The sequence below is a fragment of the Pantoea sp. T14 genome, from assembly GCF_036663535.1.
Taxonomy (GTDB): Bacteria; Pseudomonadota; Gammaproteobacteria; order Enterobacterales; family Enterobacteriaceae; genus Pantoea; species Pantoea phytostimulans.
In genome coordinates this window covers 287,540-345,210 of the sequence record NZ_JAWUEB010000025.1, presented here as the reverse complement: position 1 = coordinate 345,210, position 57,671 = coordinate 287,540, and the positions used below count along the sequence as shown (strand labels likewise).

Below are 57,671 nucleotides of genomic sequence, written 5' to 3'. Positions count from 1 at the left end.
GCGCCTGCAACGTTTCTGTCGGTGACAGCGCGGTAAGCTGTGCGCCATATTCAGCGATCAACGCCTGATCTTCATTAAGAGCAGCAATGCGATGCGCTAACGCAATACGCAGATCGGGCGCGAGTCCGTGATTATTTGCGGGTTCAAGCACTGAAAGCCGACATTGCTCTGCGCCCGCTACAAATTCTGGGCGGAATCGACGTGCACGGAAAAGCGCGTCTTCCTGTGAAAGCCCAGCGGCCTTATCAATAGCGTCGATCACAACGCATTCTCCTGTTTAATTAAAGGGGTTGAATCAGTCCATTCGTCGCCCTGAAGTTCAGGGATGTCGTAAGCGACCAGGTTGGAGAAATGGGTTTCGACATCTTCGGCAAACAATGAGGCGGTGATGCCGCGCACTAACCGCTCGGCTCCGGCACTCACAGCGGGAATATCACCTGAAACCTTGCCGTGTGTGAGCATCGCCGCATCGTTAAAGCAGTAGACGTGCGCCAGCAACGGGCAGGAATCTGCAACGCGTTGCTGGAACTCAAATGCCGGGCCGAGATCGGGCGCTTCCAGCATATTGCTACGGGGCTCGCCCATATCTGGCGTGTAGCGACCATCAGCCCAGGTACGAATGTGCGGCGCAAGGGCAGCGAACTCCGCACGTCCGCTGAAATCATTTGAGAAACCCGTTGCTGCAATGAGAAAGTCGTAATGCATCGCCCCTTGTGTGGTTTCGATCAACAGACCTTTCTCATCTTGGTGAACCGCAACAATGCCGCAATCCAGCAGGAAACGGGCATTGGCATGGCGAGATACGCGCAGCGTCGAGGCGCGAGGCGGCGGCGTTTGCGTTGTCGCGGTGTAGTCGACAAATTTCCATTTCCACGCATCAGGCAATTGATGCATTCCGTGCACCACGCCCTGGCTACCAATGCCGGTCATTTTATTGATACGCGGCATCGCTTTTCGGCGGATCAGCATATCAACAGAACCTGCCCCCGCTTCAAGTGCAGTGGCCGCATTGTCCATAGAAGAAGCCCCAGCGCCAATGACGGCGAGACGCTTACCTTTCAAGGCAGCGAAATCGATCTCATCGGCTGAGTGCGCCCAGAACTGACGGTCAATGCCTTGAAGGAATTCAGGCACAGCAAAGCCGCCTAAACCCGAGCGGCCTGTCGCCAGAACCAGTCGACGGGTATAAACACGCCCGGTTTCTGCGCCTTCAATATCTATCGCAATCAGATCGTCCACGAAGGCAATCGCGGTCATGCGCACGTTGTTCTGTACCGGCAGATCCAGCACGTTGCGATACCAAATCAGATAATCCATCCACTGATCTTTGGGAATTTTGTCCAGTGCTTGCCAGGCTTCCGCTCCCCACTGCGCGGTAAACCAGGCGCGAAACGTGAGTTGAGGTAAACCCAGCGCGGGGCCATGCAGGCTTTTGGGTGAGCGTAGCGTTTCCATGCGCGCAAAAGTGATCCACGGGCCTTCGCGACCCGCAGGTGCGGCATCATAGGCAACCACATTGTTAATGCCGCTCAGCACCAGCTTTGCTGTGGCTGCCAACCCGCACATGCCAGCCCCAATAACCACAACATCACGCACCGCATTGCCTTGGTAAGTCCGCTCGGGCACCCACGCTTTGGCGGGCAGTTCAAGGAATGTCAGGTCTTGCTGGAGCTGGGCTTCAAGCGTGGCAAGGCCACTTTGCCCTGCTGATGTTGTATGCGTCATTGAATGGTATCCCTTTCTAAACTGACATTGGTTAAGCCAGATCGCGTTAAGTAAAACAGCGAATAACCTACTGATAGTGAGGTTTTTTATTATTGATAAATTGCATTATCAAACACTCAACATCCAATAAATGGATAGTAAACAGCAAGGTTTTGGATAATCCTCTTCGCTATTAAAAGAGTCAATAATGTCGGTCACTTATCAACCAATGAATTTCTTATATCTTATTGCGAAATTGATATAACGCCATTTTACTCGCTTGAGCTTTTATGATTTGCAGTTAGCAGGTTGAGCTGAAAAGATGTCGGAATAATTAGCTGAGGTAATATCTTTTAAGAGAGGAAATCGGCGTTAGCCGTAAAGCGTGGGGATGAAATCAGGAGTAAACGCACGGTATTCAGCGCAGAATAAAGCAAAACGGGTAACGCATAATGCGTCACCCGTTGCGCTATATATCAACTGCTTATATGACTATTAACGTCATGACAGCTTGTCAGGCACGCTGCCAACAGACAGCCCGCGAATAACGTCATTACTGCGGAATCACTTTCTCTTCTTTCAGCTTATCGAACAGCTCGGTGAATGAATCCAGCGAGCTACGATAACCGGTAAAGCCCGCTTTCCGGCTTTTGCTCATATCAGTGAACGCTTCCATTGGTCGGCCTAGATCTGCATCGGTGTGCCACCACGAAACCAGTTTGTTGATATCGGTTTCACGCAGCTGATAACGAGTGGCGATCTCTGTCCATGCCGCTTCTGCTTCCTGCATACGGTTCTCCAGCGGCATGATCTGCGCCGGATAATCCGCCGCTTCAACACCAAAATAAGCAGCCAGACGCGGCCACATCCAGTTCCAGCGGAACACATCACCGTTCACCGAGTTAAAATCTTCGTTAGCCGCTTCAGGCGATGTCGCGGCCCAAAGCAGCTGCTCTGCCAGCAAACCTGCATCCGTCACATCGACTACACCGTTCCACTGTTCTGGCGAACCCGGGAAGATGAATGGCCAACCTTTCTCACGGCACAGCGTGGCGTAGACGGCCAGCGTTTGACCCATGTTCATCGCATTGCCCAATGCGTAACCTACAATGGTGTGCGGACGATGCACGCTCCAGCGGTAATCATATTTTTCCGCACCCGCAAACACTTCATCTTCCTGCGCGTAATAGAAGTTATCAACCGGCTGACGTCCCTGCTCTTCACGGAATGGTGTGACCGGCACCGCGCCTTTACCGTAGGCTTCGAACGGGCCGAGATAGTGTTTTAGTCCGGTGATCAGTGCAACATGCGCGCCTTTTAGGCGATCGCCTAACGCTTCGATCACGTTACGCACCATCGCACCATTGACGCGGATATTCTCTTTTTCAGTGTCCTGACGTGCCCAAACGCTGAAAAACAGGGCATCCGGCTTCACATCTTTTAATGCTTCGCGAACGGCAGTTTCGTCAGTTAAATCAGCGGTCAGGCTGGCGCAACCTTCTGGAACGGCGCCACGTCCCCGCGAAAGGCCGCTGACCTGCCAGCCTTCATGCAATAATTTTTCTGCTAATGCACGACCATTAACCCCACTGATACCGACAATCAAAGCGTGTTTCTGCATTTCAATTCTCCTCATTTTGCGTATTTACTAGCTTAATAGAGAATTTAAGGCTTATCTGTGTCATTTTTTCACAGCATTCCCAACTTGAGTTCATCAATCTATGCACGATCAGCGTTTAAAAGACATTATCCCGTTCGTTGCCAGCGTAGAGCGCGGCAGCTTTACTGCCGCAGCCCAGCGTTTGCATGTCACAGGTTCAGCCATCAGTAAAAGCGTCAGCCGACTTGAGGCACGACTGGGGTCGCGCCTGTTGGAGCGCACCACACGCAGCCTGCGCCTGACTGATGCCGGAACCGCTTACTACCAGACCTGTATCCGTATTATGGAAGAACTGGCGGAAGCTGAATCAGTATTAGCCGCGCAGCGCACTATTCCATCCGGTCGCTTGCGGTTGGCAATGCCCAATACCTATGGCCGATTAAATGTCATGCCGCTACTGATCCCGTTCTGCCAGAAATACCCCGAACTGGAATTAAGCCTTAGCTTTTCGGATCGCTTTGTTGACCTGTTTGATGAAGGCATTGATGTGGCTATTCGCATTGGTGAAGTACAGGACCTACCGGAATCGTTGGGATTTCGCTGCATCGGCCGGGAACGTATGGTGTTTTGCGCTTCGCCGGATTACCTCATTCAGCAAGGTCGGCCGCAGAACGAAAGCGAATTGCTACAACATCGCGCCATTCTTTACGAGCGCGTGGATGGCTCCCCCAAGCCCTGGCTGTTTATTAATGGGGAGGGCTATCCCACCTGGCGAACGCTACCGCATCGTATGGCGCTTGGAGACGTTGATGCGCAAGTTCAGGCCGTCTGTGCCGGATTGGGCGTGGCGCAAATGCCATCATGGTTGATTCGCCGCGCGCTTGATAACGGTGATTTGGATGTGATATTACCCGACCTTCAGCCGGATGGATTGATGCTGACATTAGTCTGGCCGCGGCGTAAGCAGCTCTTACCGAAAGTGGATGCGCTGTTAGGGACGCTGGCGGCGTTAGTGATTCGTTGAAAGCGCTCTTTTGCGCATGTTGTCAGGCGTGAGAGAGCGTGTTAATCGCTTACCCGCTGTGGGGAGTAATTCCTTCACTATCCCCAATAAAGGGATATGAGTTAACGCTCCCGACAAGGGCAAAAAGTCTTCTATAGGATGACATCTGCCCTCGGCACTTCATCACTTTAGCGGCGGTTTATTGCAGAGAGCGTAATAGTTGCGCTTTACGCTGACGTTGGTCACACCAGACGGTAAATATTCCCGCCAGGGCAACAATAGACGCGCCCATTAATGTTGAAGGCCCAGGCAGGCTATTCAGGAAAAGATAACCAATCACCATCGACCACACCAGCGTGGTGTAATCAAATGGCGCTAATAATGAAGCATCGGTGTAGCGCAAACTCATCGTTACCAGAATTTGGGCCATGCCACCAAAGAAGCCGCAGCCAACCAGCAGTAATAGATGAAGCGGTGTAGGCATTTTCCAGCCAAACAGCGCGCTTGCCAGACCAATCATCATGGTCATTAACGAAAAATAGAACACAATGGCACCGGGTTTTTCGATGCCGTTAAGAAAGCGAATTTGTACGTTAGACGTGGCAGAACAAAGAGCAGCGATCAGAGCAAACAGCGCGCCTAATCCAGCACCGGTTGCCTGGCCTTCCGCTGCAAAAAAAGAGCCGCTAGCGGTCAGGTTTGCCGAAAGCATAATAATGATGCCGGAGAAACCGACGAGAACAGCCAACCAGCGGGATAAGCGCACATTTTCCTTCAACAGCAACGCCGCCATAATCACCGTAAATAGCGGCGCAGCGTAGCTAATGGCTGTGGCATCAGCCAGAGAAATATATACCAGTGCCATATAGTTAAAATACATGCCACCGGTACCGGAGAAGCCGCGAATAAGATGACCGAAGATATTTTTGGTTTTTATACTTTCAAGCACATTACCTTGAATCTTTAGCCAAATTAATAAGGGAATTAATGCCACAAACGATCGGAAAAATATCACTTCACCCGTGGGGATATTACCTTGTAATGCTTTTACGCACGCCAGCATTAATGTCGCACACAGGGCTGAAGAGATTTTCAGCAAAACCCCAAATCTGGCATTCATTTTATCCCCTTCAATAACGTTCATTCTCAGGCGCAGCCATTTCCCACACCAGGATCGGGATTACCATAGGGCGCAGCCGCTAAGAGCCGATAAGATAATTTTGTTCTGCCCGGATAGTTTTTGCTTATCACGGCGGCGTGAAGCGCGCTTTGATGGTCATATAATTAGCCTATCTCCCGACACTGTTTACCTCTTACCCTCCACCAGACAAAGTCGATATAGTCCAGAAATGTCGTCATAACCGAACTAATAACAGTGACGTTTTACGCCGTCAGGCTATATCGCCTGCTGCGCAACATCAGCCATGGGAAATGCACAATGACTTTGAAAAAATACGTCTGTTTGGCAATGGCCTTACCGTTAACCTTATCGGTCTTACCGGCCAAAGCCGATCTGTTGTCAGACATTCAATCTCAGGGCGAACTTAAATGTGCCGTCTATTCCGATGTGCCACCGTTCTCCGCTCCCGATCCTAAGACACGTCAACTCGTCGGCATGGATGTTGATCTCTGTAACGCGCTGGCTAAACAGATGGGCGTGAAATTGCAACTGATGCCAACCTCAATTGAAGCGCGTATTGCCGTCATTGCCACCGGCCGCGCGGATGTCTTGATTGCCAACCTTGCTTATACCAAGACCCGCGGTAAGCAGATTCAGTTCAGCGACCCGTATTACGTTGCCAAAGAAATGTTGCTGGTGAAAAAACCCAACGCAGACAAAATGCTGGCAGATTTCAAAAACAAGCGTATCAGTGCCACCAAAGGCACCACCTCTGAGCAATCCATTGTGCTGAAAGGCGGCAAACCGCTGACTTTCCAGGATGCAGCTTCAGCTTTCCTGGCGCTGGAACAGAACAAAGCGGTGGGCTTTGTGACCAACACCATGACCGGCATCAAGATGATTAATCAGGCGAAAAAAGAGGGTATCGACCTGGCGATGATCAAAGAGCCGATGGCGCTGGAACCAATTGGTATCGGCATGAAGCGTGATGAACCGGCGCTGCTGGCTAAAGTCAATGACAGCCTGAAAGCCATGGACGATGACGGTACTATTGATAAGATTTGGGCCACCTGGATTGGACCAAACACTGAATACAAAATGGTGCGTGAGGAGCGCGTACAACCGCTTGCCAGCCTGAAATTCGAAGCCCTGGAATAACCGATGGATCGCTTGTCCAGAGAAGTGGCGTATTCCGCAACGGATAGTCCGGCAACCCTGTCAGAAAACATCCGGCTCTCGACCATGGGCAGTCGCGCCTGGCTGATAGAAGCGCCAGGTGCGTTTGACCTCCCCGCTCAGCGTCGTATCTGGTCGTTGGCGCGTATCCTGGCGAGCAGTGAAGATGTCGAGTCGCTGATCCCAGGCGTAACCAACTTACTGGTGCTGTTTCGCGCCACGCCCGCCGATCCCGACGTCATCCACCAGCGCTTGCGGGTCAGTTGGCAAGCGGCGCAGGCGATACATCCGCAGGGAAAATTAATCGAGATCCCGGTCTGCTATGGCGGCGAACACGCTACCGATCTGGATGCGGTTTGCCGTCATACGGGGTTGTCAGCGAAAGAGGTTATACGCCGTCATTACCAAGGCAGCTACACCGTTTTTGCCTTGGGTAGCGCACCTGGCTTTGGTTATCTGCATGGCCTGGATGCTTCCCTGGCGACGCCGCGTAAAAAAGTGCCCTCCCTGAACATGCTAAAAGGCACTGTAACCATCGGCGGCCCACAAGCGGGTGTTTCAGTCCTGACCGGACCCAATGGCTGGAATGCAATTGGCTATGCAGAACTCGACGTGTTTGATCCCTTGTCAGACGTTCCGGCCTTAATGGCACCGGGTGACAGCATAAGGTTTGTGCCAGAGAGGATTGAACTGTGATAATCATTGAAAAAACCGGCGCGCTGAACACAGTGCAAGATCTGGGCAGACGTGATTATCGCCACCTTGGGGTATCGGTAAGCGGCGCAATGGATACGCTGGCGCTGCGTGCCGGTAATCTTTTGCTGGGTAATGAAGAAAATGCCGCGGCGATTGAAATACAAGTTTTTCCTTTTCGGGTACGTTTTCAGGCTGACACCGCCATTGCTTTAACCGGCGCTGATTGCCGTGCTCAACTCGACGGCGTTGACTTACCGCCGTGGTGGGGCTGCAACGTTCGAAGCGGGCAGGTACTGGAATTGCGCTACCCGCGCCATGGCGCACGCGGCTATCTCTGTGTGGCGGGCGGCATTGATGTTCCTGTGGTGATGGGATCACGCAGTACCGCGCTGCGCGGTGGCTTTGGCGGTTTTGCTGGCCGTCAGCTCGAACGCGACGATGTACTGACATGGGGTGAAAGCCAGACACCAGGCTTACCGGAGAGCGGGATTGGCATCGAACCCCCCTCTTCTGCTTTGCGCCACGCTTTCCCGTTGAACCGCAGCGGCCAGCGCCTGATTCGTGCCATTCCCTCCGGTGAGTACGCGCTATTTTCCGCAGACGCTGAACGCTTTTGGCAGCAACCATGGCAAGTTTCACTTCAAAGTAACCGCACCGGCTATCGCCTGGCGGGCGAACCGATTTTACCGTCAACGACTGTTGAGATGCGCTCTTACGGTTTGATTCCTGGCATTGTGCAGGTTCCTCCCGCTGGCGAACCGATTATCCAACTCAGTGATGCCAATACGGCGGGCGGTTATCCGAAAATTGCCTGTGTAATTGAAGAAGATCTCTGGCAGCTGGGGCAAGTTCAGCCGGGTCAGTTTATCCAACTCATTCAGGCCACACATCAGGATGCCATTGTTGCCCATGAAGCGATCAATCACTGGCTGGCGCGCCTACGCGTCTGGCTGCTTCCGCTCAAACGCGTCGTGGGACATTAATTTTTAACAGGAGAACAGCATGAAGATCGATGTGAATTCCGATATGGGCGAAGGTTTTGGCGTCTATCAGCTGTGCGATGATGAGGCTCTGATGAAGGTGGTCTCTTCCGCCAATATCGCCTGTGGATTCCATGCGGGCGATCCGGCCATCATGACGCGCATGGTGCGGCTGGCAAAAGCGCGCGGGGTGGGTATTGGTGCGCATCCCGGTTTGCCAGATCGCCAGGGTTTTGGCCGCAAAGAACTGCCTTTTTCACCCGATGAAATTTGCCAACAGGTGATCTATCAGCTGGGCGCGCTGAGCGCCATTGCCCGCGCTGAAGGTACGCGAGTTTCGCACGTCAGTTTCCACGCAGCGATGGGCAATATCATTAACCGCGACGAATCGCTGGCGATGCAGGTCATGCAAGCCATTGCACGCCTCGATGCTGAATTGATCATTTTTTCACAACCCGATACCCATACCGAACGCGCGGCTCTCGCCGCTGGCTTAAAAAGCCTGACGCTGTTTCTTGCCGACCGCGCTTACGATAAGCACGGCCAATTGGTGCCGCGTAGCATTCCCGGCTCGGTGATTAAAGATGATGCAGCCGTGCGCGCTCGTGTGCGCCAATTTTTGCAAGAAGGCACGGTAAACACCTTTGACGGCACGCTGCTACCGCTTCGCGCACGTTCAATTCTGGTACACAGCGACACGCCGGGTTCGGTCGAACTGGCCACGCTGGTACGCAGTGAAATTGAAGCCAATGGCGCAGAAGTTGCCCCAGCGGCGTCCGTTTTAGCGGAGTAATTTATGAATATTCGGCGGCTGAAGTCTTTTATCACCATTGTCGATATGGGCAGCATAACGCGTGCCGCCGATGCCTTACACATCGCGCAACCTGCACTGAGTCAGCAACTGGTTGCGCTTGAGGAGCATTTCAAGCGCAAGCTGCTGATTCGTAGCCAGCAAGGCGTGGTTCCGACTGAGGCGGGCAACGTCCTTTATGGCCACGCTAACGTCATGTTGCGCCAGTTTGCTCAGGCCGAGCTGGATGTGCTGGATGCTGGACAAGCCCTTTCGGGTCGCGTTTCGGTGGGGCTTGCTCCTTTCAGCATTGCCGCCACGCTGGCAATGACGTTGCTGACAGAGATGCGCCAGCGCCATCCTGGCATTTTGCTGCATTTGGTGGAAAGCGTGGGTCAGGCTTATAGCGAACTCGTCGCCAATGGGCGGTTGGAAATGGCGCTGCTGCATGGTCGAGGCGGTATCAAGGGGCTGAATTACGAGCCGCTGGTTCAGGAAGAGTTTTTCTTTGTGGCACACGCTAATTTTGACTTTGATGATGATGGCGGCCCGCTTCAGGTTAAACAGCTCAGCACTTTGCCGATGCTGCTTCCGCCTGCGTATAACTTTGTCCGACGCGCTATCGACGAGGCTTTCAGCCTGAATAATATGTCGATTAATGTGGTCGGTGAACTGGAAGCGGTGAAAAGCATTGCCCGCGGTGTCGACGCCGGTCTGGGTTGTACCATCATGCCAAAAGCCATTGCAGAGCGAATTCAATCAGAATCACGTGACGTGGTCATCCGTTCTTTGGCTGGCCCGGCGATTAACGAAACGCTGTCGCTGTGCATCTCCGATCGCACGGCACTTTCTGAGCCAGCGGCAGCGGTGCGTGAGCTGCTGCTGGAGTTAACGGCGGGATTGAATTAATGGGGCACATTATGTGCCCCGACAGGATTACAGCATCGCCTCTTTGCGGCAGTTAATCAGCAGCTCCGCTACCGACAAGTTGTTTGGCAGCCGCAACAACAGCTCCACCATCTCAGCAAGATCGTCCGGTTGCGTCATCTCTTCACGACTGATTTCTGTCTCGCCCAACGTCATATCAGTCGCGATATAACCGGGGCAAAGTGCGGTGGCGCGTACGCCGTGATCCCAACACGCCTGACGAATACCGTGAGTGAGTGCCACGACGGCAAATTTGGTCATGGCGTAACCGACATTACTCCCTACTCGACGTCCGGCCAGCGAAGCGACATTAATCACTCGCCCTTCGCCGCAGTCGATCAAAAATGGCAGCGCAGCACGGCTTAGCCGCAGCGGGCCTTTGACATTGATCTGCCACATATCATCCAGCGCCGTTTCGTCCTGATCCATCACCTGTACGCGCGGGTTGATCCCGGCACAGTTAACCAGCGCATCCAGCCGTCCCCGTTGTTCAAGCGTGTCAGCTACCCACTTTTCACCGGAGCCGGCCACGCTGGCGTCGTAAGAAAAGAGATGCAAATTAGGCTGTGGCGCTAACGCAGAGGGATTGCGGACGCCAGCAGATACAATAAAACCGGCCTGAAGCAGGCGCTGTGTAATGGCTAAACCGAGGCCGCGCGCGGCCCCAGAAACCATCACCACACGTGATGATGCAGTCAACATGCAAACTCCTTAGTGGCAACCGGTACAGAAAGCAGTAATGCGATCACAGCCTGTTTGCAGACGCTCCATGCTGGTGGCATAAGAGAGGCGGAAATAGGGACTCATGCCATACGCCGCGCCTGGCACCGTCACCACATGCTGTTCTTCAATTAGCGCCATCACAAAGTCGGCATCGTTACTGATTGCCCGGCCACCCGCCGTGGTTTTGCCCACGAAGGCAGCAATATTAACGAAAAGATAAAAGGCGCCCTGCGGCGTATGGCAATGCACACCGGGAATGCTATTAAGGCGACCCAGCACATAATCGCGGCGTTGACGGTAAATCTCAGCGCGCTCTTTAAGCAGATCCTGCGGGCCATCCAATACGGCCACCGCCGCAGCTTGCGTAAGCGTGGTAACACCGCCACTGTTCTGTGTGTTGACGTTGCTCATCGCCTTGATCAAGGGCAGCGGGCCGCCGCAAAAGCCTAAGCGCCACCCCGTCATTGAATAAGCTTTTGAAACACCGTTAACGGTAAGTACCCGGTCATACAAACGCGGTTCTACCTGCGCCAGCGTCCAAAATGTTACGCCGTCGTAGATCAGATGCTCGTAAATATCGTCGGTGAGGATCCACACCTGTGGATGACGCAGCATCACATCGGCGATGGCCTGCATCTCTTCACGCGTGGCCACTGAACCGGTTGGATTGCTGGGGTAATTGATCAGCAGCCATTTGGTATTTGGCGTGATAGCAGCATCAAGATCGGCAGCCAGCGGCTTGAAGCCGTTCTCTTCATGGCATGCCACCGGCACAGGTGTTCCACCCGCAAATTTCACAATATCGGCATAGCTGATCCAGGATGGCGTGGGGATCACCACTTCATCGCCAGGATTGATGGTCGCCATCATCGCATTGAAGATGATTTGTTTAGCCCCACCCGCCGTCAGAATCTGGCTGATATCGTATTTTAATTCGTTATCACGCAGGAATTTACGTTGAATCGCGGCACGCAGTGCGGGTGTGCCGTCGGTAGGAGGATAACGCGTATCACCTGCTTTAGCGGCGGCGTAGGCAGCGTCGATCGCATGGTCTGGCGTCGGGAAATCGGGTTCTCCGGTAGAAAGACCGACGACATCAACCCCTTGAGCGGCAAGGTCGCGCGCCTTTTGGGTCATTGCCACCGAGGCAGAAACGGAAACATTTTTTAAGCGATCAGCGATATCAGGCATGGTAGCGATATTCCAGGTTGCAAAGTCGGCTTGAAACCGCGCGGAATATCCGCCTGGCAGGCATTCGCGCAGTGTGATGTTGTCAACAAAGAGGCAGAAGGTGACTTCCGCTGAGCATAAGTTGCAGGGGGCGGGCACAGTTAATAGTGCTTTGTTGTGGCGACATAACACAAAGCAATAGTTAACTTGCGATGCAACGTCACTGTGATTTTTATCGTCAAAGCGACGGCGAGAAAGGCGAGCAATGAAAATAGCCATAGCGGGAATGCATAGGCGTATCGCGAAAATGTATTGGGTGTTTATGGCGTAATCATATTAACGTTTTGTGACGCCCAAAATAGAAATTAAGCCTTTTAATTTCAATAAATTATAATTCCACGCAATTCTCTACCCTACATAAATCCTTATTGCCGTCTTGCCTTCACCTGACGGCCTTAGCGCCCTTGTCTGGAGGAAGTATGATGGCTGACATCTCGACGCCGTTGGTGCAGGTTAGAAAATTCCGGGTTTGGCAGTCACCCGCGTTGTTAATTATTCCGTTGCTCGCTTTTCAGTTGTTTTTCTTTTTCGCACCGGCTATCCGGTTAATGTTATTTAGCCTGATGACCCAAACGCCGGAAGGCGATATAGGTGCCCCGCTCACGTTCAGCCATTACCTGCACTTTTTTAGCGTCGCGCTGTATAGCGATGTGTTGTGGAATACCTTGCGTATCAGCGTCATTACCGCGCTGATCGCCTCAATACTGGCTTATCCGGTTGCTACCGTACTGGTGCGAGGACAAGCCTGGGTAGCACGCATCATGACGTTAGTGATCATTGCGCCGCTGGCGGTCAGCGTTGTGGTGCGCGCGTATGGCTGGCAACTGATTTTAAATAATGGCCCAACCGGTTTACTCAATTACGTGTTACTGCATTTAGGACTTATCGATCGGCCAAACGCCCTGATGTTCACCGACTGGGCGGTGATTATCGGTTCACTGCATATTTTCTTTCCGATGATGGTGCTGCCGTTGGCCTCGGCACTGGGCAAAATCGATGCCAATCTGCCCTTTGCTGCCCGCACGCTTGGCGCACCTGCCTGGCAAGTTTTCTTTCGCATTACTCTACCGCTGAGTCTGCCCGGATTGGTGGCAGGCATGACGTTGGTGTTCTCACTGGCGGCAGGTTCCTATGTCATTCCTGCACTGATTGGCGGGCCCCGCGCGCAAATGCTGGGCAACCTCGCCGAGCAGCAGATTGTAGCCGTGTATGACTGGCCGTTCGGCGCCACCATCGCCACCATTTTGGTGTTTATCGTCATCGCCGTGAACACCTTGTCGATGAAGCTATTGGGTGGGCGTCGTCTGCCGGGAGCCAATACATGATCCCTCGCCTGCAAGGATTAAGCGGTTGGCTGCTTTATGGTTTTGCTGCCGCCATGATGGTGTTCATCCTGACGCCTATCTTACTCATCATGTTTATCTCATTCTCTGATGGCTATTTTGTCAGCTTTCCGCCGAGCGGTTTCACGCTCGACTGGTATAGCAAGGTTTTGGGAAATCAGGAGTTTATCGATGCGCTGTTGTTCAGCACGCTGCTCTCTTTAGGCACTACCGCGTTATCGCTGCTGCTCGGTGTGCCTGCTGCCATCGCGCTGGTAAGAGGCAACCTGCCGTTTGCCTCGTTAGCCAAAGGGTTGCTGCTTTCGCCGCTGATCTTCCCGGTATTGATTACGGGCCTGGCGCTGCTGCAGCTCTTTACCGGTTACGGCTGGGGCAACGCCAAACTCAACCTGCTGCTGGCGCATACCGTAGTGACAACGCCCTATGTGGTACGCACCGTGATCACCAGCCTGGAATTAGTCAATCCCAGTCTGGAAGAAGCTGCCCGCACGCTCGGCGCGACGCGCTGGGCGACATTTTATCGCGTGGTGTTGCCGCAAATTGCGCCTGGCGTGGTCTCCGGCGCCATTTTTTGTTTCATGGTCTCCTTCGATAATTATCCCGTCTCCATGTGGTTGGCGGACTCCGAAAACACGCCAGTGCCAGTGGTGCTTTATCGCCAGATTGGCACGGTATTCGATCCGTCGGTGGCCACCATGTCGACGTTGATCATCCTGCTGGCCACCGTGGTGGTGGTCATGCTGGAAAAAATGGTTGGCCTGCGTCGCGCGATGGCCGCGTAACTGTTCACCTCAGAGGAATCACTATGACATCCATGAAACGCCGGACGTTTATCAAAGCCGTGGCAGGCGCAGCGCTGCTGCCTTACATCCAGGTTAAAGCCAACGCCGCCGATCGTGTGTTGCAGGTTGGCGTCTATAACTCCGCGCAGGGCGCACTGATCAAGCAAAAAGTCCTGCCTGATTTCGAAAAAGAATATCATTGCAAAGTCTTGACCACCGAGGGCGCGACGCTGGCGAACATTGCGGCTTTGCGCGCGACCAAGGCGAAGCCGGTGTTCAGCGTGATGTCGATGGATGATATCGGCATACCGCAGGCAAAAGCGGAAAACCTGATTGAGCAATTGCCCGCAGAAGGCATCCCAAATCTTAACAACGTCTTTGATCGGTACGTACTCAGCGACCGCTATGGCGTCGGCTTTTCGGTCTCAATGGCTGGTCTGTTTATTAACCCACAGATGAGCCAGCCGATTGCCAGTTACAACGATATTTTCAATTCTCACTATGCGCATCAGATGATCCTCAACACGCCAAAAAATACCCAGAGTATTTTGATGCTCATCGTGGCGGCGTCGCTGGCGACCGGCAAACCGTTTCAGGAAGCGCAATACGATATCGATAAAGCCTGGGACAAACTGGCAGAGCTGAAAAACAACGTCATGACGGTGTATGACGGCGAAGCGCAGGTCATGATGGTGGCGCAAGGGCAAGCCATGATCGGCGGCATCGAATACTCCAAAGCCATTTACCCACACACCAAAAAGGGCATTCCGCTGGATATGACCTTCCCCAAAGAGGGCGCGTTTACCGGTATCAACGGCCTGGCCTTGGTGAAAGGCGCTCCGCAGCGGGAGTTGGGCCTGGCGTGGATCAATCGTCTTTTGGAACCTTCGGTACAGAAAATGTTGGCAGAGGTGACACTCAGCGCGCCAACCGTGCGTGGCATTGAGTTTGACGAGGCGACACTGAAATATCTGGCTTATCCCGAAGCCAAAATGCAGCAACTCAACCTGTTTACGCCTGACTGGACCTCTCTCATCCCGCGCCGCGCCGAGCTGCTTGAGCGTTACAACCAGACCTTTAATGCGTGAGGATGACAATGCAACGATCTTTTGACGTTCAACTCGACAATCTCAGTAAGTATTACGGCAAAAGCATGGCGGTTGAGAACGTCTCATTGACGGTCAATGCTGGTGAAATTCTTGCCCTGCTGGGACCCAGCGGCTGCGGTAAAACCACCTGTTTACGCATGGTGGCGGGATTAGTTACACCGACCTCCGGCGACATTCTGGTCGGGGGTCGTTCGATACTGGACACCGCCGTCCATCGCCGTAATATCGGCCTGCTGTTTCAAAACTATGCCTTGTTTCCCCACATGACTGTGGCGGAAAACGTCGCATTTGGATTGAAAATGCGCGGCATGTCGCGCAGTGATTATGACGATCGGGTAAGGAAAGCGTTGGATATGGTCCAGCTCACCTCTTTTTGCGATCGTTTCCCGGCGCAGCTTTCAGGCGGTCAACAACAGCGTGTTTCACTGGCGCGAGCACTGGTGATTGAACCCGATATGCTGCTGCTCGACGAACCTTTGGGTGCACTGGACAAGAGTTTGCGTGAAAGCATGCAACTGGAGATCCGCCAACTGCAACAGCGTCTCGGGCTTACCACAATCATGGTAACGCACGATCAGGATGAAGCCTTGACCATGGCCGATCAGATCGCCGTGATGCAGGGCGGCCGACTCGAGCAGCTGGCCTCGGCGACCGAAATTTATCAAAAACCGGCCACCGCTTTTGTCGCGGGTTTTATCGGTGCTTCGAATTTCCTCTCTGCCCGCCTGGTGCGCCGTGACGCTGAAGGTAGCGAGCTACAAACAGCAGATGGCCTGAAACTTTCCGTAGCAGGCGCACCCGCTGCCGACAGCGCATTGACGGTCACTATTCGTCCAGAAGCGATTCGCCTACAACCGCTGACACCGCAGACCGCCCGCACTTCCCATAACGGCGTAATAGCTGAAGTGGCGCAGGTGATTTATCGCGGTTTCATGTTGCATTACGATCTGCGATTACCCAGCGGAGAAAAACTTATCGTCTGGAAGCAGACACAAGGCGAACCGGGCAATCCCGCATTTGCTCCTGGCGAACAGGTTTATGCGCATTGGTCACGAGAAAGTAATCATGTCATCAGTGGCTGAGACTGGGGTTTTGCACTTAAAGAGTGCATGCCGCCGCTGTGGTCAAAACGGGCCGCTGCGTTAAGCACGTGATGCTACTGATGCTTATGGATAAATAAGCACTCATTTGCACACGTTGGCACTGATCTTGCGTGTATCAAGCTACACGTTATGAAATGAGTATGTGCTTATGAATCTTCGCCGCTTGAAATACTTCATTAAAATCGTGGATGTCGGCAGCCTGACGCAAGCTGCTGACATTCTGCATATCGCGCAACCCGCTTTAAGTCAGCAGTTGGCGACACTGGAAGGCGAGGTCAATCAACAACTGCTGATTCGCACCAAACGTGGTGTGACGCCTACCGAGGCCGGTAAGATTCTGTATGCCCATGCGCAGGCGATATTGCGCCAATGCGATCAGGCGCAGAGCGCTATCGACGGCGCGGGCCTGGAACTATCCGGGCATGTTTCCGTTGGCCTCGCGCCGGGAACGGCGGCACAACAACTGGCGCTGCCCTTGATGGCCGAAGTGAACCGTCAGCATCCCGGCATCGTGCTCTATTTCAATGAGAACTTCGGCACTACGCTGAGCGAACTGATTATGAATGGACGCATGGACATGGCAGTGATTTATGACAACCGCAATATTCATGGCCTGCGTTTTATTCCCTTGATGAAAGAGGATTTGTACTTTGTTTGTCCTAACAGCATGGGCAAGCCGGTAAAGGAAATGACGCTGGCTGATGCAGCGCGTGATGATCTGTTCCTACCGCGCATCTATAACATCATGCGTAAAGTGGTGGACGATGCCTTTATTCAGCAAGGCCTGAGCTACCGCGTTAAATGCGAGATAGAGTCGCAAACCACGCTCAATGCTGCGCTTGCAGCGGGTATGGGTTGTACCATCATGCCTGAATCCGCGGCACGCGGTATGGTGAAAGCCGCTGACGCCTGGATGGCAAAAATTATCGAGCCCGATGTTCAGACCTCGCTCTCCTTCTGCATGTCCGATCACCTGCCGCTCTCGCAACCTGCCGAAGCGGTGAAAACCATTCTGCTGTCACTGATGGCGCGACGCACCACCGACAACCGACCCTTGACGCTGGTGGGATAATAAGACGCGCTTATTGCCGCAAAGCGAAACCCTCTTACTCGCGGTGATGGACATCGCGCTAGAGTGGCAATATTGCGCATCCCGGCGCGTGCTGCCGGTGAGGCGCTGTATCACTAAAATCGCCTGCGATGGAATGGATATGGAAAAAAACCTACTTGCCCTCAAAGAATTACGCCAGGTTGCGCAGAAAATGCGCACCTCTGGTTTGCGTCTGATTGAACTGAACGGCAAAGCATGGTCCGTACGACTTAAATTCGACGAAACCTGCGCTCAATTACCCCCTACGCCCCAGCCTGTTTTGTCTGCAACAGATGTTGCACCAACCCGTGTCTGCGCTCCGATGCCGGGAAAAATTATCTTGCAGCATCCGCTTCAGAATGTGGCCTATGCCCAACCGGGACAAACGGTGAAGCAGGATGAAGTATTGGCGCTGCTGAGTGTTGGTGGCTTCTACTTACCGCTGCGCAGCCCGATCAACGGAACGGTGCTGGCCGTCTCCGTAGATCAGGAACAAGCAGTGGAATATGGCTGCGAGATAGTCAGCCTGAGCGCGTCAGCCGGGGTTTTTGCATGATGCCCTCAAAATAAGTCAACGGGCAGAAAGACGGCAAGTGCGTTCTCTCCAGGAGATTACATAAAACAGTGACTGGGATGGGCGAACGCAGCAACGTGAAGTATGGCGGGTCTATAAGAGAGCCTTATTGCCTCACACCTTTAATGTCTTATACCCGCTGCGCATAACTGAATAGAGTCAGAAAACACCACAAAAACGGCAGCGCGATAAGCCACGCTGCCTTAACAGGAGAGGCACAATGCCATTTTCAGATTATAAAGTTGCGCTGGTGACTGGCGCATCCGCCGGTATGGGCGAAGCCATCGTTGAGCGTCTGTGTCAGGAAGGCATTACCGTTCATGCCGTGGCGCGTCGTAAAGAGCAACTGGCCGCGCTGGCCGATCGCACCGGCTGCATTCCTCATGCAGTTGACGTTAGCAATTTGGCAGCCCTGACTGAACTGTGCCGTGACTTGCAGGTTGATATTCTGGTGAACAACGCAGGCGTCTCTCATCCAGGATCGATTCTGGAAGCGGATGAAAACGTGATTAATACCCAAATCGACGTCAACTTGCGTGCCGTGCTGCATCTTTGCAGCCTGTTAGTGCCTGGTATGATGAAGCGTGACCGCGGGCATGTCATCAACATCACCTCCATCGCTGCTATTTATAACTTCAACGGTAATTCGGTCTATCACGCCACCAAAGCGGGCGTACATGCGTTGTCTCGCCAGTTGCGCGTTGACTGCTATGGCAAACGCGTTCGCGTAACAGAAATCTGTCCAGGTCGCGTCGCCACCGATATTTTTGGCAACGTTTCTGGTGATCATGAAGAAGCACATCGTCGCTTTATTGAAGGGTTTGAACTGCCGCAAGCTAAAGACATCGCCGATTGCGTGGCGTTTGCCCTGTCAGCACCGGTGGCGGTCAATATCGGCAACATTGAAATTACGCCAACACTTCAGGTGCCGGGTGGACTCTCAACCATGCGCCCAGGTGATGCAGTCGCCTGATTGACTGACTAAGAGGAACAACCATGGCACTCGATTTCTCCGCCGTAATGACGGGCCAATTTGGCCAGATGATCGTAAAGGGTGCGGTAGTCACTCTGGAGCTGGCGTTGGGTGCCTGGCTGCTAGCCATGTTCGTTGCGCTGATTCTGGTTGCGGTGCGCCTGTCGCCAAGCCGGTTAGCACAATGGGTAGTCGCTGCCTATGTTTCGTATCACCGTAACGTGCCCACGCTCATTCAATTAATGATGTGGTATTTCGCTATTCCTACTCTGCTGCCGGAATCGGTGCAGATGTGGATCAACGACTTCAACGCTGAGTTTCTCTTTTCACTGTTTGCGCTGGGACTGTGTCAGGCGGCCTATTTCTCTGAGGATATCCGCAGCGGTTTGCGGGCCATTCCAGACGGTCAAAACGAGGCCGCTCGCGCACTGGGAATGGGTTACGTCCGCGCCCTGCGTTCGGTGATCCTGCCACAAGGCATCCGAAATGCGTTACCCGCCATCATCAACCACACCGTATTGCTGTTTAAAAATACCAGTCTGGCGATGGTGATTGGCGTGGCAGAGCTGACCTACGCGACAAAAGATATCGAAAATCAGACCTTCCGTACCTTTGAAGCTTATCTGGTCGCCACGGTAGGTTATCTGGCCTTCTCACTGATGTTGATGGGCGCAGGTGCGCTTCTGGCGCGTCGCTTCCAGCGTGTGTATGCGAGGTAATCACGATGTTTGACGTTTTCACTATCCTGCACGACAACGGCATGCTGTTACTGATGGGACAGTATCCTAACGGCCCGCTAGGCGGCGTACTCTGTACTTTGCTGATCTCCTTGCTAGCGGTGTTATTTGCCTTTCCGGTCGGTGTCCTTCTCGGCTTAGCCCGGCTTTCGCCGTGGCGCTGGCTGCGTTGGCCCGCTGCCTGTTGGGTTTACCTGCTGCGCGGTATCCCGCTGATGATGGTGGTTTTCTGGACCTATTTTTGCGTTCCTTTATTGATTGGTCACAACATCAGTGGTTTCACCACCATGCTTTGCACGCTGGTTATTTATGAGAGTGCCTATATTGCTGAAATCGTCCGCGGCGGTATTCAGGCCCTGCCACAAGGGCAGTATGAAGCCTCTCGTGCGTTGGGGATGGGCCACATCAAAGCTTTGCGAATGGTGATCCTGCCTCAGGCCTTATTCAACACGCTGCCAAGCCTGGTAAGCCAACTGGTTTCAGTCATCAAAGACAGTACCTTGGGTTATGTCATCAATGTTCCTGAGCTGACGTATGCCGCTAATCAGGTGAGTAATCAGTTGCTGACCAAGCCTTTTCAAGTCTTCGCTATTGTGGCGGTGAGTTATTACATCATCTGCTTCAGTCTGACCTGGCTGGCAAACCGGCTGGAAGCGCACATTGCCGATAAACGCCGTAACGAACGCTCGGAACGTGGCGACCTCGCTGCACCGAGGGTTCTCACTCATCCTCATCTCAATAAGGAGCTGTCATGAGACCCATGATTATGTTCAACCAAGTGAACAAGTGGTACGGCGAATACCAGGCGTTAACCAACCTCAGCGCGGAAATTAAAACCGGTGAAGTGGTTGTGGTATGCGGCCCATCAGGTTCGGGTAAATCAACCCTGATTCGCACCGTGAACCGCCTGGAACCGATAGAGCAAGGTGAAATACTGTTTGATGGAACGGATATTCACGGCACCAGCACGCGGTTGAATCAGTTACGTACGCGTATCGGTTTTGTCTTCCAAAACTTCAACCTGTTCCCTCACGTTTCCGTTATAGAAAACATCATGATGTCGCCGATGAAAGTGTTAGGCGTTAAGCGTTCTGAAGCTAAAGAGCATGCGGGAGAATTGCTGGAGCGCGTGGGACTTTCCCATAAAGCTAACGCCTACCCCGCGCAGCTTTCTGGTGGTCAGCAGCAGCGCGTGGCGATTGCGCGCGCATTAGCCATGAAGCCGCCGGTCATGCTGTTTGATGAACCCACCTCTGCGCTCGATCCCGAAATGGTCGGCGAAGTGCTCAATGTTATGCGCGGTCTGGCGCAGGAAGGCATGACCATGATGTGCGTCACGCATGAGATGAATTTTGCTCGCGACGTGGCGGATACTATTTGGTTTATGGATAAGGGGCAAATTCTTGAAAAAGCCACACCAAAAAATTTCTTCACTGCTCCACAACATCCCCGCGCGAAAATGTTTTTAAGCGATTTGTTAGCGCATTAAGGGATAAATCCTTGTCTGTCATGATGTGCAGTTTTGATATTCAGAACTGCACATCAATAAAAAAGGTATTTTTGCCTCCCGTCATACATTCCGTCTTTCATTCTACATTCCTCCCGGTGGCAAATAATACCAATGAAGAATAGTTCCCGTTGTTTATTAAAAGGGTGAACATAAAACACGCTTTTATAATTTATAAATAAACCGCTCAAACGCTTATTTATTATTCACTTCGCCATATTTCGTAACAAACTGACCTATCTTTTTACCTGTTAAACTTATTACGGCCTTCTCTGAAGCTTATGCTGCACTTTTTTCTGCACCTAGGTGCAGAAAGTATTTGCATACGCCTGCTCGAGTTAACATAATCTCAACACGGTCTTAATGGTTGTCGAAAAGTCCATACGAATACATAACGTCAGTCACGTTGTGAGCAGTATGCGCTACAGAAAGTTTCTTTTCGTTTTCGTTTGACGTTCAATGTCGGTAACGGATGCAAACATGACTCAAGCGAATCTATGACAAAAGAAACCAAAACGCCGAAAAAACCGAAAGCCAATGCTAGCGCAGTGGCAAAACTCGCAGGTGTATCAAAATGGACAGTATCGAGAGCATTTACACCCGGTACCTACGTTGCGCCGGAGACCAAAGAGAAAGTGATGAAAATTGCGGCTGAGTTAGGATATCGCCCTAATTTACTGGCGCGCAGCTTGACCAAAAAAAATACGCATATCATTGGTATTGCTATAGATGAGTTGAAAAACCCTCATTCAATGCAGGTACTAAATGCGGCAACCAAGGCGCTACAGGCAAGAGGTTATCTTGCGCTAGTGCTGAATATTACTGCCGGTGAGAATTATCAATCGGTGATACAAATGGCCGATCAGCTACAGGTTGATGGCATTCTGTTTGTTGCAAACGATCTGAGTAATGAGCTTCTCGATATCGCTCAAAGCCTTCACTCTGTTCCGTTGGTGCAGATATGCCGTAACAGTGAAGATCACCGCAAAATTGAAGTCGTCAATGTTGATGGTTATCAGGCGGGTCGTGAAATAGCCGCATTGCTGCTTGCTCAAGACTATACGCGGTTTGGCTATATGAAAGGGCCTGACACTGAATCCAGTCATCTGCTTCGTATGGACGGGTATCAAACAGAACTTGAAGCACATAACTGTAAAGTCGATGTTTTGCTCATTGCTGGCGGGTATGAGCGTAAGCTCGGTTATCAAATGATGGTGGATTATTTAAACAGCACACCCGTTGATAAGCGTGTTGATGCCCTGTTCTGTGAAAACGACATTTTAGCTATTGGCGCATTGGAAGCGCTTTATGAAACTGGCAATTTCCATAGCATCGCTATTGTCGGTTTTGATGGTATTGAAGAAGCCGATTCACCTGTGTGGGCGTTAACGACTTATCACCAAAACGCAGAAACGCTGATTATGGAAGCGATCAATCGACTGACGGAAAATAAGTCTTCACCCGCGAGTGAATGGCAAAGAGGAGAACTCATTATCCGGCGTTCTCATCTTAAGCAATAAAAGAGCAAGCCAGCTTGCAGTAGTCTCTAACGCTACTCGCAAGCTGTGTTTACAAAGCAACCCATTACGCACAGATAGGTTTGACTATTATTACGTAATGATCTCAGACCTAAATTAAAAAACAAAGAACCCGTATTTAAACATTACTTTTCATTTTTAACATTTAACACACCAGAGGTATCACCATGCTCAATATCATCGCATTAACCTAAGCCATTTTTAAAATAATAGACGAAAGCGTTTAAATAACTTTTGGTCCCCCAAAAGCGCTCGCTCACGTCTCAAATAAATGATGAGGCGCCTGATTACCGTGTTTTTAACAGGGTTGGTTTTCTATTGCCAATCTTCAGGGAAGTTCACTTATTCATTGGGTGAATATAAGTCGTGCTGGCAAGCATTAAGGAAATGGATATGAATCGTAGAGAAGCACTCTTTTCACTCAGTTCACTTGTGGCGACGGTAACGTTAGCGCCAAAGCTGAGTGCCAAAGAACTGCATAACGTTCCGCTTGAAACTCAATTAACTTCAGATGCTGTACCGTTACCGGCAATGACGGGCGGCTATCGGGTTCTGACCAATGAAACAGACAGAAAAAACCTGACGGCCATTTTTGATCGTCTTATTCCTGCTGACGATCATGGCCCTTCGGCCTGTGAAGAAGGGGCCATCGAGTTTATAGACGATCAGCTGGCTGGCGATTACGGTTCCGGCGCGGCGCTGTATCTGCAAGGGCCTTTGCGCCCGGAAAACGAAGAAAAATTAATGGGTTCGCCACAGTTTTTGTCAACGCCGAGAGAGCGTTATTTGACAGGTCTGCAAGCGTTGGAAGCCTGGTCTCAGGTCAATCATCACGCTTCATTTCATACCCTCAATGCAGAACAAATCGATACCTTTCTCACCATGATGGAAGCAGGGAAAATTTATCTTGGCAAGGAGGTGAACAGCCAGGCGTTCTTTGAATTAATGCTGCAAAACGTACGTGAGAGTTATTTAGCTGACCCGCTTTATGGTGGCAACAAAACCATGGCTGGCTGGAAGATGATTGGCTTTCCCGGTGCACGTTACGACTACCGCCAATATGTTGACCGTCGCGGCGAAAATTTGAAGTTAATTCCTGTAAGCCTTATTCCAAAAGATTGATTGTCGGAGCAGAGTAAATGTCACAAATAAGAAATAAAGCCGACGTCGTGATTGTCGGATTAGGCTGGGCGGGTTCCGTCATGGCAGAAGAGTTAACGCGTGCCGGACTGAACGTCGTCGCGATTGAGCGCGGTGCCTGGCGTGATACGTCAACCGATTTCCCGGTTGCCGTGGATCCTGATGAACTTCGCTGGCATACACGCCGTCAGTTGTTACAGCCGATGAGCGTTGAAACCACCACTTTTCGTAACCATAGCCGGCAGGATGCCGCTCCCGTTCGTGACTGGTCAGCCTATCAGTTTGGCTGGAACGTCGGCGGTGCAGGTACACACTGGGCCGGAATGTCATGGCGCTTTACGCCTTGGGATTTTGAAGTTGCGACGCAGACCCGCGAACGCTATGGCGCCAGTAAAATGAAGGATTTGCAGCTGCAAGACTGGGGTGTGACATATGCTGAAATGGAACCTTATTACGATCGCTTTGAGCGCATTGCTGGCACTTCCGGCATTGCAGGTAATCTAAATGGTCAGCCGCAGCCAAATGGCAATATCTTTGAGGGATCACGCAGCCGCGACTATCCAACGCCCCCCCTCAAAGATACGCACTGGTTGAGAAAGTACCGCACCACCACAGCAGGTATGGGCTATCACCCTTTCACCATTCCGGCTGGCAACCTGTCCCAATCCTATGTTAATCCACTGGGTGTCACCATGGGCCCCTGCACCTACTGCGGTTTTTGTGATTTCCACGGTTGTGGCAACTTCAGTAAATCTTCTCCTCAAGCCTGTATTCTTCCGGTGTTAATGCGTCGTCCAAACTTTAGCGTGTTGACTGAAACCGAAGTGTTGCAGGTCATCAAACATGAAGATGGAAAAACAGCCAAAGGCGTTCGCTTCATCACCAAAGAGGGTGTTGAAGGTTTTCAGCCTGCCGATGTGGTCTGTATCACTGCCTACCAAATGGACAATGTGCGCATGTTGCTGCTGTCGCAAATTGGTGAGCCATATAGCCCAGAAACCGGTCGCGGTACGATCGGACGCAACTACAACTATCAAAGCTGCTCCTCAGTCACCGGTTTCTTTGATGGTGAGTTTATGAATCCCTTTATCGGGGGTGGTGCGTTAGCGGTACAAATCGATGACTTCAATGGCGACAATTTTGATCACAGTCACCTCGATTTCATCGGTGGTGCCGGGATCATGGCCTATAACACTGATGGCCGCCCTATCCAGCATATGAACAGTCTGCGTGAAGGAACAAAACGCTGGGGAAGTGAGTGGAAAGCAGGCTATGCACGTGACTATCAGACCGCTGCCACCGTGTTTTGTCAGGGCACATCAATGCCGGTGCGCGGCGCTTACCTCGATCTCGATCCTGTCTATAAAGACCGTCATGGTCGACCGCTGCTGCGCGTGACCTTCGACTGGAACAGTAACGATATCAAAATGGTGAACTACGTTACCGAAAAAGCCAAAAGCATCATGAAGGAAGCGGGCCCCACCACCACCATCTTTGAACGCCAGACAGACAGCAGCTGGAATCCCTACTTACAAGAGAGTTCACACACCATTGGCGGCGCGGTAATGGGCGCAGATCCCCATACCTCAGCAGTAAATACTTACTTGCAAAGCTGGGATGTCCATAACGTGTTTGTCGTTGGTGCATCAGCTTTTCCTAATAACGGCGGCTATAACCCGACCATTACCGTGGGCGCGCTGGCTGTTCGTGCTGCTCAGGCCATCCATCAGATGTACATCAAAAATCCTGCTCCCTTGGTGAAAGCATAATCATGAGTACAAAAAAGAAAATTGGATACAGTCTGGCGGCGCTGGCCGTTCTGGCGGGGATCGGGGTGTTCGGCAAATTATGGCTGGTGATGGACAGCTCACGCTCTGATGTTGCTGATAATAAAACCGTGTTGGCTGACTATCGCAGTTCAGATGCAGAGGCCATTAAGCGCGGCGAATACGTCATGCGTCTTAGCGATTGCGCAGCCTGTCATGAGCAAAGTTTTGCGGGCGGATACAAAATTAATACGCCGTTCGGGGAGCTTAAAACCTCGAATATCACGCCAGACCGCGAGACCGGTATCGGCAACATGACCGAGCGCGACTTTTTCAATGCTGTACGTCTCGGCCGTGGCGATAAGGGTTTCCTCTATCCTGCCATGCCCTATACCGCATACGCCAAATTAAACGATCAGGACATGCATGATCTCTGGGCCTATGTCTCAACACTCAAACCGGTAAACCATAAGATTGATGAAAATGGTGGGATGAATTTCCCGTACAACATTCGTCTGGCGATGGCGGGCTGGAACCTGCTGTTTTTTGATAACAGCGGTTTCAAGCCTGAAAGCCTTAAAACAGCGTCAAGCAGCGATCAATTGGACCTGATTAATCGTGGAAAATATTTAGTTGATGGGCCAGCGCACTGTAGCGTTTGTCACACGGCGCGCAATGCGCTGGGCGGGGAAATCAGCAGTAAATATTTACAAGGTGGGGCGCTCGGAGATTGGTACGCACCCGACATTACCCCTAATGCACATAGCGGTATCGGAAGCTGGAGCAATAAAGAGATCGCTGAATACCTGAAGACGGGCTCAGATGGCAAGAGCGTCGCAGCCGGGCCAATGGCCGAAGCGGTTGAACACTCCATGCAATATTTCCGCGACAGCGATTTACAGGCCGTCACCGCTTATCTCAGAAGCCTTCCTGCATCCGACACGCCAGCCCCGAAGGCTTTTGTGATGGATGAAACACGTAAGAAGAACGCAGAGCTGAGCTTTGAAGTGAACTGTACCGCTTGCCATGGTGTGCAGGGCGAAGGGATCCGCGGCATGGTACCGGCGTTTGCGGGTAATAGATCAATGCTCAATAATCCGACTAACATGATAAATTCCCTGTTAAACGGTGCACGAGCTGCCAACACCGCAGACCGACCTACCGCAGCCGGAATGCCCTCTTTCGACTGGAAGATGAATGATCAACAGATGGCCGACATTCTCACCTATGTTCGTACGTCATGGGGTAATCAGGGAACGGAAGTGACGGCAGCAGACGTGGCGGCAATGCGTAAACAAACGGCGGCAAAAGAGAAACTCACGGCACCAACGTTAAAATAAATGGCGCAGCCAGCCGCAATCTCGCTTGCGGCTGGTTTGTTTTGCAGGTGCCGGGTGTGCGTTACGCCTTTCGTCTGGCGGTGTGCTGGTCTAATTCGCGGTTAAATTGTTCCGCGCTCAGGTTATCCTGCAGCGCTTGCAGCAAGAGCTGCTGTTGCGTTTTTGGCACCAATCCACCTACCGGCGGATCGGTATCCAGATTAGTTGGGAAAGAATAGCCGCGCGCCGCAACGGCAATCACGGCATTGCGCGTTTCTTCCGAAAGCGTGCTGCCTTTGAGTGAGGGATAAATCACTTTAAGGATCTGCTCATGATTGACTTCCTCCATGGGAACGCCAAACGCCGATGAGATTTGCAGCAAGTTCGCCGTTCGTACGACATCGTGCGTCGAATTATTGCCTGCGGCATGGAACAGCGCCGGGTTAAAGAATAATCCATCCCCTTTGCGCAGCGGCAGCTGGACATAATTTTCATTAAAGAAATCGACAAACTCTGGGCGACGGTAAGCGATATAGCCCAGTTCATACTGATGCGACCACGGCAATAATCGCGTTGGGCCTGATTCGAGTGGCATGTCCGTATGGGCGACGGCACCCTGTAACGTCAAATATTGCGAAAGAATTTGCGCGGGAACAGGAAATTCAGCGGCAAAGGCGCTTTGTTGAAAACCCAAATGATAATCACGGTGCGCCTGTTGCGCTTCGCCACCAGGACGAACCTGATTAACCTGCGAAGTCATGCGCCAGGCTGGCCCTAACCACGCCTGGCAGATCAAACCCAGCGTGGTATTGGCATAGTAATTCGTGAACACGTGTGGATTAGCTTCAGCCAGTTTTTGCAGAGCATTCCAGATGCGACCATTGTTGCCAGCTTTTGAAAAGTGGTCAGCCTGTACCTTGGACTTAGCCTCCTCGTGCATAATCTCTTCAAAAACCTGAGAGGCGCTGTCAATGATTTCAGTATCGCTATAGAGCCCCCGCACCACAAAAACGCCAGGCCCATAGGAAAGCGCCTTGTGTAACTCACTCAGCACCCGCTTTTTGTCTGTTGCTGCAATCTCGTCAAGCACATGCCGATCGTAAATCAATACATCAGAGGTGACTTCGCTGGCCAGCGGATAGTCGGCGCGGTCGACATGTTGGGCACAAAAAGAACTGAAATCTTCAACTGAAACCTGATCTTCATTCACGAAATATTGAGATGTCATAGCAACCTCATTTTTGACTGTTGTAGGGTACGTTTTCTGCCTCATGCCATTCTAAAGCAGAAGAATTCCTTTCCAGGTTAGCAGTTACATTGCGTTAACAGAACCTCAAAAAAACCTCACAAAACCCTCATGTGATCGCTGCCCTGTTTCATGTCAAAACGGATCGCCACGCAAATGTGCTCGCTTGTGGTGCTACACGTATTTAGGTTTCATCCAGACCGAACCCTGTTCATGGCTGTCCACAACGGCATCGACGAAAGCCACGCCTTTTAATCCATCATAAATTTGCGGTATTACGTGGGTATTCTCTGTGAGATTGCGCTTTTCATCGCGCAGCCGAAGAATTGTCGCGAAGCCTTGGTAGAGATTTGAAAATGCCTCAATGTAGCCTTCGGGATGACCGGGCGGCGTACGAGTGCGTGCTTTCGTCAAGTCGTGGAGCGTATCCCGGCCACGTTTGATAATCTGGCTATCTCCCTCCAGCGAGGTATAGAGCAACTCGTTAGGCTGCTCCTGAAACCACATCAAACTGCCTGTTTCACCAAAAACGCGCAAGCGTAAAGCGTTAGAGCAGCCGATAGCGACTTGTGATGACCAAAGCATGCCCCTTGCGCCGCCTTCATAACGGATCAGGACGTGCGCGTTATCATCCAATGCCCGGCCTTCAACGAAGGTAGCGAGATCGGCCAGTACGCTTTCGGCCTGCAGGCCAGTGACATAGCTGGCCAAGTGATAAGCATGCGTGCCAATGTCTCCGATTGAACCGCCCCGCCCATTCTTCTTAGGGTCAACACGCCATGCCGCTTGTTGATTGTTTTTAAGCTCAATGCCTGTCGCCATCCATTCCAATGGATATTCAACCTGTACCGTGCGGACTTTGCCAATCAGTCCTGCTTCGATTTTGCTCCGGGCTTCCATCACCATGGGATAACCGGAATACGTATACGTTACCCCTAAAAATCTTCCGGTACGCTGCACGACTTCAGCCAGAGCCTCTGCATCATCAAGCGTGGTGGTCAGCGGTTTTTCACAGATCACATCAATGCCAGCGTCAAGACAGGCGCGGGCGATGGGATAGTGGGTAAAATTAGGCGTGCAGATGGCGATGATGTCCACGCCATCTTCGCGCGTGCTTTCAGCGGCAATCATTGTCTGATAATCCTTGTAAGAGCGCTCTGCTGCGACAAAATTCTGTGCAGCAAAAGCATGCCCACGCTCAGGATCCACATCAAATGCGCCAGCCACTAATTCATATTGATTATCCATTCGGGCAGCGAATCGATGAATACCGCCGATATAAGCGCCTTCACCGCCGCCCACCATGCCGAGCCGGATGCGGCGACCTTTCAATGGCTGTTTATTCATGACACTCTCCCTAAATTCCAATGATTTTTCTGTTTAGCGACTGATCTGCATAGGATTTGCAGAAATCATCAAATGATCGTTCTGTCACATGAATGATCTTATCGTTGATGAAAAGCGCGCCTTCGCGTGCACCATCTTCTGGATTCTTGAAGCAACACTCCCACTCAAGTACCGCCCAGCCGTCAAAGTTATAGCCTGTCAGGCTTGAAAAAATGGCAGTGAAATCAATTTGCCCATCTCCTGGGGAACGGAACCGCCCCGCGCGGCTCGTCCAGGGCTGATACCCGCCATAGGCGCCGGTTTTCCCATTGGGACGGAACTCTGCATCCTTGACGTGAAAAGCTTTAATACGTTGGTGGTAGTGATCGATGAAGGCGAGATAATCAATACTTTGCAGGACAAGATGACTGGGGTCATACATCATATTGCAGCGTGAATGATTGCCCGTTTTTTCCAAAAAGCGTTCAAATGTCAGGCCATCATGCAGATCCTCAGTAGGATGGATCTCGTAACAAACATCGACACCCTGTTCGTCAAATGCATTGAGGATTGGCATCCAGCGTCGGACAAGTTCATCAAATCCCTCTTCAATCAGACCCTCGGGCCATTGCGGATAAGGATAAAGAAACGGCCAGAGCAAGGTGCCTGAAAAGGTCACATGCTTATCCAGCCCTAACCGGCGTGACGCTTTTGCAGCCAGCTTTAGCTGCTCCGTTGCCCAACGTTGGCGCTCCTTAGGATTGTTTCTGAGCGCAGCTGGCGCAAAACTATCAGCCGGCAAATCAAAAGCAGGATGCAAGGCCACCAGCTGACCTTGCAAATGGCTGGCGAGGTCGGTCAACGTCAGACCATATTCATTCAGGACACCCAGTATCTCATCGGCGTAAGTCTGGCTTTCAGCAGCCCGATGAAGATCGATTAGGTTTGTATTCCAACTGGGGATCTCCACGCCTTTAAATCCTTTTTCTGCCGCCCACGATGCCATGCCAGCAAGCGTATTAAAGGGTGCACTTTCTCCGGCAAATTGCGCCAGAAAAACGCCAGGACCTTTAATTGTTTTCATAACCACTCCCAATTAAAAAAGATGCACCTGCTCTATTAACAGGTGCAAAGACACAGGGAAAAGCATTCAATTTCTTTCACTTATTACGAGATAAACTCATTTAAAAAACGATGAAATGAAAATTCAACTCTAGGTTGAAAATATAATTACATCGCTAGTCAAAAATCAGCACAGAATAATTCATTGGTATTAATTATTGGACGTCAGAAAATTTTTATAATTTTCTGACGTGATAACCTGATAAGGAATCCAGGTGTAGGTTTCGACTTTCTTTTTATCCAGCAGCGCTCGGGTTACTTTAACCGCACCCGTTGCTTGCCCTTTTGCATCCTGAAATATGGAGAGCGCCATTTTTCCATTCTGAACGAATTTCAGGCCATCTGGCGTACCGTCAATTCCTGCAATAAGAATATTTTTCTTTTGTGACTGCCCTAAAGCAAGAATAGCGCCTATCGCCATTTCATCATTATTTGCGGCAATAGCATCAATGGGCGTTGCGTTCAAAAGCCAGTTGGAAACAACATCTACTGCTTCATTGCGTTGCCACTTAGCCGTTTGTTTTTCAATGACTTTCATATCCTTATGTTCTTTAATCACCGCTTCAACGGCACGCGTTCTTTCGCGCGCCTCTTCAGTAGATAACGCCCCCATGATAATCGCGACGTTGCCTTTATAATTCATCATTTTAGCCAACGCTTCCATCTCCATTTTCCCACCCAGCGCTGAATCTGAGCCAACGTAGGCCATATTTTCGGGGAGTTTGACTTCGGGTTTGCGGTTAACAAACACCAGCGGAATATTGGCACTTTCGGCCGCCTTGATCATGGGTGCCACGCCTTGCGTGTCAACAGGATTGAGAATGATGGCATCAACCCCCTGATTGATGAAGTCATCAACCTGCTGTGCTTGCAGGGCAACGTCTCCTTTTGCATCAACAAACTGGCCGTCCAGTCGTTGCTGTTTTAGCTCTTTATCCATCTGCGTACGCAAGATTGAAATAAAGTTAAGATCAAAGTTGGACAATGCAACGCCGACTTTCATCTCTTTAGCTTGGGCAGAAAAAATCATGCCGGCAGCAATACCGGTAATGGCAATGCGTTTAATGAGATTCATTATGTCACCTGTAGGTTGAGGATGTGCTTTCTGTATTTATTTTCCGGTTATAGTGATGCTTCCTGCAAAAAGACAATCCCTGGCTCTTTCCCCGGCAAAAGAAGTTCATTAAATTATCCGATAAAGGATAACGGTAATCGTTTCCTGATAAATAAAGAGTCGCATCACAGCCTAAGGTGCGATTAATTAATCAATCTGTCATAGCATTAGGTGCCGATTTTTACGTTAAAAGTGGCCCACGTTAATCAGTGAAAAGCGCTTATGATTAAAGCGTTATTTAACTAAGACGTCTCAAGTAGATAAACGCAATTTTTATGAAGATTATTAATCCTGCGTTCAAGTTCTTTAACGCCGTAATTTTCAATTTCTTCATACATGCTCAAAATCTCATGTTTACAATGTACCCGGTAACGCTTACTTCGTTTTTGCTCTTCCAGCCAGGAGAGTAGCGCTGCTTTTATCTCAGCTTCATTTTTACGAAGCGGATCGTTTCTTTCTTGCCAAATGGCCAGTAAGAAATGGCGATAGAAACCGGTTATCTCTTCCATCTTCTCTACATTTTGCATACTAAAAAGACCAGACTTTGCGGGCAGCCAATCGAAATCGGCTGCCTGATTTAAATCACAGAGGCTGTGCCGGAGCCGGCGAGTTTTCATAGCCTCCCCAGACGGACTGGTCATAATTGACCACTGAGCCCGTCATGAGTCCTGACTGTTCACTTGCCAAAAAGACGACGGCGCGAGCAACTTCATGCGGATCAATCAAGCGCCCAAAGGGCAGATCGGCTGCCGCTTTTTCCAGCCAGTTATCCTCCGCGCCATGATATTGCTTCATAATCCGATCTTCGCCTTCGGAAGCCATCCAGCCAATATTCAGTGCGTTAACCCGAATATTGTTGCGCAGCGTGGCAAACGCGGTGTTGCGCGTCAGTGTCGCCAGTGCACCTTTTGATGCGCAATAGGCTGAAATGAAAGGCTGCCCGGCCAGCCCAGACATAGAGCAGATATTCACAATGCTGCCTTTCACTTCTGTGCGTTTCATCAGCTTCACGGTTTCTTGCATCAGGAAAAACGGCCCGCGTACATTCGTCGCAAACATTTGGTCAAACAGCTCTGGAGAAGTGTCGATAATTGTCCCGCGGTCGGTCATTGCGCCCGCATTGACCAGCACATCAAGTCGGCCAAAATGCGTTTCGGCGGTTTTGATCGCTTTGCGGCAGTCCTCAACGTTTGTCAGATCCGTTTTGACAAAATGTACGGCACACTCTGGGCTGGATAACTGTTCAGCCACTGCGGCTCCCTTCTCGGCATTACGACCACACAAAATCAGGCCCGCTGCACCAGACTGTTTAAACTCTTTTGCAATTGCCGCACCTAAACCCTGCGTCCCGCCGGTGATTACGGCAATTTTTCCATCAAGAAAATGAGTCATTCGTCTTCTCCTTCAGTGAGAACATAATTTGCCTGAGCCAATGCCTTTATCAGACTGGCATAGCCGATTCTTGCGTATTCCAGCGGAGGCGCCAGTGCAGGATCCTGCTCAGCCTCCACCACAAACCAGCCTTGATAACCGGTTTCTGCCAACTCGCTGACGACCCTATCAAAGTTGATGCAGCCATCACCGGGCACGGTGTAAACCCCTTTAAGCACTGCATCCAGAAATGAATCGCGCTGCCAGTCCAGCGCGGCAAGAACCTCGGCACGAACATCCTTGGTATGTACATGGTTAATGCGATTAGCATGCTTTTTCAGGATGCTAAACGGATCGGCTCCGGCGAAAACCAGATGACCAGTATCAAACAGCAGTCCCACTGACGGGCCGGTATGCGCCATTAACAAGTCGATGTCGCGCTCATCTTCAATAGCCGTTCCCATGTGATGATGGAAAGCCAGCGGGACACCAAACTCAGCGCAGTAGTCAGAAAAAGCTGTCAGCTTTTCACCGTAGCGTTGGATTTCGCTCTCGGTTAAGCGACGACGTTGACTGAGAGGAACATCCTGACGGTTTTGAATCGTTCCGGCCGTTTCGCCATACACAAGGCATGCCGCACCGCAATCTTTAAACAGTTGCAACTGTGGCGTTACTTTCGCGATTTCACTCTCCAGGTCGTTATCCAGCAAAGTGCCGGAATACCAGCCTGACACTAATTGCAGGTCATATTCAGCCAGCTGTGGGCGAAGCTCTGCGCTGCTCAACGGAAATTTCCCGCCTGTTTCAACCCCTGAAAATCCTGCTTCGCGACTCTCTGCCAGGCAAGTCGATAACGGTGTATCACCCCCCAACTGAGGTAAATCGTCATTTGACCAGGCGATGGGAGCAATGCCCAGTTTGGCTTTTAAAATCATGGTTCTCTTTCCTGATTAGGTTAAATACCAATCCGCTGTTTTTTGCGGGCTTCTTCTTGCTCCCGTCTTGCTTCCATCACACTCTCCCGGGCGCTGACTTCGGGTACGCCAACATCCCACCAGGCATCGCCTGGAGTCCATTCATGCGGATGAGTGTCAATGCAGATAACTGTGGTGCGATCGTTGGATTTAGCCCATCCAATGGCGGTTTCCAGCTCATCAAGGTTGCTGACTTTACGTGCCAGTGCGCCCATCGACTGCGCATGCGCGACGAAATCGACGTGGAACGGTTCTTTTACTTTGCAATCTTTAAGCAGATTGTTGAATGACGCGCCGCCTTTGGCATTTTGCAGTCGGTTAATGACCGCATAGCCGCCGTTATCGCACACCAGCAGAATCATCTTGTGACCGGAGAGCACCGTTGAATAGACATCGGAATTCATCATCATGTAGGTGCCATCCCCGATCATGACGAAAACATCTCGCTCTTCTTCAATCATGGCGGCACCCCAGCCGGCGGAAATCTCGTATCCCATGCAGGAGAAGCCAAACTCGCAATCAAAGGTACCAGGCGTTTTTACTTTCCACCCTTTGACTAACTCACCTGGCAACCCCCCCGCTGCGCTGATGACATAATCCTCTTTCGCTGCGCTGGCATTTACCACGCCAACCACCTGCGCATAAGTTGGAACGCCGTCAGGAGTGATGGCCCGCTCTTGTTTTTCTGCAATCAGATGATTCCACTCGCTGAACCATGCCTTTCCTTGTGGAAGCCACGCGGGATCGGCCTGATAGCTGCCTAATGCTTGATCGAGTTCAGACAAACCTTCTCGCGCATCGCATACCAACGGAATGGCAAAATGTTTGTTGGCATCAAAGCGTGCTGCGTTGATAGCAATAAATTTTGCTTCATGTGAAAAGACTGACCATGAGCCGGTTACAAAATCCATCAAGCGGGTGCCGACAGCGATAATCACATCTGCTTTTGCTGCCAACGCATTAGCGGATGTTGAACCCAGGATGCCAATCGGGCCGGCATGTACCGGATGATCGTGAGTGAAAGCGCCTTTACCCGCGATGGTTTCAACCACGGGAATGCCGCGTTCTTTAGCGAGTTTTTCTAATGCCGCTTCCGCTCGCGAGTAACGGACGCCGCCGCCAGAAATAATCAGCGGATTTTTGGCTTGTTGCAGCAGTGCAACCGCTTTATTCAGCAACTGACTGTCCGGGCGTGGACGTGGAATGTGGTGAACACGGCGCTGGAAGAAGGCTTCGGGAAAATCCCACGCCATCTCCTGCACATCCTGACAAAGACCGATAAAAGCAGGCCCGCACTCGCCAGGATCCAGCATGGTTGCAACTGCCTGCGGCAGCGAAGAGACGATCTGCTCCGGCCAGGTTATACGGTCCCAATAACGCGTTACAGCTTTAAACGCATCGTTTACGGTATGCGTTGGATCGTTAAAATGTTCAACCTGCTGCATAACCGGATCGGGATGGCGTTGAGCAAAGGTATCACCGCAGAGCATTAAAAAAGGCAACCGGCTTACATGTGCCACGCCTGCAGCTGTCAATAGATTCGTCGTTCCCGGCCCGATTGACGCTGTAACCACCATAATCTGCTGGCGCAGGCGCGCTTTGGCAAACCCCGCCGCGGCGAATCCCATTGACTGTTCATTTTGGCCGCGCCACGTTGGCAGCACATCCTGAACACTTTCAAGGGCTTCCCCCATGCAGGTCACGTTGCCATGACCAAAAATGCCAAACACACCAGGAAACAGCGGGACTTCCTGATCATCAATCTCAGTAAACTGGTTACTGAGATAGCGCACAATGGCCTGTGCAGTGGTGCAACGATACGTCGACATAATATCTACCTGCTGTAAGGCCCGTCGGTAAGAACAGGCGGATTGTAGGAATTTATGTTGCTATAAAACTTTATGCGCAACAAATGTTGCATTCCGGGGCGTAGCTTCCCTGTAGGGAAGCGGGTTCGGGCCGGTAATCTGGGAACTATTTTGCTGGCGTCTTTTTAAATTCTTCTACCCGTAAAGTACGCTCAGTGACCGTTTCAATCCTTGGCTGCTCTTCTTCCGGGTGCATCGCCGAAGCCACTGCGAGTGCGATGCACTGAACTAAACACACCGGCGCGGCCAGCGAACGGGAGAAGCTGTACTCTTCCTCTGGAATGGTGAAAAGTACCGAGGCATTTTTGGCTAACGGTGATAGCACGCTGTCGGTAATAGCGATCACGGGTATGCCTTTTTTCTCAGCAATGTCAGCAATATTCATCACTTCTTGCGCATAGTGGCGAAACGAAACGGCAATTAACGCATCGTTTGCTGTCATGTTCATGGCCATATGAGGAGCAAGCCCGCCCGGCATATCCAGTAATACCACTTTGCGGTTAAGCATGGTCAGCAGATAACGCATCAACATCGCAACGGGTTCGGAACGGAGCTGACCCGCAATAAAGATGGTTTCGGCGTTTTTCAGATAGACCGCGCTTTGATCTAAGTCAGCTGCCTTGATGCTTTCCAGCATGCCCTGAAGCGTCGCGATATCTCTAACGACCAGACTGTGCAGAAATCCTAAACTTCCCTGCTGCTGGTTTTTTTCTAAATCATTTTCAAGTGCAACGATACGCTCGTTGTAGCCAGGTGCAGACGTTGCCAGGCGCGTTTGAAATACTGACTGCATCTGCTTGAATCCGCTGTACCCCAGATTTTGAGCAAATCGCACGAGCGTAGAGGGGTGCAGGCCGCATTTTTGGGCTATCGCATTAATCGATTCCAGCGCAACGGCATTTGGATTCTGCATAATAAAACGCGCCACCTGTTGAAAACGCTCTGACAAATGGGGATATCGCTCAGTGATATCGTTTACCACTTGTTCATAATTTTTGTGCGGTGGCCGCTGCAGTTTTTTTTCTGCATCTTTACGACTAGCCATGACAACGTGCCCTCAATACTCAATCAAAAAGTCATTTTAAACTGAGAATCAGGGTGCTTTCTCAGTAAATGTATGTCCTGCTCAGTTGACACTTCTGCCCGCTCACCACATCAAGTTATAGCAACTAAAATTGCATTTCAATTTACCTTGCAATTGAAATTTCAAATTACGTGATCTGATTCTTATATTTAGCATAAACATTCGCCTCTCCAGTGCATCAAAACATCCTTCGCAACAAAAATTGCAAACAAATTTAATCATTAATTTCAACAGCATAAAAATTATTCTCCCTTAAAAACCTGACTCAAAAACTCAAAAAAAGCGCATTGCAATTTTTATTGCAGCGATCTAATCATTGCAACTAGATTGTTAGCTGTAACGCTGAACGGGGCTTCGATTTCGAGGTGTACATTTCATCGGTCTGGAGAAAACGGACCTCAGAAAAGACAGGAAGCGGGTATGTACAAAGAGTTTGGACAATTCATTAATGGTCGCTGGCGTGAAGGCCGCGGCGGCTACCCAATCGTGGTGACCGACCCAGGCCGCGATGAGAAGCTAGGTGAAATCACCTCAGCATCAGAACAGGATACGCTTGATGCCATTGCCAGCGCTGAACAGGCTTTTTCGCTCTGGAAACAGACGCCAGCATGGGAGCGCGCTGAAACGTTACATCGCGTGGCTCAGGAGATGGAAAAAGCCCGCGAGCGCGCCGCAACAATGATCTCACGGGAAAGCGGCAAGCCGCTGGGCCAGGCCAGTCGTGAGTGGACCTTATCCATCGACCAGTTTACCTGGTATGCCGAAGAGTCCCGCCGCATTTATGGTCGCATCGTTGAAAGCCGTGTGGCAGGGGGTCGTTGCGAAGTTTCCCATGAACCGGTTGGCGTGGTTGCCGCTTTTACTGCGTGGAATTTCCCCGTTGTCCTGATTGCCCGCAAAGTGGCACCCGCGTTAGCTGCGGGTTGCAGCGTCGTGTTGCGCCCCTCAAGCGAGGTTCCCGGTTCTGCGATGATCATTATGGAATGTCTGCAGAAAGCGGGCCTTCCCGCTGGCGTAGTGAATATGGTGGTTGGCGGTACTGAACAGACTTATAAACCCCTGATTAATTCGGCAGCGGTGAAGAAAGTCACGCTGACCGGCTCCACTGCGATTGGACAGCAAATGATTCGGGATTCAGCAGCCACCATCAAACGTCTGAGCATGGAGCTTGGCGGCAACGCACCCATGATTGTTTTTGACGATGCTGATATCGAAAAAGCACTGGACTTGGCCGTACCGACCAAGTTTGCCAACTGCGGGCAGGTTTGTGTCACGCCGGACCGTTTTTATGTTCAGGAATCAGTTTCAGCTGCCTTTATTGAAGGGTTTGCCCGTCGCGCAGCCAACATAAAAGTGGGTTATGGACAAGACGAAGGCACTGAAATGGGGCCGTTAATCAACACACGCAGACTGGAAGCGATTGAAAAAATCGTTGAGGACGCGCGCCAAAAAGGTGGCCGTATCGTTACTGGCGGTCAGCGTATCCAAGATAAACCCGGTTTTTATTTCGCACCCACGGTTATTGCTGATGTTCCAGATGATGCGCTGGCGTTGTGCGAAGAGAATTTTGGCCCCATCGCCGCTATTACAACCTTCAGTGATGAAAGCGAGGTCATTGAGCGTGTTAATCGCTCCGAGTTCGCTTTATCTGCTTACGCATTCACCCGCGATGCAGCACGGATCCGCCGCGTTTCTGCCGCCCTTCAGGCTGGTATGGTCGGCATCAACAGTTTCGCGCTCGCGGCGGCAGAAGTGCCTTTTGGCGGAATCAAAGCCAGCGGTATGGGAAGTGAAGGTGGGAGCGAGGGGATCCTCGAATACATGAACGTCAAACTGACTCAAGTTGTGCTGTAAGGAATACGCGATGATCAACAATAACGTTAAACGATTATGGGAACGCGGGTCGCCAGCGCTTAATGGCTGGCTTTCTATCGCCAGCCCTTTCACGGCTGAAATCATGTCGGCGCAAGGTTATGACGCTGTCACCATCGATATTCAGCATGGCTTTGTTGGTTATGAAACCGCCGCCACCATGTTACAGGCCATGCGTGCAAGCGGTGTGACACCGATGGTGCGGGTGCCGTGGCTTTCGCCAGGTGACATCATGAAAGCGCTGGATGCCGGTGCGTACGGCATCATTTGTCCGATGGTGAATAATGCCGAAGAAGCACGGCAACTGGTTTCCTGTGTACGTTACCCGCCACTTGGCAGCCGCAGTTTCGGCCCTACCCGCGTCACCTTCTCTGCGGGTCAGGATTATGGTCAGCATGCTGATAATGAAATTCTCTGCTTCGCCATGATTGAAACGGCAGAAGCCGTCAAGAATATCGATGAGATTGTCGCGACTCCCGGCCTTGATGGTATCTACATCGGCCCGGCAGATCTCACGCTGGGGATGACCGGCAGGAAATACCGTACCGGTTTTGATCGCGATGAGCCGGAGATCGTTGACTGCATCAGGCACATCATTGAACGCGCCCATGCTGCGGGTATTCGTGCAGGCCTGCATAACGGCACGCCGGAATATGCAGCCAAAGCGGTGGAATGGGGATTTGATCTGGTAACGGTATCCAATGACGTTCAGCTGTTACGCGGTGCCGCAGCGGCCAGCGTCAGTCGCTTTCGCCAGTTGACCGGCCAGCAGTCTGAGAAAGAGATTCCCGCCCAAAAGGGAGGTTATTAAAATGCCCCATGTCCTTGTAGCCGGAAAAATTCACGATGCCGGACTCGCTATTCTGAAAAATGCGCCAGGTTTTACCTTTGACTTGGTTCATGAAGTCAGCGTCTCCAGCTATGCCCCTTTTATTCAGAACGCTGATGCCTTGCTGCTGCGTACGCAACCTTTGACCAGCAAAGAGATCGCGCAGGCTGCAAAACTGAAAATCGTTTCACGGCACGGCGTCGGATATGACGCGGTTGATCTGCCCGCGCTGAATGAAAGGTCGATTCCACTGACGATTGTCGGTGACGTCAATTCACTTTCCGTGGCAGAGCACACCCTTTCAATGCTGATGACACTGGCGAAACAGCTGCGCGTATACGATGAGAATATGCGGTCAGGGCAGTGGAATTGCAGAAACAGTTTTTCAGCCATTGAGTTAGCGGGTCGCACGCTTTTTATTCTTGGTTTTGGCCGTATCGGACGTGAAGTTGCTCGAATGGCACGCTGCTTCAATATGAAGGTAGTGGCTTACGATCCCTTTATTCCGGCTGATCTATTTACTGATTCGGGTGTACAGCAAATAGAACAAATTGAAGAGGGTCTTAAAATCGCCGATGCCGTTACGGTGCATTTACCGCTGAGCGACACCAAGCCGCTGATAGGCCGAAAAGAACTGGCATTGTTGAAGCCGAGCGCCATTGTCATTAATACCGCACGCGGCGGAATTGTCGATGAAGCCGCTCTGATTGAAGCGTTGAACAATGAACGTTTGGGGGGAGCCGGACTGGATGTATTTAGTGAGGAACCGCCTCCATCCTCCTCACCTTTATTACATGCTTCTTATCGCTTATTGCTGAGTCCGCACTCTGCTGGGTTGACACAGGAAGCGGCAATGCGGATGTCCGTCTCTGCGGTGAATAATATAATTAATTACTTCAACGGAACGCTCGAAGAGAAATTAATAGTTAATCATCGAGAAATAAATAAAGCCGGCATTGTTTAAGTCCTTTTAATTAGTCTGAACATCACTGACCTTACAGGAAATAATATTATGAAAATTGCCGTATTAGGTGCAGGTCGCATCGGGAATGTCCATGCGTCGAATGTCGCTGCACATTCAAAAGTCGAGTTAGTTGCCATTGCCGATCCTTTTATTGAGAACGCCATTAAATTAACCGAAATATATGGCGGGAAAGCGGTTAAAGATCCGATGGAGTTAATCGAAGATGATTCCATTGATGGCATTGTTATCGCGACGCCGACCGATACTCACGTTGATTTAATGCTGAGTGCTGCCCGAAAAGGAAAAGCCGTGCTGTGCGAAAAGCCGGTCGATCTGAATTTAGAACGGGCCAAGATTGCGTGTGAGGAACTCAAAAATCTCGATGCGCCAGTGATGATTGCGTTTAATCGCCGCTTTGATCCCAGCGCCAGCGAAATTCATCAAGCCATCGCCAACGGTGAAATTGGTGAACTGCATCAAATTATGATTTCAAGCCGCGATCCCGGCTTCGCCTCAATGGATTATTTGCGTCACTCTGGCGGTATTTTTCGCGACATGACCATTCACGATTTCGATATGGCGCGCTGGTTATTGGGCGAAGAGCCGATTGAAGTGTATGCCTCCGCCAGCCGCATGTTGGAACCTGCGCTGGAAGCGCTCAATGATTACGACACGGTGATGGTGCAGATGACGACCCGCTCTGGCAAACAGTGTCATATCAACTGTAGTCGCCAGGCCGTTTACGGCCATGACCAGCGTATCGAGGCATATGGATCAGCAGGCATGTTGATGAACGATAACCTGCGCCCTTCTACTGTTCGTCGTTACAACCAAAATGCCACCGATTCTCGTTCACCTTTGGTGCATTTTTTCCTGGAGCGTTACGCCGATGCTTACCGAAAAGAGATGGATGCTTTCGTCAATATGATCGGTCAGCCAAAAGCCGTTCCGATTACGCCTTTCGACGGTTATATGGCACTTAAACTGGCTGAATGCGCTCAGCGCTCGGTGGAAAGCGGTAAGCCTGTAAAAGTCGAAGTGTAAAAAGAGCGAACTGCGAGAAACATGATGAAAAAGATAGGCGTAGGGATTATCGGAACCGGATTTATGGGGCTTTCGCACGCGCTTGCCTACCGGGCAGCTGCGGGCATCTTCCCCGGTGAAGTCTCACCGGAGTTGATTTGCGTGGCGGATATTGAGGGTGCTGCGGCAGAGAAAGCGGCTCAGCGTTTTGGCTTTCGTCGCCATACCGATGACTGGCACACATTGATTAACGATCCTGATATTGATGTTGTCTCCATCACAACACCCAATCGTTTTCATCTTGAACAGGCGCTGGCCGCTATCAAAGCCGGAAAACACGTGCATTGCGAGAAGCCGATAGCGCCGGGCAGTCAGGATGCGGCAATCATGACGGAAGCGGCGGAAGCAAAAGGTGTCGTTACTCAAGTCGGTTTCAATTATCTGAAAAACCCCATGCTCAAATTGGCGAAAGAGATGATTGAGCAGGGTGAGCTGGGCGATATTGTTAGTTTTCGCGGCATTCATGCAGAAGATTTTATGGCATCACCGCTTACGCCTTGGTCGTGGCGCCTTGATCCTTCTGGTGGAGCAGGCGCGGTGGCGGATCTCGGTAGCCATATTGTCTCAATGGCACGCTTCCTGCTGGGGCCGATCGTCGCCGTCAATGCTGACCTGGAAACCGTTATTAAAAGCCGCCCAACGTCATCCGGTGCAGCGGAAAAGCGTGCGGTCGAAGTGGATGACATTGCTCGCCTGACGGTTGAATTTGCACGGGGTTGTAAAGGCAGTATTGAAGCGAGTTGGGTGGCAACCGGCCGCAATATGCAGCTGGGTTTTGAAATTTACGGCACGCGGGGTGCACTGCATTTCACTCAGGAGCGCTTTAACGAGTTGCATTTTTACCGTTCAGAAGGCAATAGCGGTCATCATGGTTTTCAACGAATCGAAGCTGGGCCAAAACATGCCCCTTACGCGGCATTCTGCCCTGCTCCCGGACACCAACTCGGCTTTAACGATCTTAAAACCATCGAGATCGCTGAGTTTCTGCGTGCCGTTGCAGGTCAGCCCGTTGCCGGGCCCGATTTCCGTGAAGCGTGGGAAATTCAGAAAGTGATTGATGCCGCTGTAGCCTCATCCAGAGAAAAGCGCTGGATGATTTTGTAAACGTTGCCCGTGTAAACCTGCCTCCTGTTGTTTAAGGAGGCAATTTTATAACTCCTCACATTACTTCACCTTCGTGTGGCTTTAGGAGTGAGCGATATGAATAAGTCCTGCGCGACAGAAATCGAGACTGCCAGTGATGCACTGATTCGGCATTTCAAACTTATCGCCCGAATTGAAGGCGTCTCGCAGCGAGATCTTCAGTGGCATTTAATGGAACGCTATGTAAATACCTGGCTGACCCAGCAAGGTCGCTTCCATATTCTGTGTGATGTCTTGCCGAGCCTTAACCCATCGCGCAAAAGCGTGAGCTTCAATATTTCTTTGAAGATTATCGGCCTTGAACTCTCCTCAACTTTTTTTCCGCTGACATTCCTGTTACCGGTGCCAGATGAGCCTTACGAAGCCTGGCGAATTTACCCGCAATCCCGCTTCGTTGATCCTGATAACGGCGTTGGGCAAACAACAAAACGTCAAAGCCTTTTGTTGCCTCACACTGTTTCAGACCGGTCTATTCTCTGCTGGGAAGGTCACTGTTTTATCTTTGACCCGCAGTTTCTACAACCGCGAGCGTTCCAGGCAAAACAGAAAGAGATTAAACAAAAAGTTGAATACAGGGTTCGTCAAGGTATTGAGCTATGGGCTAACGCCAGTTGCAGCGCATTGTCTGCTTGAGACTTGTCAGGCAACACATTAATGCCCCGACAAACCACGCGAAAATTAAAACTAACGCACCTGCCAGCCTACAAATATTCAATTTTAAACAGGCTTCTGGCGCATTTCATTAGGGGTTAAAGCGACGTAATCTCTGCCATCGACAGCGGGTCGGATTAACACTGTTCAGCAACAGCAGTGCGTAGAAAATGGCTCGGTGGTGTTGTTCCGAGCCATTTTTCAAATTAATTCAGTGATTACCAGCGCTGATGTACCCAAGGGGCGATCTTTTGCTGATACAGCGTTTTAAGGGCTGTCATTGTTTCCTGATCCAGCGGGGCAAGATTGCTGGCCTGCGCGTTGGCCTCAGCCTGAGTCGGATTTTTTGCGCCGGGGATCACAACACTGACCGCGTCATCCATCAATATCCAGCGAAGCGCAAACATCGCCATGGTGACATCGCCTTTCACTAACTTACGAATATCCTCTACAGCATCCAACGCTACGTCATAAGGCACCCCAGAAAAGGTTTCTCCCTTGTCAAACGCTTCGCCATTGCGGTTAAACGCCCGGTGATCGTCTGCGGAAAAAGCCGTATTCGCGTTCATTTTTCCCGTTAATAAACCTGATGCCAGCGGCACGCGAGCAATCACCGCAACATTACGCTTACGCGTTTCACGGAAGAAAAGTTCAGCCGGACGCTGCCTGAAAATATTATAAATAATCTGAACTGACGAAACGTTGGGATAGTCGATGGCCTTCAATCCTTCTTCAACTTTCTCAACGGAAACACCGTAGCTGCGAATTTTTCCCGCTGCCACCAGCTTATCCATGACGTCAAAGACCTCCGGCGTGTAATAGATTTCAGTCGGAGGACAATGCAGTTGAACAAGGTCTAACGAATCGACTTGCAGATTATTCAAAGAGCGCTCGACGAACGCCTGCAGGTTGCTCTCTGTATAACCTTCGGCAACATGCGGAGAAAGACGTCGCCCGAGTTTGGTCGCCACAAACGGACGCTTGCCGCCACGTTCGTTCAGGACTTCAGCAATGATTTTTTCAGAGCGGCCATCGCCATACACATCCGCGGTATCGATAAAGGTCATGCCCGCATCTAAAGCTGCATGCAGCGCGCTTTTTGCATCTTCATGAGAGACTTCGCCCCACGTTCCCCCAATAGCCCATGCGCCAAATCCAATTTCAGAAACGCGTTGTCCGGTCCGTCCAAAATTTCGATCTTTCATGAATCGTGTCCTCGTGATGTTCAGCTGAAGATGGGGAGGCGTTTTCCCACATGCGTAACGCCAATGAAAAAAATCGACGTACTGACAGCAGCATAGCGTTAGCGCGTCGGGAGCGCCGGAGATAAAAAAGAGAAATGCGATGAAAGGTCGCAACAACGAAAGATGTTTTTCCCCAGGCGAACTTACCGCACCTATCAGGCCACTCTATAGCGGCTATTTCACCCTGCGCATAACCTTAGCGGGATCATTTATTAGCCTGGGGATAGCGGAAAAATTAACCTGAGTTCTTTTTACAGGGAAAGAGTCATGAAGATCCGTTATTTATCGCTGTCACTGATGTTAGCGCTACTCTCAACTTCTGCGATGTCTGCCGAATTGATTGTTGGCGACCAAAAAGGGAATGCTCGCGCCGTCATGGAAGCCGCAGGCCAGTTGGAAAACCTCCCGTATAAGCTGAGCTGGTATGAATTCCCGAATGCTGCGCCCTTGCTGGAGTCGCTTAATTCCAACCACCTGGATGCAGGCTTGGTGGGAGATGGCCCGCTTTCCTTTGCGGCGGCGGCTGGCGCAGAGATCAAAGCTATTCAGGCATCACAGTATCTGGGCAATGCCATCATTGTGAAAAAAAGGAGCGGGATAAAAAATGCTGCTGATTTAAAAGGTAAAAAAATCGCTACCGTCAAAGGATCTTCCGGGCAGAACCTGGTGCTTAATGCCTTGAAGCAGGCAAACATTCCTGCTGACTCGGTTTCATTTATTTTCACTACGCCGGCAGAAGCCACGCTGGCGCTAGATAGCGGCGCAGTTGATGCCGTTGCCAGTTGGGAACCCTATGTTTCCTTCGCCGTCGCGCAATCTGGCGACCAGATCGCGGTGGATGGACGCGCCTTCCCTGTATCTAACTATTTAGTCGCGACTGATACCGCGATTGCCGACAAACGAGACTTACTGCAGGATTTTCGTCAGCGACTGGTTCTCGCCCGTGAATGGGGTGTTGCTCATCCTGAACAGTATGCGGCGGGAATCGCTAAGGTGCTGCGACTGCCTGAAAACGTAGCATTGAGTAAAGTGCAACGAGAAAATAATGCGCCCATCAGTGACATCGCCACTGTGCGCAGCCAGCAGCAAAACGCCATTGACACGTTTACGCGCACAGGGTTGATTAAGCCCGGCCTTAAGGCCGATCAGTTAATTGATGCCAGCTTTTTTGCCCAGCAATAAGGAAAATCAGCATGATGAATTTGGCGCTTTATCTGGATGCCGGTATTCACCAAGGCGGCTGGCGTCACCCGGATGCCCTCGCGAGCGGCGGCACCAACTGGCCACTCTATCGCACCGTGGCACAGCGCGCTGAAGCGGCGAAGCTAGATATGATTTTTGTCGCCGACAAGCTGGCGATCGATGATATCTACGGCGGCGATCTGAGCAAAACCGTTCACAGTCGTCAGGTAGGCTGGGCCGAGCCCTTGACGCTGCTGGCAGCGCTGGCGGCTGTTACTGACCGCATCGGCTTAGGCGGCACAGTTTCATCCTCCTATTCCGTGCCTTACAGCACCGCCAGAATGCTGGCGAATATTGATCATATCAGCGGAGGCCGCGCCGCCTGGAACGTCGTTACTTCGTTAAGTGATACCGAAGCGCGTAATTTCGGCAGGGAAAAGCACTATTCTCACGCGGAGCGTTACGCGCGCGCAGAAGAGTATATTGCGCTGATGAAAGCGTTGTGGGACAGCTTTGAAGAAGATGCGATCATCATTGATAAAGAGAATGCACAGTTCGCTTCACCTGAAAGCTTTCACTATATCAATCACCACAGCGACGCGTTTGATGTGCGCGGCCCGCTGAATGTACCCCGCCCACCGCAGGGACATCCGGTGTTGATTCAGGCGGGGGTATCAGAAGCTTTCACTGAGCTGGCAGCAAAACAGGCTGAAGTGTTGTTTGTGGTGCAGCCAACCCGCGAGCGCGCCCAACAGTTTTACGCCACACTGAAAGAGAAAGCGCAGACAGCGGGACGTCAGCCCGATCAATTGCGCATCTTGCCGGGCATGGTTCCAGTGGTTGGCGAAACGCGCCGTGAAGCGGAAGAGTTGGATCGATATTTAAAATCGCTGATCACCACCGAGTCGGGACTGAGCTTCGTCTCTGCCAGCATGAACATTGATCTCTCGCAGTATCCTGCCGACGCACCGATGCCAGATTTGCGCGACCATATCACCGGCAGCAAAGGCCGTTTTCAGTATGTTATCGCTCAGGCGATTGAAGAAGGATTAACACTGGGAGAAATGGCGCGACGCTACGCAGAAAGCCTTTCTTTCCCTTCGCCGGTAGGCACACCCGATGATATCGCCGCGATGATGATCGACTGGTATCATTCCAAAGCCTGCGATGGCTTTGTCATATTACCGACCTATCTGAATAGTTCAGGCGATCTGTTTTTGGAGGAAGTGGTGCCACGCTTGCAACAGGCTGGCGTGTTCCGCAAAGCGTATCCCGACGGCACGTTGCGCGATACGCTGGGGCTGGAAAAGCCGCTGAATCAGTTTAGCGTTTGATATTTGTAACCGTTTCGTCGCCGGGAAGCAGAGTCGCTTTGCCCGGCGCTGTTGTGACGTTGCCTGGAATATCACGACGCCCATGGCCTGTCATCATCATTCCCCGTAATGCATGCCTTCCAGTTTCATGCCGTCTGGATCGAGAAAAAACACCGCGTAATAATCGGGATAATATTCACCGGCGGCATCAACAATGGTGACATTATTCTGCTCCAGCCACGTCTGTAACTGATCAACATCCTGACGGCTATTAAGAGACCAGGCATAGTGATGAAAACCGGGATTACCCCGGCGATAGGGATTTTTCAAGCCCGGTTCATCAGCCTGATAGATCCACAATCGGGTCGTTCCGTCGCTCCATCCCATCGCCTGTGGCTTTTTATCCAGCACCTCAAAACCCAGGAAGGTCATTAATCCGTGATAGAAGTGTTGTGACGAAGCAAAATCGCTGACCGATAACACAATATGATCGACTGCGCGTACACGTGACATCTTACCTCCGCTCTTTTCTGACGCTTGATATTTAAGCGTAGACAATCACCCGCCATTCTTCATGAGGCGGCGCGGCTCGGTGTGATTTTAGCGTGATGAGATGTCAACGATGTGCAGTTTTTCACCGTATTGCGCGCGCTGTTTAATCGGCTGGCTGTTATCGGTAATGATGTGATCAATGCCTTGTAAGTCACAAACATGCGAAAGCGCGCGGTAGCCGATCTTGCTGCTGTCAGCCAACACCACGGTCTGCTCTGCCGCACGGATCATCGCCTGCTTCACCGGAATTTCCACGGTGTTAATATTGGTCAAGCCACGTTCATAGTGCACGCCTTCGGCACCCAAAAATGCCCAGTCAACATGCATGCTGTCGATTTTACTGATCGTGTCCTGTCCAACCAGCGTATAGACGTTGTCCAGCATCAATCCGCCGGCAACGTGTAACGTAATGTCTGGATATTGGCTAAGCGTAAACGCGGTATAAATATCGTTGGTCAATACCGTCAGGTTCTTCTTCTCTTTTAACGCCAGCGCAAGTTCGTATACGCTGGAACCGTTATCCAAAATCAACGACTGACCATCCTGAACCAGGCTGGCAGCGTAATGACCAATAGCGCTTTTTGCCTCGCCATTCATTTGCCGCCGCACACTGTAGGGCGTGTCCGCATGGCTGGATGAAGCCACAGGCAGCAAACCACCGTGCGTGCGCATCACTTGTCCACTCTGTTCCAACCGTGAAAGATCGCGGCGAATAGTAGAGCTATCAACCCCAAATTGCGCCGACAGTTCACCGGCGTTGAGATATCCCTTCTCGTTGATCATTGCAAGAATCTGGTTACGTCGCTCAGCCGCTGTCACCTGTTCACTCCATTAAATACACACATTCGTGCATATCATGCCTGTTTTTAACTTTCACGTCACTACGCTCCGTACTCCTGACGCCTGCCAGCGGCTATTTTTTCATAGCCATAAGTTTTTCGCTTGAAAACAGGCATTGACTGCACGAATTCGTGCAATGTATGTTGTCTCCTGTCTCATTAACCAGGAATGACGTATGACCACTCTGAGTGAATACGAAAAAGATATTCTTCAGCAACCGGACGCGCTGCGCGATCAGCTCAATTACCCGCTACCCGCTGAGCTTCACCAGCTTGACCTGCATCGCTATGACCGAATTGTATTGGCTGGCATGGGCTCATCTGATTACGCCTTGATCCCCATTGAACGCGCATTAATTGCGCGCGGTTTACCGGTATGGCGCATTGATGCCGGCCGCCTGCTGGATATGCCCGATCTGATAACCGCCAACACGCTGCTGTGGATGACATCGCAATCGGGTATGAGTGGTGAAGTGGTTAAGCTGCTGGATATCATCACGAAACCGCTGACGCTGATTTCAGTAACCAACGACATCACCAGTACGCTGGCTCAGCGCGCTGACATTTTGGTGGAGTTGCGCAGTGGCGATGAAGCCACCGTCAGCGCGAAAAGTTACCTCAACACGCTGGTCGCCAGCTATCGCATCCTCGCCGCTCTGACGGGCGAAGCGGAGCAGCCGCTAACAGACAAAGTGGCTGCGCATCTAAACAATATTGCTGAGCGGGTGAGTCAACAGGCGCAAATCCAGCCGATCGTGACCCCTTTCTTTCTGCGTACTCAGCCACGTTTGGCCATGATTGGTATCGGTGCCGATGCGGCAACCGCCATGACCGGTGCGCTGATCACCAAAGAATCGTCAAAAGTCAGTGCAGAAGGCTTTATCGGCGGCGAGTTCCGGCATGGTCCGATGGAAACCTCCGGCAAGCAGATGACTGCCCTGCTGTTTGGTAATGGCAGCGAACCAACGCTGATTCAGTTAGCTGAAGATTTGCAGCGCAACGGCACGCACGTGGTCACTGTCGGTCCACGCGCTTACGCAGGCAGTGAACTGCTGGAAACGCCTGACGATGAGCTGCTGCGTTTAGTGTGCGCCATGCTCTTTGTGCAGCACCTGACCGTCGCGCTGGCACGCGGCAACGGCATGGTGCCCGGCGAATTCCTCTACGGTAAAAAAATAACGGTAACGTTATGACCAATTCTGCTCGCCTGCTGCGCGCAGGCATTGATATGGGCGGCACCGGCACACGATTCATCCTGCTGGAGGGTCTGCGCGAGGTGGCGGCGTTAACGGTGCCTACCGCAGAGTTTGATGCGATCCCGCAATCCAGACGCAGCGATGAACTGGTCAGTCGGTTGCGGCAGCTCTGTCCGGCGGACGGGCAGATTATTTCGCTGGGCATCGGTGCCAGTGGACCGGTTAATAACCGCAGCGGTGTGATTGAAAACAGTGACACGCTGGCCTGTTTCTCATTTTTTCCGCTGCTCGACGAGCTGCAGCAGCGTTTAAACGTGCCTGCCGCCATCGATAACGACGCGGTGGTTGCGGCACTGGGCGAGTTTCACGCCGGGGCGGGTGTGGGAAGTCAGCGCATGTTGATGGTCACACTCGGCACCGGTATTGGCGTGGCGTTACTGGATAAGGGCCAGCCGTTTCGCACAATCGATGGCCGCCATCCTGAAGCGGGTCATATTCCTGTCTCAGGCAGCACGCATCGCTGTTACTGCGGCGTCACGGGGTGTTGGGAAACGGAGGCGTCACGCGGTTGGCTACAACAGGCTTTGCTGCAACTGCTGCCAAATCTTCACTGGCCACAACTCACTGTTAAGCGACTTGATGCACTTAGCGCGGACGATCCTCGCGTAGCCGCAATTTTAAGCGAGTACGGTGGCCGCGTGGGACGAGGGCTATCCACCCTGCTGGCACTTTATGGCCCCGATCTTACCGTGCTTAGCGGCAGCGCTGCGCGTTTGCTGCCGCTGTTTCGCCCGAGTTTAGATACGGCTCTGCAACGCGCCAGCGGCTACCACCTCTCTCCACAGATTATTTCATCTTCTCTCGGCGATGCGGCGGGCGCGCTGGGAGCGGCATTACTGCCAACGATCAGGGAACCCGTTAAACGCTCGTAAAACCATAATCGCGCACCATAGCGCGGCCTGGGCTGATGGCGTTCACCTGCATCAGCCATTATTTCACCTGTTTTTGGAGTGTCAGAATGAAAAGACGCGTCACCCTGCAGCTCAGCGGATGTCTGGCCGCGCTGCTGATTTCCGGCTATGCCAACGCCAAAACGGAATTAAGCGCACTGTTTATGTCACAGTCTGCTTACAGCGAAAGCGATATTCGCGCCATGACCGCCGATTATGAAAAGGCGCATCCTGATGTAACGATCAATCTTGAATTTGTCCCGTACGAAGCGCTACATGACAAGATCGTTGCCGCGCGTGGCGCGGGCAGCAACGGCTATGACGTGGTGTTATTCGACGATATGTGGCCAGCGGAATTTAACCGTTTTAACCTGTTGAAAGATGTCTCCAGCCACTTCACGCCAGATGTCAAAAACAAGATTTTTACCGGTGCCCTGAATACCGTTACCTGGAAAGATAAGCAGTACGGTATGCCGTGGATCCTCGACACCAAATACCTTTATTACAACAAAGCGATGCTGGCAAAAGCGGGGATTACCACGCCGCCAAACAGTTGGCAGCAGGTGATGGAACAATCGCAGCTGCTCAAACAGAAAGGCATTGTTAACTATCCGCTGGTCTGGAGTTGGTCACAGGCGGAAGCCTTGGTCTGTGATTACACCACCATGGTTTCTGCCTTCAAAGGCGATTTCTATCAAGATGGCAAGCTGACCTTTAACGCGCCGGGCGCCTTAAAAGCCGTGACCTTTATGAAAGATTCGCTGGATAAAGGCGTGACCAACCCAAACTCCAACGAGTATCTGGAAGAGGATGTGCGCAAGGTCTTTTCCAACGGCGATGCCGCCTTCGCGCTTAACTGGACTTACATGTACAACCTGGCCAACGATCCGAAGCAGAGTAAAGTCGCTGGCGATATTGGCATCATGCCTGCACCGGGTGATGCGCCAGGTGAAGTGGCGTCCATGAACGGTTCCATGGGTTTGGGCGTAACCCAAACCAGCGGACATCCCGATCAGGCGTGGGATTACATAACCTATCTGACCTCGCAGCCGGTGCAGAACCATTATGCCCGTCTGAGCCTGCCTATCTGGAAATCATCCTATCAGGATCCGGCGGTGCGTCAGGGCCAGGAAGCGTTAATTGATGCGGCTGACAAAGCGCTAAACGTGATGTTAATGCGCCCGATTATTCCTGATTACTCGCGCCTTTCGAACATGCTGCAGCAGCATCTTCAGCAGGTTTTGCAAGGTCAGGAGACGCCAGAAGCGGGAATGCAGGCATTGACACAAAGCGCGTCGCGCCTTCGGTAAGGACTTTTCATGCTCAGTTTGCAACAACGTGAGCAGCGTCAGGCATGGGTGCTGTTGGCACCCATGTTACTGGTGATGTTTCTGCTCACCGGTTGGCCGCTGTTCCGCACCATCTGGCTTAGCTTCACCGATGCGGCACTGATCGGGAGTGATGGCGCAGCTAACCTGATTGGCTTCGATAACTATTTATATGCACTGACCGACCCCGATTTTGTCGCCTCTATTGGCCGCACGCTTTATTTCACTGTGGTCTCAGTGGTGATTGAAGGCGTGATCGGCGTGCTGGTCGCGCTGCTGCTCAACCAGCGCTTTTATGGCCGTAATGTCTTGCGAGTGCTGGTGATTCTACCGTGGGCGCTGCCGACCATCGTCAATGCAATGATGTGGCGACTTAATTTCAATCCCGATTACGGCAGTATCAATGCCCTGCTTACGCAGCTAGGCGTAATGGATCATTACCGCAGCTGGCTCGGTACGCCTACCTCGGCGCTCAATGCCGTGATGCTGGCGGATATCTGGAAAAACTATCCGCTGGTTACGCTGCTGGTGTTGGCAGCAATGCAGTCGATTCCTGAAGATCTTTATGAAGCTGCACGTCTGGATGGCGCATCGGCGCTGCGGCGGTTTCGGGCCATTACGCTGCCCGCTATCGCTGGGCCGCTAAGTGTTGCGCTGGTATTGCGCACTATCGACGCCTTCAAAATCTTCGACATTATTTATGTGATGACGCGTGGCGGCCCGGTGGACAGCACCAAGACCTTGAGTTTCTTTGTCTATCAAGAGTCTTTTAGCTATCTGCGTGCTGGCAGTGGTGCGGCTTATGCCATTTTAATGACGTTGATGTGTAGCCTGCTGATCGCCATTTATATGTTGATGCTGCTGCGTCAGCGCCGCCGGAGTAAAGTCAGTGAAACGTAAAATCCGCGCTGTTTTGCGCTATGCAGCCGCCTTGCTGGTGGCGCTCTCTATCCTCGCACCGATGGTCTGGCTGTTTTTAATGAGCGTCAGCTCAACCGCCGATTTAACGCGCCTTCCGCTGGAGTGGTTGCCACGTCACTGGGACTTCTCGCGTTACGCCCGGCTGGTGTCACTGGCACCCGACCAGCCCGGTGCGCTTTTTTTACACGCGCTACTCAACAGCCTGCTGGTGGCGTGTGGCGCAACGGCGGTATCGCTGTTACTGGCGATCCCGGCAGCATTCAGCTTCTCACGCTATCCTGGCCGTGACGGCTGGTTGTTCGCAAGTTTGGCGATCTACATGGTGCCGCCGGTGGCATTTGTGCTGCCGCTCTACTTTGTATTGCAACATCTCAACCTGTTGAACACGCATATCGGCCTGATTCTGGTCTATTGCTCATTGATACTGCCGTTTCTGACCTGGATGTTGAAAAATCAGTTCGACACCTTGCCCCAGGATATTGAGCAAGCGGCACGGTTAGATGGTCTGCGCTTCTGGCAGGTTTTGCTGCGCATTACGTTACCGTTAGCAAAACCGGTGCTGGGCGCGTCGGCTCTGTTTGGCTGGCTGCTGGCGTGGGACGAATTTTTCTATGCCCTGCTCTACACCAGCAGCATTGATGCACAAACGCTACCGGTGACTATTGCCGGTTTCACCGCCGGGCGCGCCACCGATGACGGCCTGATTGCCGCGGTGGGCATCCTCGCCTCATTACCTCCGTTGTTGATCGCCATCGTGCTACAAAAATCGCTGGTCAGTGGGCTAGCGAGCGGCGGCAGTAAAGGTTAGCGAAACATTTTTTGGAATCTACGATTATGGCAAGAGTTGAACTGGTACAAGTTTCCCGCCGTTACGGCAAACAGACGGTATTACAGCCGCTGGATCTGACCATTCCCGACGGCAGTTTTACGGTGTTGGTTGGCCCGTCTGGCTGCGGAAAATCAACGTTACTGCGGTTGCTGGCTGGACTGGATAGCGTCTCTGATGGCGCAATCTTGATGGATGATCAGCAGATAAACGATCGCGATCCAGCCGATCGTGATATCGCCATGGTATTTCAGAGCTATGCGCTTTATCCCCATCTGACCGTGGCGGAAAACCTGGCGTTTCATATGCAGGTCAAGAAGATCAAACGCAGTGAGCAACAGGATAAAATTACCCGTATTGCCGCTATTCTCGGGATAGATAAGCTGCTGGGTCGTTATCCGCGCGCGTTATCGGGCGGTCAACGTCAACGCGTGGCGATGGGTCGCGCCATGGTGCGTAATCCGCAGGTTTTCCTGTTCGATGAGCCGCTCTCTAACCTGGATGCGCAACTGCGCATGGAGCTGCGAGCAGAGATTAAATCCCTTCATCAGCGATTCAAGACCACCATGGTATATGTTACGCACGATCAGGTTGAGGCGATGACGCTGGCAGACCAAATTGTGGTCATGCGTGAAGGTGTGATTGTGCAACAGGGCAGCCCGCTGGAAATTTACGATCGCCCAGTAGACACCTTCGTGGCACGCTTTATCGGCTCACCGCCCATGAACTTGCTTGAGGCACAGCTGGTTTCTCGTGAGGGGATCCCGGGCGTTGCCTGTGGCGAATATTGGTTGCCTTTACCCGCCAACTGGCGTGACGCCGCCATGCACCAGGGAGATAAACCGGTGCTGATGGGGGTTCGCCCTCATCACTTTCATCTGGCAGATTCGCCCGCCTTACCCGCTACCGTGAAGCTGGTGGAAGTCACAGGAGAATCCAGTTTGCTGCATCTTGACTGGCAAGGCTTGCCGCTGCATGTCCAGCTCGCTGGCCGCATAACCGCACAGCCGGGTGAAAAACTGTCGTTGGCGATTGATCTCTCACATTTGCATCTGTTCGATAAAGAAAGCGGTAAACGGTTGTAGCCCAGGCGGCAGCGAGCGACGGAGGCGAAAACCGCTCGCTGCGCCCTTTCTAACCTTTACTTCATTCCCTCGCTCGCCGCTTTAGCGATGGCGATTTCATTCGGATTAGCGGATCCGCTGACGCCCACCGCGCCGATAGTCTTTTCCTGCCACACCACCGGCGAGCCGCCGCCCAGCGGGATCACGCCCGGTAATGTCGCGATAGCCGGTTCTTTGCCATTGGCGCGATCCATATATTTGTCTGTTGGGGTGCGATACAGCGCGGCGGCGCGACCTTTTAAGATTGAAGAATCAATACAGCCTGCGGGCGCGTTGTCCATGCGCTGAAAGGCCAAAAGTTGACCGGATTGATCCAGCACCGCAATGCAGACATTGGCATTCAATGCGTGCGCTTTTTCCTGAGCGGATGCGATCAGCTTTTGCACATCGCTTTGCGTCAAAATGGTTTGCGTCGTGGTCGCCTGCGCCGCAAAGCCACTCATCACACCCGCACCGAGCAGCAGCGCAAGGGCGAACTTTTTGTTCACGATACGTTTTAAATTTCTGGTCATAACAAAACTCCTGTCTTAACGAGGGGCCCGGCGGCGGCCCGTCAGATTATGCTCGCCGACGGCGTAGCGGAAAGAATGCCCATAACAACACCAGCACTATCCCTGCCACCCCGATCCAGGCAAGCCCGGCGGCGTGGCGTACAATCCAGCTGCCGCTCTCGCCATGAAGCGTTTCTTCAACCTGTTGCAGGGTAATGACGTGTTGAGGATTGCCAAACGTGACGGAAACATAATTCGCCACTTTCGCCAGCTCCTGCTGAGTGAACTGATGTTCAAAAGCGGGCATAAAGGCATGACCCGCAGGCATGTCACGGTTGATGCCTTCAGCGATAATCATGATCAAATTGGCGGGATCGTCAGCGGCCACCGAGGACAATCCCACCAGCGACGGATAAGCGTGTTGATCATCGCGTGTGCCACGTCCATCACTGGCATGACAGCTGGCACAAGCGCCATTATAAAGCTGTGCGCCACTCATCTGCTGACTCGACACGTAATCCTCGATGCTGTCACGCATGCCTGTTTCAATGGCCGAAACAGGCGTAGCGGCAGGGGGTTTTAAGGGCTGCCGATTAATACCGCCTGTTGCAGGAAGCTGCTTCAGGTAACGGGCCATTGCGTACAGATCGCTGCTCTGTAAGCGTGAGAAGGATTTTTCAATCGCGGTGCCCATTTCGCCTCCCGCTACGGCTTTACCGTGCAACACGCCGGTGCGCAGATAGGTCACGATCTCCGCTTCGCTCCAGCTGCCGATGCCAGCTTCTGCGTCTGGTGTGATGTTCGGCGCGGTCCAGCGGCCCACCTTGCCGCCAGCCAAAAAATGTTCGCCCTGTTCGGCCATCATGCCGTTGCGTGGCGTGTGGCAGGTTGAACAGTGCGCCAGCGTTCGCACCAGATATTCACCCCGATCAACGCTGCCCGCGGCGGCATCGCTGCCTTTCACCGCAGACTGATCGAGGAACATCAGATTCCACAACGCCATCACCGGGCGAAATGAGAAGGGAAAGGGCAAGTCGGTTTTTGTCGCGGGATGATCGTCAGCGGCTACGCCATTCATGAGATAGGTGTAGAGCGCCCGAATATCGTCATCTGACATCCCGGCAAAGGCGGTATAAGGCATGGCGGGGTAAAGATAATGATTGCCGGGCGCTTTACCTTCGCGCATCACGCGGGTGAAATCCGCCAGACTGTATTGACCAATGCCAGCGGTTTTCGACGGCGTAATGTTGGAACCATAAATCATGCCCATCGGCGATTGAATGCCGAAGCCGCCGGAGAAGGGTTTGCCGTTTTCAGGGTTGTGATGGCAAGCCGAGCAATCACCTGCAATCGCCAAATACTCACCGCGCTGAATCAACGTTTGCGTGGCGTCGGCCAGGCTGGCAGCGCTGAAAAGCAGTGAACAGACCGGGAAAAGCGCGTAGATGACCTGTTTCATCGCGTCAGATCTCCCGAATAATGGTATCAGCAAGGCGAAGCGCCAGCGCGATACCTGTTAGCGTTGGGTTGACCGTTGCCGACGTCGGCATTACGCCGGTGGTGGCCAGAAACAGATTGGGATGATCCCAGCTGCGGCACTCGCTGTTGACCACCGAGTTTTTGGCATCGTCGCCCATGATGGTGGTACCCATGATGTGATACTGATTACGCCAGCCGGTTGGCGCTTCAATAACCTCGCCGTTGAATGCCTGAAGGAAGTTAGCGAAATCGTGGTAAGCCTGAGGGCGCATGCCGCGCACGTAGCTGTCGAGCTGGTAATTGACTTTTAACATCGGCAAGCCGATGGCATCCCTGCGGTCGTAATTGGGCACGACGCGGTTAGTGGGAACCGGTAAGGTTTCACTCATGGTGCTGATATTCATGATGCGTGAGGCGCGGTCAAAAATGGCGTCATCCAGCGCTTTGCCCATCAAGCCTTGCTTCAGCAGCGGAGCGGTGACATCCACGTTAGGCACTAAATTACGCAGTGAATAGCGAATAGCAGAGTGCTGTGCGCGGCTCGGTTCATCGCGACGATTAGCGATAGTGCCGTGTTGCACCGAACCGCGCCCAGTCCACAGTGGCTCATCAGCGAGAAACGTCAGGCTTAAACCGGTGTGATCCATCA

The 57,671-nt window shown here is 51.9% G+C and carries 55 protein-coding genes (2 of these 55 running past the window's edge); 34 read left to right on the top strand and 21 right to left on the bottom strand.

Going from position 1 to position 57,671, the window contains the following annotated elements; genetic code table 11:
• The 3 genes from SC127_RS14460 to SC127_RS14450 all read right to left on the bottom strand — a co-directional run.
• On the bottom strand, nt 1-262 hold the 5' portion of the coding sequence (locus tag SC127_RS14460) for a CMD domain-containing protein (RefSeq protein WP_332626985.1). 221 nt of this gene lie to the left of the window's left edge; only the first 262 of its 483 coding nucleotides appear in the window; the start codon lies at nt 260-262; its stop codon lies off the left edge, out of view.
• On the bottom strand, nt 259-1,725 hold the full coding sequence (locus tag SC127_RS14455; RefSeq protein ID WP_332626984.1) for an NAD(P)/FAD-dependent oxidoreductase: 1,467 nt from the start codon (nt 1,723-1,725) through the stop codon (nt 259-261). Before SC127_RS14455 ends, SC127_RS14460 begins: the two co-directional genes overlap by 4 nt.
• Before the next feature lie 532 nt (nt 1,726-2,257).
• A complete protein-coding gene (locus SC127_RS14450) occupies nt 2,258-3,325 on the bottom strand; it encodes an SDR family oxidoreductase (RefSeq protein WP_215848635.1) in 1,068 nt (355 codons plus the stop codon).
• 100 nt (nt 3,326-3,425) lie between these two features.
• Between SC127_RS14450 and SC127_RS14445 the strand changes: the two genes are divergently transcribed.
• On the top strand, nt 3,426-4,328 hold the full coding sequence (locus SC127_RS14445; protein WP_332626983.1) for a LysR substrate-binding domain-containing protein: 903 nt from the start codon (nt 3,426-3,428) through the stop codon (nt 4,326-4,328).
• 178 nt (nt 4,329-4,506) lie between these two features.
• Here the strand turns inward: SC127_RS14445 and SC127_RS14440 are convergent, their stop codons facing one another.
• Nucleotides 4,507-5,427: a DMT family transporter gene (locus SC127_RS14440; RefSeq protein ID WP_243079194.1), complete on the bottom strand. Its 921-nt coding sequence runs from the start codon at nt 5,425-5,427 to the stop codon at nt 4,507-4,509.
• A 348-nt stretch (nt 5,428-5,775) separates the two neighbouring features.
• On the opposite strand from SC127_RS14440, the gene SC127_RS14435 reads away from it, so the two are divergent.
• From SC127_RS14435 to nac (SC127_RS14415), 5 genes are all read left to right on the top strand, one after another.
• Nucleotides 5,776-6,585 carry a transporter substrate-binding domain-containing protein gene (locus SC127_RS14435; RefSeq protein ID WP_442955756.1) on the top strand — a complete coding sequence of 270 codons (810 nt, stop codon included), beginning with the start codon at nt 5,776-5,778 and terminating at the stop codon, nt 6,583-6,585.
• 84 nt (nt 6,586-6,669) lie between these two features.
• Nucleotides 6,670-7,299, top strand: a complete 630-nt coding sequence (gene pxpB, locus SC127_RS14430; protein WP_215848716.1) for a 5-oxoprolinase subunit PxpB — start codon at nt 6,670-6,672, stop codon at nt 7,297-7,299.
• Nucleotides 7,296-8,282 carry a biotin-dependent carboxyltransferase family protein gene (locus SC127_RS14425; RefSeq protein ID WP_332626982.1) on the top strand — a complete coding sequence of 329 codons (987 nt, stop codon included), beginning with the start codon at nt 7,296-7,298 and terminating at the stop codon, nt 8,280-8,282. The genes pxpB and SC127_RS14425 overlap by 4 nt, the downstream gene beginning before the upstream one ends.
• A 19-nt stretch (nt 8,283-8,301) precedes the next feature.
• The gene (locus SC127_RS14420; protein ID WP_243079197.1) at nt 8,302-9,072 is read left to right on the top strand and encodes a 5-oxoprolinase subunit PxpA; all 771 of its coding nucleotides are present in this window, start codon (nt 8,302-8,304) and stop codon (nt 9,070-9,072) included.
• Nucleotides 9,073-9,075: 3 nt separating this feature from the next.
• Complete coding sequence (gene nac, locus SC127_RS14415; protein ID WP_215848632.1) at nt 9,076-9,978, top strand: nitrogen assimilation transcriptional regulator NAC; 903 nt, start codon at nt 9,076-9,078, stop codon at nt 9,976-9,978.
• A 27-nt stretch (nt 9,979-10,005) separates the two neighbouring features.
• Here nac (SC127_RS14415) and SC127_RS14410 read toward each other — a convergent pair whose 3' ends face one another.
• Nucleotides 10,006-10,698, bottom strand: coding sequence for an SDR family NAD(P)-dependent oxidoreductase (locus SC127_RS14410; RefSeq protein WP_243079198.1), 693 nt, complete (start codon nt 10,696-10,698; stop codon nt 10,006-10,008).
• A gap of 9 nt (nt 10,699-10,707) precedes the next feature.
• Nucleotides 10,708-11,910 carry a pyridoxal phosphate-dependent aminotransferase gene (locus SC127_RS14405; RefSeq protein WP_332627048.1) on the bottom strand — a complete coding sequence of 401 codons (1,203 nt, stop codon included), beginning with the start codon at nt 11,908-11,910 and terminating at the stop codon, nt 10,708-10,710.
• A 458-nt stretch (nt 11,911-12,368) separates the two neighbouring features.
• On the opposite strand from SC127_RS14405, the gene SC127_RS14400 reads away from it, so the two are divergent.
• The 14 genes from SC127_RS14400 to SC127_RS14335 all read left to right on the top strand — a co-directional run bounded on the left by SC127_RS14400 (nt 12,369) and on the right by SC127_RS14335 (nt 26,951).
• A complete protein-coding gene (locus tag SC127_RS14400) occupies nt 12,369-13,274 on the top strand; it encodes an ABC transporter permease (RefSeq protein WP_252515536.1) in 906 nt (301 codons plus the stop codon).
• Nucleotides 13,271-14,074: an ABC transporter permease gene (locus SC127_RS14395; protein WP_332626981.1), complete on the top strand. Its 804-nt coding sequence runs from the start codon at nt 13,271-13,273 to the stop codon at nt 14,072-14,074. The genes SC127_RS14400 and SC127_RS14395 overlap by 4 nt, the downstream gene beginning before the upstream one ends.
• Nucleotides 14,075-14,097: 23 nt before the next feature.
• On the top strand, nt 14,098-15,162 hold the full coding sequence (locus SC127_RS14390; protein ID WP_215848628.1) for an extracellular solute-binding protein: 1,065 nt from the start codon (nt 14,098-14,100) through the stop codon (nt 15,160-15,162).
• Between the two features lie 8 nt (nt 15,163-15,170).
• On the top strand, nt 15,171-16,265 hold the full coding sequence (locus tag SC127_RS14385) for an ABC transporter ATP-binding protein (protein WP_332626980.1): 1,095 nt from the start codon (nt 15,171-15,173) through the stop codon (nt 16,263-16,265).
• 169 nt (nt 16,266-16,434) lie between these two features.
• Nucleotides 16,435-17,358 carry a nitrogen assimilation transcriptional regulator NAC gene (gene nac, locus SC127_RS14380; RefSeq protein ID WP_215848626.1) on the top strand — a complete coding sequence of 308 codons (924 nt, stop codon included), beginning with the start codon at nt 16,435-16,437 and terminating at the stop codon, nt 17,356-17,358.
• Nucleotides 17,359-17,497: 139 nt separating this feature from the next.
• A complete protein-coding gene (locus tag SC127_RS14375) occupies nt 17,498-17,932 on the top strand; it encodes an acetyl-CoA carboxylase biotin carboxyl carrier protein (RefSeq protein ID WP_332626979.1) in 435 nt (144 codons plus the stop codon).
• A gap of 238 nt (nt 17,933-18,170) precedes the next feature.
• Nucleotides 18,171-18,923, top strand: a complete 753-nt coding sequence (locus SC127_RS14370; RefSeq protein WP_215848625.1) for an SDR family oxidoreductase — start codon at nt 18,171-18,173, stop codon at nt 18,921-18,923.
• Between the two features lie 23 nt (nt 18,924-18,946).
• Entirely contained in the window at nt 18,947-19,642 is a 696-nt protein-coding gene (locus SC127_RS14365) for an amino acid ABC transporter permease (RefSeq protein ID WP_215848624.1), read from the top strand.
• 5 nt (nt 19,643-19,647) lie between these two features.
• Nucleotides 19,648-20,415: an amino acid ABC transporter permease gene (locus SC127_RS14360; RefSeq protein ID WP_215848623.1), complete on the top strand. Its 768-nt coding sequence runs from the start codon at nt 19,648-19,650 to the stop codon at nt 20,413-20,415.
• Nucleotides 20,412-21,149, top strand: a complete 738-nt coding sequence (locus tag SC127_RS14355) for an amino acid ABC transporter ATP-binding protein (protein WP_332626978.1) — start codon at nt 20,412-20,414, stop codon at nt 21,147-21,149. The genes SC127_RS14360 and SC127_RS14355 overlap by 4 nt, the downstream gene beginning before the upstream one ends.
• A gap of 515 nt (nt 21,150-21,664) precedes the next feature.
• The gene (locus SC127_RS14350) at nt 21,665-22,687 is read left to right on the top strand and encodes a LacI family DNA-binding transcriptional regulator (RefSeq protein WP_332626977.1); all 1,023 of its coding nucleotides are present in this window, start codon (nt 21,665-21,667) and stop codon (nt 22,685-22,687) included.
• Nucleotides 22,688-23,098: 411 nt separating this feature from the next.
• Nucleotides 23,099-23,827, top strand: a complete 729-nt coding sequence (locus SC127_RS14345) for a gluconate 2-dehydrogenase subunit 3 family protein (protein ID WP_215848622.1) — start codon at nt 23,099-23,101, stop codon at nt 23,825-23,827.
• A 17-nt stretch (nt 23,828-23,844) separates the two neighbouring features.
• On the top strand, nt 23,845-25,614 hold the full coding sequence (locus SC127_RS14340) for a GMC family oxidoreductase (RefSeq protein WP_243079207.1): 1,770 nt from the start codon (nt 23,845-23,847) through the stop codon (nt 25,612-25,614).
• Nucleotides 25,615-25,616: 2 nt separating this feature from the next.
• Entirely contained in the window at nt 25,617-26,951 is a 1,335-nt protein-coding gene (locus tag SC127_RS14335; RefSeq protein ID WP_332626976.1) for a cytochrome c, read from the top strand.
• Between the two features lie 61 nt (nt 26,952-27,012).
• Here SC127_RS14335 and SC127_RS14330 read toward each other — a convergent pair whose 3' ends face one another.
• The 9 genes from SC127_RS14330 to SC127_RS14290 all read right to left on the bottom strand — a co-directional run bounded on the left by SC127_RS14330 (nt 27,013) and on the right by SC127_RS14290 (nt 36,996).
• Nucleotides 27,013-28,158: a phytanoyl-CoA dioxygenase family protein gene (locus SC127_RS14330; protein ID WP_215848620.1), complete on the bottom strand. Its 1,146-nt coding sequence runs from the start codon at nt 28,156-28,158 to the stop codon at nt 27,013-27,015.
• Between the two features lie 192 nt (nt 28,159-28,350).
• Nucleotides 28,351-29,523 (bottom strand): Gfo/Idh/MocA family protein, encoded by a 1,173-nt coding sequence (locus SC127_RS14325; protein ID WP_332626975.1) that lies wholly within the window; start codon nt 29,521-29,523, stop codon nt 28,351-28,353.
• 10 nt (nt 29,524-29,533) lie between these two features.
• Nucleotides 29,534-30,586: a sugar phosphate isomerase/epimerase family protein gene (locus SC127_RS14320; RefSeq protein ID WP_332626974.1), complete on the bottom strand. Its 1,053-nt coding sequence runs from the start codon at nt 30,584-30,586 to the stop codon at nt 29,534-29,536.
• 189 nt (nt 30,587-30,775) lie between these two features.
• Nucleotides 30,776-31,654, bottom strand: a complete 879-nt coding sequence (locus SC127_RS14315; protein WP_442955755.1) for a substrate-binding domain-containing protein — start codon at nt 31,652-31,654, stop codon at nt 30,776-30,778.
• 326 nt (nt 31,655-31,980) lie between these two features.
• Entirely contained in the window at nt 31,981-32,355 is a 375-nt protein-coding gene (locus SC127_RS14310) for a hypothetical protein (protein ID WP_215848616.1), read from the bottom strand.
• Nucleotides 32,321-33,130, bottom strand: a complete 810-nt coding sequence (locus SC127_RS14305; protein ID WP_215848615.1) for an SDR family oxidoreductase — start codon at nt 33,128-33,130, stop codon at nt 32,321-32,323. Before SC127_RS14305 ends, SC127_RS14310 begins: the two co-directional genes overlap by 35 nt.
• Nucleotides 33,127-34,044, bottom strand: a complete 918-nt coding sequence (gene iolE, locus SC127_RS14300) for a myo-inosose-2 dehydratase (protein ID WP_332626972.1) — start codon at nt 34,042-34,044, stop codon at nt 33,127-33,129. The genes SC127_RS14305 and iolE overlap by 4 nt, the downstream gene beginning before the upstream one ends.
• A gap of 20 nt (nt 34,045-34,064) precedes the next feature.
• A complete protein-coding gene (gene iolD, locus SC127_RS14295; protein WP_243079213.1) occupies nt 34,065-35,912 on the bottom strand; it encodes a 3D-(3,5/4)-trihydroxycyclohexane-1,2-dione acylhydrolase (decyclizing) in 1,848 nt (615 codons plus the stop codon).
• A gap of 145 nt (nt 35,913-36,057) precedes the next feature.
• Nucleotides 36,058-36,996 (bottom strand): MurR/RpiR family transcriptional regulator, encoded by a 939-nt coding sequence (locus SC127_RS14290; RefSeq protein WP_243079214.1) that lies wholly within the window; start codon nt 36,994-36,996, stop codon nt 36,058-36,060.
• Between the two features lie 459 nt (nt 36,997-37,455).
• Here SC127_RS14290 and SC127_RS14285 point away from each other — a divergent pair, with 459 nt between their 5' ends.
• The 6 genes from SC127_RS14285 (at nt 37,456) to SC127_RS14260 (ending at nt 43,559) form a co-directional block, all read left to right on the top strand.
• Nucleotides 37,456-38,889 (top strand): NAD-dependent succinate-semialdehyde dehydrogenase, encoded by a 1,434-nt coding sequence (locus tag SC127_RS14285; protein ID WP_243079215.1) that lies wholly within the window; start codon nt 37,456-37,458, stop codon nt 38,887-38,889.
• A 10-nt stretch (nt 38,890-38,899) separates the two neighbouring features.
• Nucleotides 38,900-39,718: an HpcH/HpaI aldolase family protein gene (locus SC127_RS14280; protein ID WP_215848606.1), complete on the top strand. Its 819-nt coding sequence runs from the start codon at nt 38,900-38,902 to the stop codon at nt 39,716-39,718.
• A gap of 1 nt (nt 39,719) precedes the next feature.
• Nucleotides 39,720-40,700, top strand: a complete 981-nt coding sequence (locus SC127_RS14275; protein WP_332626971.1) for a hydroxyacid dehydrogenase — start codon at nt 39,720-39,722, stop codon at nt 40,698-40,700.
• Nucleotides 40,701-40,748: 48 nt separating this feature from the next.
• The gene (gene iolG, locus SC127_RS14270; protein ID WP_332626970.1) at nt 40,749-41,744 is read left to right on the top strand and encodes an inositol 2-dehydrogenase; all 996 of its coding nucleotides are present in this window, start codon (nt 40,749-40,751) and stop codon (nt 41,742-41,744) included.
• A gap of 21 nt (nt 41,745-41,765) precedes the next feature.
• On the top strand, nt 41,766-42,887 hold the full coding sequence (locus SC127_RS14265; RefSeq protein WP_243079218.1) for a Gfo/Idh/MocA family protein: 1,122 nt from the start codon (nt 41,766-41,768) through the stop codon (nt 42,885-42,887).
• Between the two features lie 96 nt (nt 42,888-42,983).
• Nucleotides 42,984-43,559 carry a hypothetical protein gene (locus tag SC127_RS14260; protein WP_332626969.1) on the top strand — a complete coding sequence of 192 codons (576 nt, stop codon included), beginning with the start codon at nt 42,984-42,986 and terminating at the stop codon, nt 43,557-43,559.
• Between the two features lie 236 nt (nt 43,560-43,795).
• On the opposite strand, the gene SC127_RS14255 is transcribed toward SC127_RS14260, so the two are convergent.
• Nucleotides 43,796-44,782: an aldo/keto reductase gene (locus SC127_RS14255; RefSeq protein ID WP_332626968.1), complete on the bottom strand. Its 987-nt coding sequence runs from the start codon at nt 44,780-44,782 to the stop codon at nt 43,796-43,798.
• A 306-nt stretch (nt 44,783-45,088) separates the two neighbouring features.
• Here SC127_RS14255 and SC127_RS14250 point away from each other — a divergent pair, with 306 nt between their 5' ends.
• Nucleotides 45,089-46,003, top strand: coding sequence for an aliphatic sulfonate ABC transporter substrate-binding protein (locus SC127_RS14250; RefSeq protein WP_332626967.1), 915 nt, complete (start codon nt 45,089-45,091; stop codon nt 46,001-46,003).
• Between the two features lie 11 nt (nt 46,004-46,014).
• Nucleotides 46,015-47,337: an NtaA/DmoA family FMN-dependent monooxygenase gene (locus SC127_RS14245; RefSeq protein WP_332626966.1), complete on the top strand. Its 1,323-nt coding sequence runs from the start codon at nt 46,015-46,017 to the stop codon at nt 47,335-47,337.
• Nucleotides 47,338-47,433: 96 nt separating this feature from the next.
• On the opposite strand, the gene SC127_RS14240 is transcribed toward SC127_RS14245, so the two are convergent.
• On the bottom strand, nt 47,434-47,829 hold the full coding sequence (locus SC127_RS14240) for a VOC family protein (RefSeq protein ID WP_243079223.1): 396 nt from the start codon (nt 47,827-47,829) through the stop codon (nt 47,434-47,436).
• An 87-nt stretch (nt 47,830-47,916) separates the two neighbouring features.
• Nucleotides 47,917-48,687 (bottom strand): DeoR/GlpR family DNA-binding transcription regulator, encoded by a 771-nt coding sequence (locus tag SC127_RS14235; protein ID WP_215848599.1) that lies wholly within the window; start codon nt 48,685-48,687, stop codon nt 47,917-47,919.
• A 196-nt stretch (nt 48,688-48,883) separates the two neighbouring features.
• Here SC127_RS14235 and SC127_RS14230 point away from each other — a divergent pair, with 196 nt between their 5' ends.
• The 6 genes from SC127_RS14230 (at nt 48,884) to SC127_RS14205 (ending at nt 55,013) form a co-directional block, all read left to right on the top strand.
• On the top strand, nt 48,884-49,900 hold the full coding sequence (locus SC127_RS14230; RefSeq protein WP_243079224.1) for an SIS domain-containing protein: 1,017 nt from the start codon (nt 48,884-48,886) through the stop codon (nt 49,898-49,900).
• Entirely contained in the window at nt 49,897-50,835 is a 939-nt protein-coding gene (locus SC127_RS14225) for an ROK family protein (RefSeq protein ID WP_332626965.1), read from the top strand. Before SC127_RS14230 ends, SC127_RS14225 begins: the two co-directional genes overlap by 4 nt.
• Nucleotides 50,836-50,921: 86 nt before the next feature.
• On the top strand, nt 50,922-52,163 hold the full coding sequence (locus SC127_RS14220) for an extracellular solute-binding protein (RefSeq protein ID WP_215848596.1): 1,242 nt from the start codon (nt 50,922-50,924) through the stop codon (nt 52,161-52,163).
• A gap of 9 nt (nt 52,164-52,172) precedes the next feature.
• A complete protein-coding gene (locus SC127_RS14215; protein WP_215848595.1) occupies nt 52,173-53,081 on the top strand; it encodes a carbohydrate ABC transporter permease in 909 nt (302 codons plus the stop codon).
• Entirely contained in the window at nt 53,071-53,910 is an 840-nt protein-coding gene (locus SC127_RS14210) for a carbohydrate ABC transporter permease (RefSeq protein WP_332626964.1), read from the top strand. Before SC127_RS14215 ends, SC127_RS14210 begins: the two co-directional genes overlap by 11 nt.
• Before the next feature lie 26 nt (nt 53,911-53,936).
• A complete protein-coding gene (locus SC127_RS14205) occupies nt 53,937-55,013 on the top strand; it encodes an ABC transporter ATP-binding protein (RefSeq protein ID WP_215848594.1) in 1,077 nt (358 codons plus the stop codon).
• A gap of 56 nt (nt 55,014-55,069) precedes the next feature.
• Here SC127_RS14205 and SC127_RS14200 read toward each other — a convergent pair whose 3' ends face one another.
• The 3 genes in view from SC127_RS14200 to SC127_RS14190 are tightly spaced (at most 46 nt apart) and all read right to left on the bottom strand, a layout consistent with a single transcriptional unit that may run on beyond the window.
• Nucleotides 55,070-55,564, bottom strand: coding sequence for a GlcG/HbpS family heme-binding protein (locus SC127_RS14200; protein WP_326484348.1), 495 nt, complete (start codon nt 55,562-55,564; stop codon nt 55,070-55,072).
• A gap of 46 nt (nt 55,565-55,610) precedes the next feature.
• Nucleotides 55,611-57,002, bottom strand: a complete 1,392-nt coding sequence (locus SC127_RS14195) for a c-type cytochrome (protein WP_332626963.1) — start codon at nt 57,000-57,002, stop codon at nt 55,611-55,613.
• Between the two features lie 4 nt (nt 57,003-57,006).
• Nucleotides 57,007-57,671 carry the end of a GMC family oxidoreductase gene (locus tag SC127_RS14190; RefSeq protein ID WP_332626962.1) on the bottom strand. Its footprint extends 928 nt past the window's final position, so the window shows 665 of its 1,593 coding nt (coding positions 929-1,593); its start codon lies off the right edge, out of view — the gene reads right to left on this strand; it ends in the stop codon at nt 57,007-57,009.

Excerpts from the sequence above, each read along its gene's own strand:
- SC127_RS14250 (WP_332626967.1), top strand. The coding sequence starts at position 45,089 with ATGAAGATCCGTTATTTATCGCTGTCACTGATGTTAGCGCTACTCTCA.
- SC127_RS14355 (WP_332626978.1), top strand. The coding sequence starts at position 20,412 with ATGAGACCCATGATTATGTTCAACCAAGTGAACAAGTGGTACGGCGAA.
- SC127_RS14405 (WP_332627048.1), bottom strand. The coding sequence starts at position 11,910 with ATGCCTGATATCGCTGATCGCTTAAAAAATGTTTCCGTTTCTGCCTCG.
- SC127_RS14195 (WP_332626963.1), bottom strand. The coding sequence starts at position 57,002 with ATGAAACAGGTCATCTACGCGCTTTTCCCGGTCTGTTCACTGCTTTTC.
- SC127_RS14255 (WP_332626968.1), bottom strand. The coding sequence starts at position 44,782 with ATGAAAGATCGAAATTTTGGACGGACCGGACAACGCGTTTCTGAAATT.
- SC127_RS14330 (WP_215848620.1), bottom strand. The coding sequence starts at position 28,158 with ATGACATCTCAATATTTCGTGAATGAAGATCAGGTTTCAGTTGAAGAT.
- nac (WP_215848632.1), top strand. The coding sequence starts at position 9,076 with ATGAATATTCGGCGGCTGAAGTCTTTTATCACCATTGTCGATATGGGC.
- SC127_RS14365 (WP_215848624.1), top strand. The coding sequence starts at position 18,947 with ATGGCACTCGATTTCTCCGCCGTAATGACGGGCCAATTTGGCCAGATG.
- SC127_RS14375 (WP_332626979.1), top strand. The coding sequence starts at position 17,498 with ATGGAAAAAAACCTACTTGCCCTCAAAGAATTACGCCAGGTTGCGCAG.
- SC127_RS14280 (WP_215848606.1), top strand. The coding sequence starts at position 38,900 with ATGATCAACAATAACGTTAAACGATTATGGGAACGCGGGTCGCCAGCG.
- SC127_RS14370 (WP_215848625.1), top strand. The coding sequence starts at position 18,171 with ATGCCATTTTCAGATTATAAAGTTGCGCTGGTGACTGGCGCATCCGCC.
- SC127_RS14315 (WP_442955755.1), bottom strand. The coding sequence starts at position 31,654 with ATGATTTTTTCTGCCCAAGCTAAAGAGATGAAAGTCGGCGTTGCATTG.
- nac (WP_215848626.1), top strand. The coding sequence starts at position 16,435 with ATGAATCTTCGCCGCTTGAAATACTTCATTAAAATCGTGGATGTCGGC.
- SC127_RS14305 (WP_215848615.1), bottom strand. The coding sequence starts at position 33,130 with ATGACTCATTTTCTTGATGGAAAAATTGCCGTAATCACCGGCGGGACG.
- SC127_RS14390 (WP_215848628.1), top strand. The coding sequence starts at position 14,098 with ATGACATCCATGAAACGCCGGACGTTTATCAAAGCCGTGGCAGGCGCA.
- SC127_RS14240 (WP_243079223.1), bottom strand. The coding sequence starts at position 47,829 with ATGTCACGTGTACGCGCAGTCGATCATATTGTGTTATCGGTCAGCGAT.
- SC127_RS14435 (WP_442955756.1), top strand. The coding sequence starts at position 5,776 with ATGGCCTTACCGTTAACCTTATCGGTCTTACCGGCCAAAGCCGATCTG.
- SC127_RS14345 (WP_215848622.1), top strand. The coding sequence starts at position 23,099 with ATGAATCGTAGAGAAGCACTCTTTTCACTCAGTTCACTTGTGGCGACG.
- iolG (WP_332626970.1), top strand. The coding sequence starts at position 40,749 with ATGAAAATTGCCGTATTAGGTGCAGGTCGCATCGGGAATGTCCATGCG.
- SC127_RS14265 (WP_243079218.1), top strand. The coding sequence starts at position 41,766 with ATGATGAAAAAGATAGGCGTAGGGATTATCGGAACCGGATTTATGGGG.
- SC127_RS14310 (WP_215848616.1), bottom strand. The coding sequence starts at position 32,355 with ATGAAAACTCGCCGGCTCCGGCACAGCCTCTGTGATTTAAATCAGGCA.
- SC127_RS14215 (WP_215848595.1), top strand. The coding sequence starts at position 52,173 with ATGCTCAGTTTGCAACAACGTGAGCAGCGTCAGGCATGGGTGCTGTTG.
- SC127_RS14225 (WP_332626965.1), top strand. The coding sequence starts at position 49,897 with ATGACCAATTCTGCTCGCCTGCTGCGCGCAGGCATTGATATGGGCGGC.
- SC127_RS14245 (WP_332626966.1), top strand. The coding sequence starts at position 46,015 with ATGATGAATTTGGCGCTTTATCTGGATGCCGGTATTCACCAAGGCGGC.
- SC127_RS14220 (WP_215848596.1), top strand. The coding sequence starts at position 50,922 with ATGAAAAGACGCGTCACCCTGCAGCTCAGCGGATGTCTGGCCGCGCTG.
- SC127_RS14290 (WP_243079214.1), bottom strand. The coding sequence starts at position 36,996 with ATGGCTAGTCGTAAAGATGCAGAAAAAAAACTGCAGCGGCCACCGCAC.
- SC127_RS14410 (WP_243079198.1), bottom strand. The coding sequence starts at position 10,698 with ATGTTGACTGCATCATCACGTGTGGTGATGGTTTCTGGGGCCGCGCGC.
- SC127_RS14200 (WP_326484348.1), bottom strand. The coding sequence starts at position 55,564 with ATGACCAGAAATTTAAAACGTATCGTGAACAAAAAGTTCGCCCTTGCG.
- SC127_RS14440 (WP_243079194.1), bottom strand. The coding sequence starts at position 5,427 with ATGAATGCCAGATTTGGGGTTTTGCTGAAAATCTCTTCAGCCCTGTGT.
- SC127_RS14340 (WP_243079207.1), top strand. The coding sequence starts at position 23,845 with ATGTCACAAATAAGAAATAAAGCCGACGTCGTGATTGTCGGATTAGGC.
- SC127_RS14275 (WP_332626971.1), top strand. The coding sequence starts at position 39,720 with ATGCCCCATGTCCTTGTAGCCGGAAAAATTCACGATGCCGGACTCGCT.
- iolE (WP_332626972.1), bottom strand. The coding sequence starts at position 34,044 with ATGATTTTAAAAGCCAAACTGGGCATTGCTCCCATCGCCTGGTCAAAT.
- SC127_RS14445 (WP_332626983.1), top strand. The coding sequence starts at position 3,426 with ATGCACGATCAGCGTTTAAAAGACATTATCCCGTTCGTTGCCAGCGTA.
- SC127_RS14285 (WP_243079215.1), top strand. The coding sequence starts at position 37,456 with ATGTACAAAGAGTTTGGACAATTCATTAATGGTCGCTGGCGTGAAGGC.
- SC127_RS14350 (WP_332626977.1), top strand. The coding sequence starts at position 21,665 with ATGACAAAAGAAACCAAAACGCCGAAAAAACCGAAAGCCAATGCTAGC.
- SC127_RS14385 (WP_332626980.1), top strand. The coding sequence starts at position 15,171 with ATGCAACGATCTTTTGACGTTCAACTCGACAATCTCAGTAAGTATTAC.
- SC127_RS14205 (WP_215848594.1), top strand. The coding sequence starts at position 53,937 with ATGGCAAGAGTTGAACTGGTACAAGTTTCCCGCCGTTACGGCAAACAG.
- pxpB (WP_215848716.1), top strand. The coding sequence starts at position 6,670 with ATGGGCAGTCGCGCCTGGCTGATAGAAGCGCCAGGTGCGTTTGACCTC.
- SC127_RS14230 (WP_243079224.1), top strand. The coding sequence starts at position 48,884 with ATGACCACTCTGAGTGAATACGAAAAAGATATTCTTCAGCAACCGGAC.
- SC127_RS14320 (WP_332626974.1), bottom strand. The coding sequence starts at position 30,586 with ATGAAAACAATTAAAGGTCCTGGCGTTTTTCTGGCGCAATTTGCCGGA.
- SC127_RS14450 (WP_215848635.1), bottom strand. The coding sequence starts at position 3,325 with ATGCAGAAACACGCTTTGATTGTCGGTATCAGTGGGGTTAATGGTCGT.
- SC127_RS14400 (WP_252515536.1), top strand. The coding sequence starts at position 12,369 with ATGATGGCTGACATCTCGACGCCGTTGGTGCAGGTTAGAAAATTCCGG.
- SC127_RS14455 (WP_332626984.1), bottom strand. The coding sequence starts at position 1,725 with ATGACGCATACAACATCAGCAGGGCAAAGTGGCCTTGCCACGCTTGAA.
- SC127_RS14395 (WP_332626981.1), top strand. The coding sequence starts at position 13,271 with ATGATCCCTCGCCTGCAAGGATTAAGCGGTTGGCTGCTTTATGGTTTT.
- SC127_RS14325 (WP_332626975.1), bottom strand. The coding sequence starts at position 29,523 with ATGAATAAACAGCCATTGAAAGGTCGCCGCATCCGGCTCGGCATGGTG.
- SC127_RS14360 (WP_215848623.1), top strand. The coding sequence starts at position 19,648 with ATGTTTGACGTTTTCACTATCCTGCACGACAACGGCATGCTGTTACTG.
- SC127_RS14335 (WP_332626976.1), top strand. The coding sequence starts at position 25,617 with ATGAGTACAAAAAAGAAAATTGGATACAGTCTGGCGGCGCTGGCCGTT.
- SC127_RS14420 (WP_243079197.1), top strand. The coding sequence starts at position 8,302 with ATGAAGATCGATGTGAATTCCGATATGGGCGAAGGTTTTGGCGTCTAT.
- SC127_RS14260 (WP_332626969.1), top strand. The coding sequence starts at position 42,984 with ATGAATAAGTCCTGCGCGACAGAAATCGAGACTGCCAGTGATGCACTG.
- iolD (WP_243079213.1), bottom strand. The coding sequence starts at position 35,912 with ATGTCGACGTATCGTTGCACCACTGCACAGGCCATTGTGCGCTATCTC.